Genomic DNA, 49,997 nt, shown 5'->3' on the forward strand with positions numbered 1-49,997 from the left:
CCGAAGGGCCGGATGAGGGCCGCGCGACGATGGTCGGTCGCGGCCCTTAGCGAGCGAGAAGCCGGGGACGCGGCGCGCGGCCCCTCACCCCAACCCTCTCCCCGCTCGGGGGCGAGGGGTCTGCCGGAGCCCCGTAGATGACCGCAGCAACCGATATCGACCGCACGCTGACGGCCCCTGTCCGCAAGACCCCGATGGGGACCTTCGATCTCGTCTTCCGCAATGCCAGCCTCGTGGCGGCCCTGTTCGTGCTGGTGCTGCTCGCCGGCATCATGGTCTCGATGGTCGTCGGCGGCTGGCCGGCCTTCCGCGAGTTCGGCCTCGGCTTCCTCACCTCCAGCGTCTGGGACACCCAGAACGAGCAGTACGGCGCCTGGCCCGCCATCGTCGGCACCCTGTCGACCGCGCTGATCGCGCTCGTCGTCGGCGTGCCGCTCTCGCTCGGCATCGCCGTCTTCCTGACCCAGCTCGCCCCGCCCTGGTTCAAGCAGCCGGTCTCGACGGCGATCGAGCTGCTCGCCGCCGTGCCCTCGATCATCTACGGCATGTGGGGGCTGTTCGTCTTCGTGCCGCTGTTCGCCGCCTATGTGCAGATCCCGCTCTCGAACCTGGTCGAGGGCATGCCGGTCGTCGGCACCATCCTCTATTCGCGCTCGCCCTCGGGGCTCGGCATTCTCACCGCCGGGATCATCCTGGCCTTCATGATCATCCCGTTCATCGCCTCGATCACCCGCGACATGCTCGACCAGATCCCGTCGGTGCTGCGCGAGAGCGCCTACGGCATCGGCGCCACCACCTGGGAGGTCGTGCGCCATGTCCTGGTCCCCCAGGCCGGCGTCTCGATCATCGGTGCGGTCATGCTCGGCCTCGGCCGCGCGCTCGGCGAGACCATGGCGGTCACCTTCGTGGTGGGCAACGCCAACCGCCTGTCGTCCTCGGTGATGGACCCGGGCTCCACCATCGCCTCGCGCATCGCCAACGAATTCAACGAGGCCCTCGGCCTGCAGCTCAACGCGCTGATCGCGCTCGGCTGCATCCTGTTCTTCGTCACCTTCGTCGTCCTCGTGATCGCGCGCCTCCTGGTCGCGCGCGTCAAGCGCTACTGAGCGGAGCCTCGACAATGACCATGGCGACACCCGCCAAGCCCACGGCCGCGCCGCATGTCGAATGGGGCCGCGTGCGCTCCTCGCGGCGCATGGCCGACCGGCTGATGAAGATCATCGCGACGAGCTTCACCCTGATCGCCATCGTCGTGCTGTTCTGGATCCTCGGCATGCTGATCGTGAAGGGTCTCGGCGGGCTGTCCGCCGCCACCTTCACACAGGTCACGCCCGGGCCCGGCTCGGAGGGCGGCGGCCTCGCCAACGCCATCGTCGGCTCGATCGTGCTGACCTTCCTCGGGATCGCGGTGGCTACGCCGGTGGGCGTGCTCGCCGGCACCTATCTCGCCGAATACGGCAAGGCCTCCAAGCTCGCCGAGCTGATCCGCTTCATCAACGACATCCTGCTCTCGGCGCCCTCGATCCTGATCGGCCTGTTCGTCTATGTCGTCATGGTCGAGCCGTTCCGCGGCTATTCCGGCTGGGCCGGCGGCGTCGCGCTCGGCATCATCGCGATCCCCGTGATCGTGCGCACCACCGAGGACATGCTGCGCCTCGTGCCCGGCTCGCTGCGCGAGGCCGGCGCCGCGCTCGGTGCCCCGCCCTCGGTCGTCATCACCTCGGTCACCTGGCGGGCGGCGAAATCCGGCATGGTCACGGGCATCCTGCTGGCGCTGGCGCGCATCGCCGGGGAGACGGCGCCGCTGATCTTCACCGCGCTCAACAACAATTTCTGGTTCTCGCCGACCCTGGTCGGCGGCGTCTCGAACCTGCCGGTGACGATCTACCAGTTCGCCTCCGCCCCTTACGAGAACTGGCAGCAGCTCGCCTGGGCGGGATCGCTGATCATCACCGTCTCAATCCTCGTGCTGTCCATCATCGCCCGGCGCATCGTGCGCGGGGGCAAGTGATCAGTCGCGTCCGATCGGAAGGACCATGCAGATGCTTTCGACCCTGGAACTGAGCCCGCAGACGCTGGACGCCGCTGCGCCCGTCCGCATTGCCGTGAAGAACCTCGACTTCTACTACGGCGAGCACAAGGCGCTGAAGAACATCAACCTCGACTTCCGCGACCGGCACGTCACCGCGCTGATCGGCCCCTCGGGGTGCGGCAAGTCGACCCTGCTGCGCATCTTCAACCGGATCTACTCGCTCTATCCCGAGCAGAAGGCCACCGGCGAGATCCTGCTCGACGGCCGCAACATCATCGGCAACGATGTCGACGTGAACGAATTGCGCTCGCGCGTCGGCATGGTCTTCCAGAAGCCGACCCCGTTCCCGATGTCGATCTACGACAACGTCGCCTTCGGCATCCGCCTCTACGAGAAGCCGCCGAAATCGGAGCTCGACGACCGCGTCGAGGGCGCGCTGCGCCGCTCCGCGCTCTGGGACGAGGTCAAGGACAAGCTGAGGAGCTCGGGCATGGGCCTGTCGGGCGGCCAGCAGCAGCGCCTGTGCATCGCCCGCACCATCGCGCAGAAGCCTGAGGTCATCCTGTTCGACGAGCCGACCTCGGCGCTCGACCCGATCTCGACCGGCAAGATCGAGGACCTGCTCGAGCAGCTGAAGAGCGATTTCACCATCGTCATCGTCACCCACAACATGCAGCAGGCGGCGCGGATCTCGCAGTACACCGCCTTCATGTATCTCGGCGAGGTGGTCGAGTTCGACGCCACCAACACCATCTTCATGAACCCGCACAAGAAGCAGACGCAGGACTACGTTACCGGCCGTTTCGGCTGATGTCCTGAAACCGTCGGCCAGCCCCGAAGGATACGCCCCGATGTCCGACCATATCGTCCGCTCCTACGACGCCGATCTCGAGGGCCTGCGCCGCAGCCTCGCCGAGATGGGCGGCATGTCCGAGCGCATGCTCGGCGACTCCACCGTCGCCCTGGTGCGCCGCGACACCGCGCTCGCCCAGAAGATCATCACCGCCGACCAGCGCCTCGACAATCTCCAGCGCGAGGTCGAGGAGAAGGCGGTGCTGACCATCGCCCGGCGCCAGCCGCTCGCCAACGACCTGCGCGAGCTGATCTCGGCGATCCGCATCGCCGCCGACATCGAGCGCGTCGGCGATCTCGCCAAGAACATCGCCAAGCGCGCCGTTGCCATCTCCGGCCAGTTCTCGCCGCCGCATCGCGCCGTCGTCGGCCTCGAGCATATGAGCCGCCTGGTCCAGGCCCAGCTCAAGGACGTGCTCGACGCCTATGCCGCCAGCAACGAGCAGAAGGCGATGGAGGTCTGGCGCCGCGATGACGAGATCGACGCGCTCTACACCTCGCTGTTCCGCGAGCTCCTGACCTACATGATGGAGGATCCGCGCAACATCACCTTCTGCACGCACCTCCTGTTCTGCGCCAAGAACGTCGAGCGCATCGGCGACCACACCACCAACATCGCCGAGACCATCCACTACCTCGTCACCGGCCAGTCCATGGACGAGAGCCGGCCGAAGCTCGACACCACCAACATCCTCGTCGATCTGCCGGCGGCCAATGGCTGAGCGGGCAGAGGTTTGAACGGGCGCTGACCATGGCCGCACGCATCCTGATCGTCGAGGACGAGGAGCCGCTGACCCTGCTGCTGCGCTACAATCTCGAGGCGGAAGGCTTCGAGGTCGACAGCGTGGCGCGCGGCGACGACGCCGAACTGCATCTGCGCGACCACACGCCCGATCTCGTCCTGCTCGACTGGATGCTGCCCGGCCTCTCCGGCATCGAGCTCTGCCGGCGCCTGCGGGCGCGCCGCGACACCGAGCGCGTGCCGATCATCATGCTGACCGCCCGCGGCGAGGAGACCGAGCGCGTGCGCGGCCTCGCCACCGGCGCCGACGACTACGTCGTCAAGCCGTTCTCGCTGCCCGAGCTGATCGCCCGTATCCAGGCGCTGCTGCGCCGGGCCAAGCCCGGCCATGTCGCCGGCCTGCTCTCGGCCGGCGATCTCGAGCTCGACCGCACGACGCGGCGCGTCCGCCGCGCCGGGGCCGAGCTGCATCTCGGCCCGACCGAGTTCCGCCTGCTCGAATTCCTGATGCAGGCGCCAGGGCGGGTCTATTCGCGGGCGCAACTGCTCGATGCCGTCTGGGGCCGCGACGTCTACATCGACGAGCGTACCGTCGACGTCCATGTCGGGCGCCTGCGCAAGGCGATCACGCCCGCCAATGCCAAGGACCCGCTGCGTACGGTAAGGGGCGCCGGCTACGCCTTCGACGAGACCTTCGCCCGCAGCTGACGGCACGCGCCTCCGCCGTCTTTCCGGGCTCTTCGCTACGCGAAGCTCCGGAAAGACGCGGAGGTTGAGCGTCGGCGCGGCGCGGCGATCATCGCCGGCGCACCACGAGGCAGAGCACGGCGCCGGCAAGGTCATAGCGGTCCGGCGGGACCTGCTCGACCAGCGCCATCCAGCGCGCCACGATCGCGGAGGTCGTCATGCGCCTCCACCTGTTCCATCCATGAAAAAAGCCGGCCTTTCGGCCGGCTTTCGTGTCCGTGGCGGTCGGCTTGACCGCTCAGGCGCGTACCGCCCTCCGGTCGCGCCGCCGGTCGGCTGCCGGCTGGTAGGCGATGCGGGCGTGATAGGCGCAATAGGGCAGGCCGGTGGCGCTGCGGCCGCCGCAGAAGCGGAATTCCGGCGAGGTCGGGTCGCCCATCGGCCAGCGGCACATGTATTCGCGCAGCTCCATGATCGTGACCCGCTCGGAGAAGGGCACGACCACGTCCTCGGCCGGTGCGGGCTCGCGTGCGACCTGCGCCTCGGCTTCGATCTCGGGAGCGAATTGCGGCGCCAGCGCGGTGTTGCCGCGCGTCAGCCCGGCGCCGCCATTGCTGTGATGGCCGGCCGGGTGGCTCGGCGGGCGGGCGGCCGGCTTGCGCGGGCGCGGCGCTGCCGAGCCCGGGCTCTTGGCCCGGCCCGACAGGCCGAGACGATGGACCTTCCCGATGACGGCGTTGCGCGTGACATTGCCGAGCTCCGCCGCGATCTGGCTGGCGCTCAGCCCGTCGTTCCAGAGCTTCTTCAGCAGTTCGACGCGTTCGTCGGTCCAGGCTCCGGCTTCGGTCATGGAGTGCACCTGTCTTCGTCATGCCTCGCCGGCGTGCCGGCGGGGCATAGGGAGAGATCATGGCGGAATCCGATACCGGCAGCGTCCGTGGTTAAACGGAAGCCGTTACGCCCGGGACTGACGATACTGGAGACGCCGCACGAGATGTCGTATCTGACGAAAAGGACCATACAAGATGGCCTGACTCCGCCACAAGAGTCGGCGAATCGTAATCCGGCTTTTCCCCAGCCAATCGCCGCAGACGGCGCGCCGGTGAGTCTATTCGGCAACGCTGCCGGAAGGTCATCGCCGTCGCTGCGCGACCGGCCTCGTCGTCCGGAAGAGCCGCGTCGGCAGCCGGGCGCAATTGACAGGGGCGGGCCGGTTTTGCATAGTTGCCGGGTGCAGCCGCCCCAAGGGGCGGCGCTTATGTTTTTAAGCGATCGGGATTTTCCATCGATGCGGCTTGACGCGCGACGAGACGGCGGGAACGGCCAGCGACGATAATGTCGCCGGCGGGTCGCATCATGCCGGCACTGTGCCGCCGACGCCCCGCATTTCCGTTCCCGATCTGAGGTTCCGCGCTTCCTCCCTGTCTCGCCGCAAGGATTCCGCTCGATGAGCACCCTTCCCGCTTCTTCCGTTCTCCTGCCGACCTATGCGAGGGCGCCCGTCGCCTTCGAGCGTGGCGAGGGGCCGTGGGCGATCGCCGCCGACGGCCAGCGCTATCTCGATTTCGGCGCCGGCATCGCCGTCAACGCGCTCGGCCACGCCCATCCGCATCTGGTCGAGGCGCTGACTGCCCAGGCGCAGCGCATCTGGCACACCTCGAACCTCTACACGATGCCGGAGGGCGAGCGGCTCGCGCGCCGGCTCTGCGAGGCGACCTTCGCGAGCCGCGTCTTCTTCACCAATTCGGGCGCCGAGGCGAACGAGTGCGCGATCAAGATGGCGCGCAAGTACCATGCCGCGAAGGGCCATCCCGAGCGCTACCGGATCGTCACCTTCGAAGGCGCCTTCCATGGCCGCACGCTCGCGACCATCGCCGCCGGCGGCCAGCAGAAATACATCGAGGGCTTCGGCCCGAAGGTCGAGGGCTTCGATCAGGTGCCGTTCGACGACGAGGCGGCGCTGACGGCCGCGATCGGCCCGGAGACCGCGGCGCTGATGATCGAGCCGATCCAGGGCGAGGGCGGCCTGCGCGCCGTGCCGGTGCGCGTCCTCAAGCGCCTGCGCGAGCTCTGCGACGAGCACGGCCTGCTCCTGATCTTCGACGAGATCCAGACCGGCGTCGGCCGTACCGGCAAGTTCTTCGCCTATGAGCATTCCGGCGTCGCCCCCGACATCATGTCGATCGCCAAGGGCATCGGCGGCGGCTTCCCGATGGGCGCCTGCCTCGCCACCGAGGAGGCGGCCGCCGGCATGACGCTCGGCACGCACGGCACCACCTTCGGCGGCAACCCGCTCGCCATGGCGGTCGGCAACGCCGTGCTCGATGTCGTGCTGGCGCCGGGCTTCCTCGAGCATGTCCAGAAGACGGCGCTGCGCCTGCGCCAGTCGCTCGCCCAGCTCAAGGATCAGCATCCGCAGGTGATCGAGGAGATCCGCGGCGAGGGGCTGATGCTCGGCCTCAAGCTGAAGACGCCGAACACCGATTTCGTCGCCCAGGCCCGGGCCGCCGGCCTGCTGGTGGTCGCGGCCGGCGACAATGTCGTTCGCCTGCTGCCGCCGCTGATCATCGGCGAGGGCGAGGTGGCCGAAGCGGTGGCCCGGCTCGACAAGGCTGCGGGGGCGGTCGAGGCAGCGCTCGCCCGGCCGGCGGCGGAGTGAAGACGATGACTGCGACGCGTCACTTTCTCGATCTCTCGGATTTCTCCGCCGGAGAGCTCCGCGCCATCCTCAAGGCCGGCGAGGACATCAAGGCGCGCCGGCGCACGCCCGCGGCCGCCGGCGACCGCCTGCTCGAGGGCAAGGTCGTCGCCATGATCTTCGAGCAGCCCTCGCTCCGGACCCGCGTCTCCTTCGACGTCGGCATCCGCGAGCTCGGCGGCTCGCCGATGATGGTCACCGGGCAGGAGATCGAGCTCGGCGAGCGCGAGACCATCGCCGACACGGCGCGCGTGCTCTCGCGCTATGTCGATGCGATCATGATCCGCATGCTCGATCACGACGCCGTGGTCGAGATGGCGAAATACGCCACGGTTCCGGTGATCAACGGCCTCACCAAGCGCCAGCATCCCTGCCAGGTCATGGCCGACGTCATGACCTTCGAGGAGCGCAAGGGCCCGATCAAGGGCAAGCGCATCGCCTGGACCGGCGACACCAACAACGTCCTGACCTCCTGGGTCCACGCCGCCGGCCGGCTCGATTTCGAGCTCGCCATCGCGACGCCGGAGGAGCTCGCGCCTCCGCCGGCCCTGCTCGACTGGGCCCGCAAGCAGGGCGCCCGGCTGCAGCTGACGACCCGCCCCGAGGCCGCCGTCGAGGGCGCCGACTGCGTCATCACCGATTGCTGGGTCTCGATGGGCGACGAGGAAGGCACGCGCCACAATCTGCTGCGGCCCTATCAGGTCGACGAGCGCCTGCTCGGCCGCGCCGGGACGGACGCGATCTTCATGCACTGCCTGCCGGCGACGCGCGGCGAGGAAGTGACCGACGAGGTCATGGACGGCCCGCAATCGGCGGTCTTCGACGAAGCCGAGAACCGGCTGCATGCCCAGAAGGGCATCCTGGCCTGGTGCTTCGGCGCGGTGGCGGCCTGATGGCCGGCGCCTCGCCGGCCGGCGCGCCCGACGACCGGGTCCTGCCTTTCACGGTCCCGGCACTGGACGTTCGCGGCCGGGTCGTCAGGCTCGGCCCCTCGCTCGACCGGATCCTGGAGCGGCATCACTATCCCGAGCCGGTCGCGCGCGTCCTCGCCGAGGCCGCGGCGCTGACCGTCATGCTCGGCAGCACGCTCAAGGGCGAGGGCCGCTTCCAGCTCCAAACCAAGAGCGACGGCCCGGTGCCGATGCTGGTCGTCGATTTCGTCGCGCCCGACAATTACCGCGCCATGGCCCGCTACGACGCCGACCGGCTCGCGGCGGCGATGGACGACAATGCGCTCTCGACCGGCGAATTGCTCGGCAAGGGCCATCTCGCCATGACCGTCGACCAGGGCTCGGAGGCGACGCGCTATCAGGGCATCGTCGCCCTCGACGGCCAGGGGCTGGACGAGGCCGGCCATCAATATTTCCGCCAGTCCGAGCAGATTCCGAGCCGGATCCGTCTCGGCGTCGGCAGCGTCCTCACCGGCGCCGGCCTCGCCTGGCGCGCCGGCGGGGTGATCGTGCAGTTCATGCCGAACTCGCCCGAGCGCATGCGTGCCGCCGATCTCCATCCCGGCGACGCGCCGGAGGGCCATGAGATCCTCGCCGCCGGCGACGATGACGGCGTCAGCGACGACGCCTGGACGGAGGCGCGCTCGCTGGTCGAGACGATCGAGCATCACGAGCTGCTCGATCCGCTGCTGGAAAGCGAGCGCCTGCTCTACCGGCTCTTCCACGAGCGCGGCGCGCATGTCTTCGAGCCCGTCGCGGTGCACGAGGCCTGCCGCTGCTCGCGCGAGCGCGTGCTCGGCATGCTCAGAGGCTTCTCCGCCGATGACCGCCAGGCGATGATCGCCGATGACGGCACGCTCGGGGTGACCTGCGAGTTCTGCTCGCGCCGCTACGACTTCGATCCGGCCGAGGTCGAGGCGGAGATCACGGCCGAACAATAGGCGCGCGTCATGCTCGGGCTCGACCCGAGCATCTCAGGCCGGAGGAGGCGCGGATTGGCGCGCTCTTGGCGGTAGATTCTCGGGTCTGCGCTGCGCTCCGCCGAGAATGACGCTCTACCCTACCCGGCATTCCTCCATCAGGCGCCGCATGAACGCCTCGCCGGCGGCGAACTGCTCCAGCGTGATGAATTCGTCGGGCTGGTGCGCCTGATCGATCGAGCCGGGGCCGCAGACGATGGTCGGCAGGCCCGCGCGCTGGAAATGCCCGGCCTCGGTGGCGTAGGCGACGGCGATGGTGCGGTTGCGTCCGGCGAGCCGCATCGCCAGCCGCTCGGCCTCCGAGCCCGGGTCCGGGGCGAGGCCGGGCACGTCCGAGCTCATCACCGTCTCGATCGCGGCCGAGGGCGCGGTCCTGCGCATCCGCGCCAGCACCTCCTGCGACAGCGCGGCGAAGCGGGCCGGCACCTCCTCGGGGTCGGAGCCCGGCAGGGTGCGCACCTCCCAGGCCAGATCGCAGCGATCGGCCAGGATGTTGCGGGCGATGCCGCCATGGAACTTGCCGATATGGACGGTGTCGTAGGGCGGGTCGAACCGGCCGCTCGCGTCGATGCGGCCCTCGCGCTCGTCGGCCATGGCGACGAGGCCGGCGGCGAGCCGGGTGCCGGCATGGACCGCGCTCGCGCCGAGATGCGGCTTCGAGGAATGCGCGGCGAAACCGGTGACCGTGGTGAAGAAGGTGCGGATGCCCTTGTGCGCGTCGGCGAGCTCGAGCGAGGTCGGCTCGCCGACGATCACGGCGCGCGGCTTCGGCAGGCTCCTGCCCATGGCGGCGATGCCGTCGACGACGCCGAGGCAGGTCACCTCCTCGTCATAGGAGAAGAACAGGTGGATCGGCGTGCTGAGCTTGGCCGCCAGGAAATCCGGCACCAGCGCCAGGGCCAGCGCGACGAAGCCCTTCATATCGACGGATCCGCGGCCATAGGCCCGGCCGTCCTCGATATGGAGCGTGAACGGATCGCGGGACCAGGCCTGGCCCTCCACCGGCACGACGTCGGTATGGCCGGAGAGCACGATGCCGCCCTTGCCCTGCGGGCCGATCGTGGCAAAGAGCGCCGCCTTGTCGCCGCTCGCATTGGGGAAGCGCACCGAGGGCACGCCCCAGCCTGCGAGGTAATCCTCGACGAAGGCGATCAGCTCGAGATTGGATTTGTGGCTCACCGTGTCGAAGGCGACGAGGCGGGCGAGCATGTCGAGCGGCTGGTAGCGCTGCCCGGTCGGTGTTGCGGTAGTCAATGCAGGACCTTCTTCACATAGGGCGAATCGAGCGGAAAGAGCGGCACCTCGACATCGAAGATCGTGCCGTCCTCGCCGAGCATGGCGTAGAAGCCGCGCATGCTGCCGTCTGGCGTCATCAGCGGGCAGCCGGAAGTGTAGCTGAAGCGCTCGCCCGGCTGCAGCACCGGCTGCTGGCCGATGACGCCGTCGCCGCGGACCTCGTGCACCTCGCCGCGGCCGTCGGTGATCACCCAATGGCGCGTCATCAGCTGCACGGTGCGCTGCGAGCGATTCTCGATCTCGATCGTGTAGGCCCAGAAATAGCGGCCCTGATCGGGCGTGGATTCGCTGTCCATGAACTTGGGCGAGGCGGTGACGCGCACGCCGTGCGTTTCGGCCTGGTACATGTTCGCGGCTCCGTGCCGCCTCCGCATGGCTCGCGCCGGTGCGGCGGGACGGCCTTGTTAGAGCGTGCTCCGGCGCAGCGTCAATGCCGGCCGTGGCTCGCCCGCTCGCCGGCGGGAACGCGGGCAGGCATGTGGACAACGCGACGCCGGACTCGCCAGCCGCGTCCCGGCGCGGCAAGAAGGACGATCAATCTCGCGGCGGCCCGGAGGCCGGCTTTGCGCCGCATTGCTGAAGGTGGTCTGATAGCGCCATGGCGACATCGCCCGACATGCTGGCCGAGATCGCGGACGCGCCGGCCCCGCTCGCCGGCCCCTCCGGCGTTCTGCCGCGCCAGGACATCCGCGAGCTCGTCCATCGCGGCATGGTCCGCTCGACCTCGGGCGCCTTCGCCGAGAGCCAGTACCAGCCGGCGAGCCTCGACCTGCGGCTCGGCCACAAGGCCTATCGCGTGCGCGCCAGCTTCCTGCCCGGGCCGCACAAGAGCGTGGCCCAGATGCTCGCCGAATTGACCCAGGACGAGGTCTCGCTCGAGGAGGGCGCGATCCTCGAGAAGAACTGCGTCTATGTCGTCGAGCTGATGGAATCCCTGCATGAATTGCCGGCGACCATCTCCGCCTTCGCCAATCCGAAGAGCTCGACCGGGCGGCTCGACGTCTTCACCCGCCTGATCGCCGACCATAGCGAGGCCTTCGACAGCGTCGCCGGCGGCTATTCCGGCAAGCTCTACGCCGAGATCTCGCCGTCGAGCTTCTCGATCAAGGTCCGCAAGGGCAGCCGCCTCAACCAGCTGCGCTTTCGCCGCCGCGGATCCGGGCAGGAGGAGGCCGAGGGCTTTCGCGTCTCCGATCGCGAATTGCGCGAGGTTCATCGTCGCACGCCGCTTGTCGACGGTCCCGCGACGATCCGCAACGGCCTGATCTTCAGCATCCATCTCGGCGACGCCGAGGGAGAGATCATCGGCTATCAGGCGCAGCGCTTCACCGACGTGATCGATGTCGACCGGATCGGCGCCTATGAGATCGACGATTTCTGGACGCCGATCCCGGCCCGGCGCAAGCGGCTCATCCTCGATCCGCACCAGTTCTACATCCTCGTCTCGAAGGAGCGGATTCACATCCCGCCTGGGTTCGCCGCCGAGATGGCGCCGATCGACCCGGCCATGGGCGAGTTCCGCGTGCATTATGCCGGCTTTTTCGATCCGGGCTTCGGCGTCGGAACCGGCGGCGTGCCCGGCAGCCGTGGCGTGCTCGAGGTCAGGAGCCACGAGGTTCCCTTCCTGCTCGAGGATGGACAGGTCGTCGGGCGCCTCGCTTTCGAACGCATGGCCGCCGAGCCCGACGCTCTCTACGGCGCGATCGGCACATCGAACTATCAGGGCCAGGCGCTGAAGCTCTCCAAGCATTTCCGCTCGCCCTGAGCGGCCAGCCGGGTGGCCTACCGGCCCGGCATGATCGGATCGGGCTCCGTGCCAGGCGCGGCCGGATCAACCTCCCATTAGCCGAAAATGGCGTCCGCGGTCCCGAAAGCCTGCCGGTACGGCAAGGTTCGGGGCGACAAGATGGCGATTCCGTGTCAGATGGCAGCAAGCGCGGAGGACGGCGCCGGCCTCTGGCCTGCGGCGGGTTCATGCTTGTGTCACCGGCGGAAGGCAGTCGACCGCCTTCCGCTCACTGGCTTTCGTGGCCAACGTCTACAGGGAAAGGATTTTTCATGCGCGCCCTCATCATCGCCGGTGTCCTCGCCGCCGCTCTCGGCGGCTGCCAGACCGTCGAGCAATCGGCCGCGGAAGCCGACACCGTCTGCATCGATGCCGGCCACAAGCCCGGCACCCGCGCCTTCGAGCGCTGCCGCAGCGAGGTCTTCCAGAGCTTCCGCCGCTCGAATGCCCAAGCGAGCAACGCGGTCGCCGCCGGCGTCGTCGCCGGCGCGGTCGGCGGCGCCGTCATCGCGGCGTCCTCGCGCCGCCATTACGGCTACTATGGCTGCGGCTATTACGGCTGCTGGTAAGGCATCCAGCTTCCGAACGGAGCTGCGCCGGACGACAGGGGTCCGGCGCGGTTCCGCCGCCCAGGCGGAAATCTCTGCATGACCGGCTTGCCGCCGGCCGCTCCGCCCGGCTATACGGGCAGGAGCGCGGGCGTAGTTCAGTGGTAGAACGTCAGCTTCCCAAGCTGAATGTCGTCGGTTCGATCCCGATCGCCCGCTCCAAAATCCTCCGGCGTCGTCCGCTCCGCGACCTGCCGCATGTCCCTGCGGCACGAACGCAGCTTCCGGCCGCCCGTCAGCGGCGCTAGATTGCACCCCATGAGCGCATCTCCGCAGATCGGGACGCAGGAGGCAGCCCCGGCTCCCCGGCTCGGCCTCTGGCTTCTCGCCGGTGGCGTCGGGCTGCTGCTGGCGGCAGGCCTGCTGCTCTGGTGGCGCGAGGGCGACCGGCTGTTCACCGACGGCCTGATCGCAGCGCTCCTCGCCTGCTTCTGAGCGGCGTTTCGTCCGAGCCCGAGGATCTGTCGTGAACCGCCGCCTGCTTCTGCCTCTGCTGGTCTTCCTGCTCGGTGCCGCCGCGCTTGCCGCAGCGGCCTTCATCACCTTCGCGCCGCCCTCCCGCCAGGACGGACAGACCTCCAGCGTCGGCGGCCCGTTCTCCCTCACCACCTCGGACGGCACGACCCTGACCGACAAGGATCTGCGCGGCGCACCCTTCCTGGTCTTCTTCGGCTTCACCCATTGTCCCGACATCTGCCCGACCAAGCTGTTCGAGATCTCCGAGGTGCTGCGCGCGGCCGGGAGCAAGGGCGACAGGCTGAAGGCGCTCTTCATCACGGTCGATCCGGAGCGCGACACGGCCGAGACGATGAAGAGCTATCTCGGCTCCTTCGATTCGCGCATCGTCGGCTTGACCGGGGACCGCGCCGCGATCGACGCCACGATCAAGGCCTATCGTGCCTATGCCCGCAAGGTCCCGCTCAAGGACGGCGACTACACCATGGACCACACCGCCCTCGTCTATCTGATGGACAGGAACGGCGGCTTCGTCGGCGCCTTCAATATCGAGCGCCCGCCGGCCGAGGCGGCGCAGGAGTGGCTGCGTCACCTCTAGCTCGTATATCGCGATAGCGTGAGGAGCGGGCGAGGCCGTGCATGGTCTTGTTCCAGGCGAAGCGGCGCCTGCCGTAGTCGTACAGGGCGAGCCACGCCGCGAGCGAGGTCAGCAGGTGGTAGGCGGGCAGGAGCGGCAGCCAGCGCCACAGATCGGGCGTGCCGCGCCGCCAGGCGCCGAGCGCGGGCAGGAGGAAGACGGTGCAGGTGCCGGTGCCGGCGAGCACGAGCGCCAGCGATGACAGCAGCGCGCCGGGCAGGCTTTCGGTCGTGAACAGCGAGCCCTCGAGCCAGGCGGCGAGGGTCGCCGCGATGAAGAACGGATAGCCGAGCGTGCTGAACAGGGTGCCGAGCACCAGCGCCAGGAAGGTGAGCGTCGCGGCCGGGCCGGCCTCCCGCAGCAGCCGCCGCGGCGCCAGCAGATGGCTGATCGCGGTCTGCAGATAGCCCTTGTGCCAGCGCCGGCGCTGCTTCAGCCAGGCGCGCAGCGTCGCCGGCGCCTCCTCCAGCGTGCGCGACGGCAGGTCGGCCATGTAGCCGCCGGTCCGCACCAGCCGGAAGCCGATATCGGCATCCTCGGTGACGTTCCACGGGTCCCAGCCGCCGACGCGCCGCAAGGCCGCGGTCCGGAAATGGTTCGACGTCCCGCCGAGCATGATCGGCAGGCCGGATTGCAGCAGGCCCGGGTTGAAGACGTCGAACAGCCCGGCATATTCGAGAGCGAAGCAGCCGGTGAGCCAGCTGTCCTCGGTATTGTCGACGACGAGATGGGCCTGCAGGCAGACGAGATCGTCGTCCGAACGCAGGAAGCGGGCGGCGGCCAGCCGCAGCTGGCGCGGATCGGGAATGTCCTCCGCGTCGAAGATGGTGAACAGCTCGCCCCGTGCCTCGGCCAGTGCGAGGTTGAGGGCCCGCGGCTTGGTCTGAGGCTGGCCGGGCGGCACGACCATCACCTCGATGAAGGGCGGCAGCATGCGGGCCGCGAGCGCGCGGCGCAGCCCGAGGTCGACGTCCTCGACCAGGATGCGGATATCGAGCTTGGCAGGCGGGTAGTCGATCGCCGCGAGGGCATCGATCAGCTGGTCGAGCACCGCCTCCTCGCCGAAGAGCGGGACTGCGACGGTGTAGACCGGCAGACGGCCGTCATCGAGCTGCCAGCGATGCGTCCGCCACGGATCGGGCGCAGGCTTCTCCATGGCCGCGGCCAGGCGCAGGAGCACGGCGGCGAGGAAGAGCGGGCCGAGCGTGACGGCGATCGCGATCAGCGCGGCCGCCGGCGCGACGATGCCGAGCAGCAGGAGGCCGCCGAGCAGCGCGAAGGCCAGGGCCTTCTGGACCCGGCTCGGGCCGGTCCGGGCGCTGAAGCGCCGCAGGCCGGCCTCGTCGAGCCAGGCCGCTTCCCTGGCCAGCGCCCCGGCGTTGATCCGCCGCACTCCGGCGGCCAGGGCCGACGGCGCCAGCACGACGACGTCCCGGCGCGCACGAGCGCCGGCCGCGAGGAAGCGCCGCAGGGCGCGTCCGGGCGGCGGCGCGGCGATGAAGCGTCGCGGGTTGCCCGGGCTGGGACAGGCGGTGACCAGCCCCTCGCGCAGGATCGAAGCGATCTCGCCGCCGGGCTGCAGAGGCGGTGGCTGAGGTTGGAAGCGAAGCTGCAGCTCGGCGGCCAGTGCCCGGTAGAAATAGACCTCGGAGACGAGGCCCGATGCGATCACCTGCCGGCTCGGCGGGACGCCGATCCGCTCCGCGAGTCGGGCGGCCTCCAGCAGGCGCGCCATCGGCACGCCGTGATCGGCCAGAAAGGCGATCTCGTCGGGCAGCCCGAACGCGTTCTCCCGGCTTGCGCCGTCCAGCGGCCAAGGTCGAGCCCCCATCACCATCCCCCCGCTGTGGCTGTCGGTGCCGCAGCTAAGCAACCTATGGTTGCCTAGCGTTGCACCGGAGTCGAGTCACGGGGCGCGGGTCCGCCCGGCAATGGGTGCCTGCGTCCTGGCGAAAGCAGGGCGAGCCGCTTTCCTGGTCATTTGCATACAAATGAGACAATGGCGCCGGGCCAGGTCTCCGGCCCTCTGTTCGCCGCCCCGATTGCGGCTCGATCGGGCGGCGCGCGCTCCCTCCGCCCTGCGGTGGTGCCGCCGACAGCCCGCTCCGGCACGTCGATTTGCCCAGGATTCGCCCCGCTGACGGCTGTTTCAGCCGGTTTCGTTTTCGCGGTTGCGAACGGGATCGGGCGCTATAGTCTCGCTCTCGCGCCGAGCCTCGGGCTCGGCAAGGCCATGATCTCAAATCGCTTGACAAGCTCGAACTCCGTTGAGATCGTTGTTTGCATACAAATGAAATTCGAACGCGAACCTCCGGCCTGCTGCAACGATAACGATCGGCGGCATGCCGCAACGGGAGAGTGACATGATTGCCTGGCCTGCCCTGGTTCCGTTCAATCGCCTCGCGGTGCTGGCCGCGGCCGCCCTGCTCGCTCTCCAGGCGCCGGTACGCTCCGAGGAGATCTCCGTCACCCAATGGGGCGCGAGCATGTATGGCGCGCCCTATGCGGTGGCGATGGAGAAGGGCCTGTTCAAGCAGGCCGGCATCGACATCACCGGCATCATCGGCTCGGGCGGCGGCGGCACCACGGTGCGCAACATCCTCGCCAGCGCGACCCCCTATGGCGAGGTCGCCGTCTCGGCCGCGCTCGCCGCCAAGGCGCAGGGGCTCGACCTGATCATCGTCAATACCGGCACGCGCAGCGTCGCCGAGGCGTCGATGGTCGTCATGCCGGGCTCGGAGCTCAAGGGCGTCGAGGACCTCGCCGGCAAGAAGGTCGCGATCACCTCGCCGAAATCGGTCTCGGAAATGCTCCTGCTGATGGTGCTGCGCGAGAAGGGCGTCGACCAGGGCAAGGTCCAGCGCGTCGCCGCCGGCGGCTATGTCCCGGCGCTGACCATGCTCGAGCAGAACGCCGTCGTCGGCTCGGTGCTGATCGAGCCGCTCTCGATCATCCGCAAGGACAAGTACCGCACGCTCTACAGGGCCGGCGACGTCCTCAAGCCGATGACGACCTCGGTCGGCATCACCACGCGCAAATTCGCGCAGGAGAACCCCGCCAAGCTCAAGGCGATCATCGCCGGCCGCCGCGCCGGGGTGCAGGCGATCTACAAGGACCCGGCCGAGACGGCCAGGATCATCGAGAAGCTCTACAAGCTCGAGCCGGCCATCGCCAAGGAAGCGGTCGACAACATGATCCCGCCGAAGATGTGGAGCGAGGGCGAGTTCAATCTCGAGGAGCTCAACCGCATGGTCGACGGCCTGAAGCTGATCGGCGAGATCAAGGCCGATGTCGACTGGTCGGCCGTGCTCGACAAATCCTACCTTCCGGCCGACCTCCAGGCGAAGCAATGAGCGCGGCGTCGGGGGCCCGGATCGTGCCGCTCGCGCCGCAGGCCGCCGCCCCCGCCCATGCCAGGCTGCGCGGCGTCACCCGGGTCTTCGAGCTGCCGAAATCGACGCTGCACGCGCTCGGCCCGGTCGACCTCGACCTCGCCAGGGGCGAGTTCTTCTCGGTCGTCGGCCCGTCCGGCTGCGGCAAGTCCACCCTGCTCGACATCCTCGCCGGCCTGAGCGCTCCGCAATCGGGCACGGCCGAGTTCGAGGGCAAGCCGGTGCGGGGCGTCCCCGACGGCGTCGGCGTCGTCTTCCAGGAGGACGCTTCCTTCCCCTGGCTCAACGTGCGCGACAATGTCGCCTTCGGCCTGCGCCGCGCCGGCGTTGATCCGGCCGAGATCGCGCGCCGCGTCGACTATGCCGTCGGCTTCATGGGGCTGAAGGATTTCGCGGCCTCCTATCCGGCCCAGCTGTCCGGCGGCATGCGCCAGCGCGTCTGCATCGCCCGCACCCTGGTGATGCAGCCGCGCCTCATCCTGCTCGACGAGCCCTTCGGCGCGCTCGACCAGCAGACCCGCCTGCTGATGGGCGACGAACTGCTCCGGCTCTGGCGCGAGACTTCGGCGACCATCCTGCTGATCACCCACGCGCTCGACGAGGCGGCGATGCTCTCCGACCGGGTCGGCGTGATGTCGACCAGGCCGGGCACCTTCATCGACTTCGTCGAGACCGGCTGGGAGAAGGACCGCGACAGCCGCGTCGTCTCGACCCCGCATTTCGGCGACATCACCGCCCGCCTCTGGGAGAAGCTCAGGGTCGAGGCCCTGAAGATCATGTCGGCCGGAAAGGGCTGAGCCATGTCCGAGAAGCTGCTGCGGGTCGTCGTCGTCGTCGCGATGATCCTGCTGGTTGAGCTGCTCTGCCGCCTCGGCAGCATCCCGCGCATGGTGATGATCGCTCCGTCGGAGATGGTGGTCGAGCTCGGCAGGATCCTCGCCTCCGGGCAGTACTCGGCCGATATCCGGCTCACCTTCACCAATATCGCGATCTCGACCGTGCTCTCGGTCCTTCTCGGCTTCGCGGCCGGCGTGATCATCTATTCGCTGCCGGGCCTGCGCGATGCGATCGAGCCGCTGCTGGCGAGCTACTACGCCGTCCCGACCTTCGTCTTCTATCCGATCTTCATCACCCTGTTCGGCGTCGGCTCGGCCTCGATCATCGCCATCGCGGTCCTGCTCGCCATCGTCTCGATGGTCACCGCGACGCTGAACGGGCTCGACCGCATCCCGCGCGTCCTGCGCAAGACCGGCCAGATCTACCGGATGTCGCGGCTCGGGACCGCGCTCCTGATCGAATTGCCGGCGGCGACGCCCTATCTCTTCACGGGCGTGAAGCTCTCGGTCGCCTATTCCTTCATCGGCGTCATCGCCTCGGAGTTCATCCTCTCGGGGGCCGGCGTCGGCTATGCCATCGCCTATGCGTACAACCTGTTCGAGAACGGTCCCATGTACGCGCTGATGCTGCTGGTCCTCATCGTCGTCACCGTCGTCAACACCCTCCTCAACAGCATCGACCGGCGCCTGCAGGCGCGCCGGCAGCGGTGACGCCATGACCAGCCTCATGCCGCGATCCGCCGGCACCCTCCTCGTCCTCCTCGCCATCCTCGTGCTCTGGCAGGGCCTGCATCTCCTGGTCGGCGCCTCCTCGCTGGCCTCGCCCGTGCAGACCGTCGGCAAGCTCGCCTCCCTGCTCGCGACCGGCGAATTCTGGCTCAACATCTCCGAGACGATGCGCGCCTTCCTCGCCGCTTTCGCGCTCTCGCTCGCCGGCGGCATCGCGCTCGGCATCGTGCTCGGCGTGCGCAGGCTCGCCGGCAACGTCGCCGAGCCGATCCTGACCACGCTCTATTCGATCCCCAAGGTCGTGCTCTATCCGCTGGTGCTGCTCTGCTTCGGCCTCGGCATCTCCGCCAAGATCGCCTTCGGCGTGATGCACGGCCTCATCCCGATCACGCTGTTCTCGATGAACGCGATCCGCCAGATGAAGCCGGTCTATCGCCGCACCTCGCAGGTGATGCGGCTCTCGCCCTCGCAGAGCGCCTTCACCGTGATCATGCCGGCGATCCTGCCCGAGATCGTCTCAGGCGTCCGCCTCGGCTTCTCGCTGACGCTGCTCGGCGTGCTGATCGGCGAGATGTTCGCTTCGCAGCGCGGCCTCGGCTTCCTGCTGACCAGCGCGATCAATCTCGGCCAGATCGATACGATCATGGCGATCGCCCTGCTGCTCACCGTCTTCGCGGTCACCTGCAACGCCCTGATGATGCGCGTCGACCGGCGCCTGACGCACCGGTGAGGCTCGCCCCGGAGCTTGCGCCGACCGCTCCGGTCATGCAGGTTGCGGCTGATCTGTTCCGGCACCCGCTGCCGGCCCGCCCGCACTGGAAGAACCATGACTCTCTATCGCTCCGGCGTCGCCGCCCTCCTCGTCGCCCTGCTGGGTGGCTGCGTCTCGCGCGAGGAGCCGATGGCCGTGTCGGAGCCCGCTCCGATCCGCACCCGCGCGGTGCGGACGGCGCCGCCGCCGGACCGGGGCGATCTCCAGCTCGGCCTGCCGCCGGCCCGCGAGGGCGGGCCGGCCTATGTGCGCTCGGGGATCAACAGCCAGACCCGGCAGACCGACTTTTTTGGCAGCGGAACGCTGCCGGAAGGCTTCTGAGACCGGCCCGCCTCGCGGCGGGCCGCAGCTGCCGGCTCAGGTATCGACGGTCGCGTTCAGCGCGTTGTTCTGGATGAACTCGCGCCGGGGCTCGACCACGTCGCCCATCAGCTTGACGAACAGGTCGTCGGCCTCGTCGTTCTGGTCGTTGCGCACGCGCAGCAGCGAGCGCACGTCGCGGTCGAGCGTCGTCTCCCAGAGCTGCTCCGGGTTCATCTCGCCGAGGCCCTTGTAGCGCTGCAGCGTCACGCCCTTGCGGCCGATGGCGTTGACCGCGTCGAACAGGTCCGAGGGACCGTTGACGATATGGTCGTCGCCCTTGCGGCTGAGCACGCCCGGCTTGGCATAGGCCTCCTGCAGGGCGGGCGCCGCTGCATCGAGCTTGCGCGCCTCGGCGCTGGCGAGCAGGCCGGAGTCGAGGGCGACGACCTGCTTCACGCCGCGCACCAGCCGCGAGAAGACGAAGCCGCCATCCGCGGCCTTGCCGTCCCAGCCGCGCTCGAGCTCGTCGGAGATCGCGTCGAGCCGGCGCCCGACATAAGACGCCGCCTCGGCGAGCTCGGCTTCGCTGCGCTCGCCCTGCGGCCGCAGCGCCCCGGCGATCGCCGCCTGCTCGACCACGCGCCGGTCATAGCGCGAGTGCAGCTGCGACAGCGTCTGGCGGATGCTGCGGGCCTCCTCGATCAGGGCGCGCAGATCGGCGCCACCGCGCTCGCTGCCGTCGCCGGTGCGGAAGACCGCGCCGTCGAGCGCGCCGTCGACCAGATAGTCCTCGAGCGCGCGCTCGTCCTTGAGATAGGTCTGCGACTTGCCGCGCGTCGCCTTGTAGAGCGGCGGCTGGGCGATGAAGAGATGGCCCTGCTCGATCAGCTCAGGCATCTGCCGGTAGAAGAAGGTGAGCAGCAGCGTGCGGATATGGGCGCCGTCCACGTCCGCGTCGGTCATGATCACGATCTTGTGGTAGCGCAGCTTCTCGAGGTTGAAGGCGCCGGAATCCCGCTCGTCGCGGCCGATGCCGGTGCCGAGCGCGGTGATCAGCGTGCCGACCTGGTCGGACGACAGCATCTTGTCGAAGCGCGCCCGCTCGACGTTCAGGATCTTGCCGCGCAGCGGCAGGACCGCCTGGTATTCGCGGGCGCGGCCCTGCTTGGCCGAGCCGCCGGCCGAATCGCCCTCGACGATGAAGAGTTCGGACTTGGCCGGGTCGCGCTCCTGGCAGTCGGCGAGCTTGCCGGGGAGCGAGGCGATGTCGAGCGCGCCCTTGCGGCGGGTGAGGTCACGCGCCTTGCGCGCCGCCTCGCGGGCGGCGGCGGCTTCCGCGACCTTGCCGACGATGGTCTTGGCCTCGTTCGGATGCTCCTCCAGCCAGGTCGAGAGCGCCTGGTTGACGACGTTCTCGACGACGGGGCGGACCTCCGAGGAGACCAGCTTGTCCTTGGTCTGCGACGAGAATTTCGGGTCGGGCACCTTGACCGAGACGATCGCGGTCAGGCCCTCGCGGCAATCGTCGCCGGTGAGCGTGACCTTCTCCTTCTTGGCGATGCCGGAACTCTCGGCATAGCCCGTGACCTGGCGCGTCAGCGCGGCGCGGAAGCCGGCGAGATGGGTGCCGCCGTCGCGCTGCGGGATGTTGTTGGTGAAGCAGAGCACGTTCTCGTGGTAGCTGTCGTTCCACCACAGCGCGACGTCGACGGTGATGCCGTCCTTCTCCGCGCTCAGCATGACCGGCTTCTCGATCACCGGTGTCTTCGCCCGGTCGAGATAGCGCACGAAGGCCTCGACGCCGCCCTCGTACATCAGCTCCTCGCGGACCACCTCGGCATGGCGCGCATCGGTCAGCACGATGCGGACGCCCGAGTTCAGGAAGGCGAGCTCGCGCAGCCGGTGCTCCAGCGTCTTGTAGTCGAACTCGACCATGGTGAAGGTCTCCTGCGAGGGCAGGAAGGTCACCTCGGTGCCGCGCTTGTCGCCGGCCGGGCCGACGACGGCGAGCGGCGCCACCGCCTCGCCGTGGCGGAACTCCATGAAATGCTCCTTGCCGCCGCGCCAGATCCGCAGCTTGAGCGAGACCGAGAGCGCGTTGACCACGGAGACGCCGACGCCGTGCAGGCCGCCGGAGACCTTGTAGGAGTTCTGGTCGAACTTACCGCCGGCATGCAGCTGGGTCATGATGACCTCGGCCGCCGAGATGCCTTCCTCGCTGTGGATGTCGGTCGGGATGCCGCGGCCATTGTCGCTGACCGTGACCGAGCCGTCGGCGTTGAGGGTCACCGTGACGAGGTCGGCATGGCCGGCGAGGGCCTCGTCGATGGCGTTGTCGACCACCTCGTAGACCATGTGGTGCAGGCCCGAGCCGTCATCGGTGTCGCCGATATACATGCCCGGGCGCTTGCGGACCGCGTCGAGGCCCTTGAGCACCTTGATCGAGTCGGCGCCGTAGTCTTCGGCGCCGGAGGTAGCGTCTGTCATGCACAGGATCCTTCGGCGGGCGAGCGTGGCGCCCGCGATGAGCTTGATTCGGTTTGCGAATATAGGCGCTCAGGATGGCTTTTTCACGTGCGCACGCACGCGTACGCGAGAGGCGGCGGATTTAGCCCGAAAACGTCGCGATCGCATCCAGGAAAACCGCGCCGTACTGGGCGAGCTTGCGCTCGCCGACGCCGTCGATGGCGCGCATCTCCTCCAGGCCGGGCGGGCGCTCGCGCGCCATGGCGATCAGCGTCCGGTCGGTGAAGATGATATAGGCGGCGACGCCCTCCTCGCGCGCGATGGTCAGGCGCAGCTGGCGCAGATGCTCGAACAGTGCGGCGGTCTCGCCGTCGAGCCCGTCGGCGCGCGCCGCCTCGCGCTGGCCGCGCCGCGAGCGCCGCTCGGCGAGCGGATCGAGGCGCAGGGCGATCGGCTCGCGCCCGAACAGGATGTCCTCGCCCTTTTCCGTCAGGCAGAAGCCGCCATGCTCGGTGCTGGCCTCGGCCAGCGCGCCGGCCGCGAAAAGCTTGCGCGCCAGCGCCATCCAGGCGCCCTTGGGCTTGTCGGCGCCGACGCCGAAGGTCTTCAGGCCGTCATGGTTCTGGCGCCGGATCGCCTCGGTCGGGGTGCCGGTCAGGATGTCGGCGAGATGGCCGGCGCCGTAGCGCTGGCCGGAGCGGATCACGGCCGAGAGCAGCTTGCGCGCGTCGAGCGTGGCGTCGGCGAGTTCGGGCGCCGCCGGGCCGCACAGGTCGCAGCGGAACGGCGCCTGGCCATGCCGGCATGGCGCCACCGTCTCGCCGAAATAGGACAGCAGCGCCGAGCGCCGGCAGAGCGCCGATTCGCACAGGTCGATCATGGCGTTGAGGCGCTTGTGCTCGATCCGCCGGCGCTCCTCGTCGATCGGCTTCTCGTCGATCTGGCGGCGGCGCAGCGCCATGTCGTCGACGCCGTAGAGGGTCAGCGTATCGGCCGGCAGGCCGTCGCGGCCGGCGCGGCCGATCTCCTGGTAGTAGCCCTCGATCGAGCCCGGCATGTCGGCATGGACGACGAAGCGGACATCCGGCTTGTTGATGCCCATGCCGAAGGCGATCGTCGCGCAGACGACGACGCCGTCCTCCTGCAGGAAGATGTCCTGGTTGCGGTTGCGCTCCGCCTGCTCCAGCCCGGCGTGATAGGGATAGGCCTTCCAGCCCTTCTCGCGCAGGCCCTCGGCCAGTCGCTCGGTCCGGCTGCGCGAGGAACAGTAGACGATCCCGGAACCGCCGCGGTGGACTTTCAGGAAATCGTCGATCTGCCGGCGCGGCTGCTCCTTGGGCGCGAAGGCGAGCCGCAGATTAGGCCGGTCGAAGGAATGGATCACCAGCTTCGGCGGCTGCGGGAAGAGCTGCTGGGCGATGTCGGCCTGGGTCTGCCGGTCGGCCGTGGCGGTCAGCGCCGTGACCGGGACATTGCCCAGCGCCTCGCGCGCCTTCGAGAGCAGCCGGTATTCCGGGCGGAAATCATGCCCCCATTGCGAGACGCAATGCGCCTCGTCGATCGCGAGCCGGGTCACGCCGAGCCGGCGCAGGCGGGAGACGAGACCGTCGCCGGCGAGCCGCTCGGGCGAGACGAAGAGCAGGCGCAGATCGCCGGCGTTGAGCCGGTCCCAGGCCCTTGCCGCCTCCTCCTCGCTGTTCATCGAGTTGAGCGAGGCGGCAGCGACGCCGGCACGCTCGAGTTGGCCGACCTGGTCGCGCATCAGCGCGATCAGCGGCGACACCACCAGAGTCAAACCGCCCGAGACCAGCGCCGGCAGCTGATAGCACATCGACTTGCCCGAGCCGGTCGGCATCACCGCGAAGACGTCGCGGCCGGCGAGCGCGGCCGCGATCACCTCCCATTGCCCGGGGCGGAAATCGTCATAGCCGAAGACCGACTTCAGGATCGCGCGGGCTTCTGATTCGCGGGGTGACGACATGCGCCGGATGTGCCGGATTCGCGGCGCCGTGACCAGCCGCCGCGCGAGACCGTCCCCGGCTCCCGCAAGTTCGCTTGATCGGCCGTGTGGCCTGCCTCACCTTGAGGCGACCCGGTGAGGAGATCTCTGATGCGCCTGGCCCTGGCTGCCTTGATCTGCTGTCTGCCCGCCCTTGCGCAGGCGCGGCCGCTCGAGCGCGAGCTGCCGCCGGCGCGGTCCGCCTGCTGGGAGCGGATCTACGATGCCGACCATCTCGCCAGGCACCCGCAACAGAAGGTCGCGCGGATCCGGCTGGTCCACCTGCCGCAGAGCTGGCCGGAAGCCGGGCAAGGCGGCTTCTATGTCGCGCTCTATCTCAACCTGCGCCAGCGCGTCAGACCCGAGCAGGGCTTCGACTACCAGCTCGGCGGCTTCTGCAGGGCCTCGGGCCAGGGCCTGCGCTGCGTGCCGGAATGGGAGGCCGGCAGCTGGCGGATCGAGCGCGGCCCGAACGGTGCGCTCGACATCCGCAATGCCGGCATCGTCGCCAATCCCAACCCCTACGATGCCGAGGAGATCGCGGACGGCGCGGTGCGCATCCCCCCGACGCCGGACGACGGGCTCTGGCGCCTGACGCCGGCGAGCGGGCCTTGCGGCATGGAATAGCCCGGCTCAGGGGTGCAGCGCCGAGACCTTCACCAGCCGCGCCACCATCTTGTCGCGCAGGCCCTTGAGACGGCCGTCGCTGAAGTCGCCATCCGCGCCATAGGCCTTGTCGGCGCCGCTGACCGCCAGCATCTCCGGCACCAGCAGCGCGCCGAAGCCGAGCTCGAGCACGGTGCGCAGCTGCGTCAGGCAGCGATAGGTGCCGAGATTGCCGGCCGAGGCGCCGCCGATCGCGACGACCTTCCCGCGCAGGCCCGGGCCGCCGGAGCGGACGATGCTGATCCAGTCGAGTGCGTTCTTCAGCGCCGGCGGGTAGCCCGAATTGTATTCGGGGCTGGCGATGAAGAGCCCGTCATGGCCATCGACCTGCGCCGCCAGCGCCTTCGCTTCCTCCGGCGGATCGTTGTCGAAGGCCCGCGCGTCGATCAGCGGCAGCGGGTAGTCGCCGAGCGAGATCTGCGCCACCTCGGCGCCGGCTTCGCGAAGATTGCCGGCGATCAAGGTTGCGAGCCGGGTGTTCATCGAGCCCGGCCGCCAGGAGCCGGCGAAGACGAGGATCTTGGGCATGGTCGCTCCGACACGGGTTGCCGGCGCATGGCGGACCGGCTCATCCTGCGATGTCGAAGCGATGCGGGGCGCGCAGTCAAGCCCGCGCCGTCACGGCCTGCCGCGGCGATAGACCCAGACGCGCGCCGGCGGGATGTTGCGCAGCACCCAGTCCGAGACCTGCGCCTTGAGGCCCGAAGCCTTGCGCGGCACCGGCGAGATCACGGCATAGGTGAACTGGATGAACGGCGCGCCGGGCGTCAGCACCTTGCCGAAGGCGTCCTCGACCAGGGCCGTGCGCTCCGCCGGCGGCTTGTTGAACAGCGGCAGCGAGGACACCACCGCGCTCGCCCTCTCGGTCAGCTGCCCGGCGAGCGTGGTCGAGAGCGCGTAGGCGTCGCCTTCGATGACGGTGGCGCGCGGAAAGCGGCGGCGCAGCAGCTCGCAGAATTCCGGGCTGTACTCGACCAGGATCAGCCTGGACTCGTCGATCCCGCGCGCGATCAGCGCCTCGGTGACCGGGCCGGTCCCGGGGCCGATCTCGACCACCGGCCCCGGCGCGAGCGGGTCGACATAGGAGGCCATGCGTCTGGCCAGGAACGGGCTCGACGGTGCGACGGCGCCGGTGCGGCCGGGGGAATCGATCCAGGATTTCAGGAAGCGGGCATCGTCGCCGAACCGCGCCTTGGCCTCGTCGGCCGCCTTGCGGACGCGCGATTTCAGCTTGCCGGCGGTGCTGCGGACCTCGTCCTCGACCTTGTAGCGCGCCGCGGCGACCCTGAGCTTCGCCTCGGCGACGCTGTCGGCGAGATCGGCCGCCGTCAGCCGCACCTCGTGCTCCAGCCGCGCCGCGACGGACGAGCGCCCGAAACGGGTCGCGAGCGAAGGGGCGCGCAGGCGCTGACCGGAAGCGGAGTGGGCCATCCAGAACCTCGATGCGACGCGGGAAATCGGCCCACGCGACGCGGCATGACAACGATGTGACGTTACGCCGCTGTCATATGAGGTCAAGAGCGGCCCAAATCCAGCGATATCTCGAAGGCGGCGGCCGCCCGGCGGATCAGATCAGCGGCCGCGCCTGCATTTCCCTCTCGAACAGCAGCGCCATCCGCTCGGTCAGGCGCGGATTGTGGATGGTGAGGCGGCCACGCTCCAGCGAGAACATCCCGGCCCGGCGCAGCCGCGCCCAGGTCTTGCTGGTGTGGACGAGCGACAGGCCCAGCGCGTCGGCGAGCTGCTGCTGCGTCAGGGGGAAGGCGAAGCCGTTCTCGGCGACGAGGCCGAGCGCCTCGGCCCGGCGATACAGCGAGATCACCAGGGCCGCGATCCGCTCCTGGGCGTTGCGCTGGCCGACCGAGGTCAGGTTCTCATCGATCAGGCTCTCCTCGCGCGAGCCGAGCCAGGCGAGCTCATAGGCGAGCGCCGGCATCCTCGCGAACAGCTCGTAGGTCCGCCGGCGCGGGAAAACGCAGAGCTCCACGTCGGTCAACGCCTCGATGCCGTGCTGGGCGGCGCTGAGCAGGGAGGCCTGCAGGCCGACGAGGTCGCCGGGCAGCAGGAAGTTGAGGATCTGGCGGCGTCCGTCGGGAAGCGACTTGTAGCGGAAGGCCCAGCCGGAGAAGAGCGTGTAGAGCTCGGCATCCTCCTGCCCCGGATGGATAATGTCGCTGCCGGCGGGCAGCTGCCGATGGTCGAGCTTCATCCCCTGGATGAAGCGGATCTCCTCGTCGGATTTGTCCCTGAAGGCGGGCTTCAGCCGCAACGGGCAGGCGAGGCAGGCCGGGCCGCGGCCATTGCGGTGACTATTCGAGGCGACGATCATCCGCGACTCTCCCGCCGGCCGGAACTGGCGGCGAATGCTGGCGTTTTCTCTGTGGCGCGAAAGTCGCGGCTTAGCAATCGCGCCTGGTCACGGCCGGCCGGCTCTGGAGCGTCGCATGAAATCACCCGCCTCCGAGCTGCGGCGTTCGCGCATGCGCCAGTTCTTTCGCGTCGCCCTGCGCTTCTGGGCCGGAGAGAGCCGGCTGCGCGCCTGGGGGCTCACGGCCGTCGTGCTGCTGTTCGTCGCCGCCCAGCTCGGCGCGGCGGTCGGAGTCAATGCCTGGAACCGGTTCTTCTTCGACGCCCTCGAGAAGCGCGATCTCGACGCGGTCTGGACCACGGTCGCCTGGCTGCCGTTGATCGTGGCGGCGTCGGCCCTGTCGCTCTCCTGCCTCGTGATCAGCCGGATGTTGCTGCAGGTGCGCTGGCGGGAATGGCTGACACACCGCCTCGCCGGCTGGTGGATCGCAGACCAGCGCTACTACCGGCTGCAGTTCGTCGCACCGGAGCAGAGCGCGCCGGAATACCGGATCGCCGAGGACGTCCGCCTCGCCATCGAGCCGCTCGTCGAGTTCGCGATCGGCCTGCTCAGCGCCTTCGTGACGGCGGTGACCTTCGCGGCGATCCTCTGGCAGGTCGCCGGCGCGGCCCGCTTCACCCTCGCCGGGACGCAGATCGTGATCCCGAGCTACATGGCGCTCGCCGCGATCGTCTATGCCGTCATCGCCTCGCTCGCCGCCTACGTCGCCGGCCGGCCGCTGGTGCCGCGCATCGCCGCCAAGAACGAGGCGGAGGCCCAGTTCCGGGCCGAGATGACGCGGCTGCGCGAGAATGCCGAGAGCATCGCCCTGATCAAGGGCGATGCCGACGAGCGCGGCTCGGTCGGGGAGAATTACGGCCGCGTCGTCGCCGCCTGGCTGAAGGTGATCCGCCAGCAGGGCGTCATCGCGATCGTGCTCAACACCAACGCCGCGCTGTTCCCGATCGTGCCGTTGCTGCTGATCGCGCCGAAATACCTGTCGGGCGAGATCACCCTCGGGGCGGTGGTGCAGGTGGTCGCCGCCTTCAGCGCCGTCCAGGCCGCCCTGATCTGGTTCGTCGACAATTTCGTCAGGCTGGCTGAGTGGTTCGCCTCGGTGACGCGCGTCGACGAACTGGCGGAGGCGCTGGAGGCGCTCGATGTCGGTACGATCATGGAAGGCGAGACCCGGATCGAGCTGGGCGAGAGCGGCGACGGCGCGATCCACATCGCCAATCTCTCGATCGCCCACAGTAATGGCCGCATCGTCATCGCCGACGCCTCCGTGACGATCTCGGCCGGGGAGAAGGTGCTGATCGCCGGCGAGAGCGGGACGGGCAAGAGCACGCTGATCCGGGCGATCGCCGGCCTCTGGCCCTGGGGCTCCGGTTCGATCAGATTGCCGCGCGGCAAGCGCGTCGCCTTCGTGCCCCAGAAGCCCTATCTGCCGATCGGCACGCTGCGCAACGCCCTGCTCTATCCCGAGGCCGAAAGCCGGGTCGAGGACGCGGTCGTGATGGGGGCGCTGGAGCGCTGCGGCCTGGCCTATCTCGGCCGCAGGCTCGACACTGAGGAGCGCTGGGATCAGACCCTGTCCGGGGGCGAGCGACAGCGCGTCGCCTTCGCGCGGCTGCTGATTCAGAAGCCCGACATCATCATCATGGACGAGGCGACGTCGGCGCTCGACGAAGGCAGCCAGGACGCGCTGCTCCGGCTGGTCGAGAGCGAATTCGCCTATGCGACGATCATCAGCGTCGGCCACCGGCCCGGCCTCGAGGATTTCCACGAGCGCAAGATCACCTTCGAGAAGCGCGAGGCCGGCGCGCAGCTGTCGTCGCGGCGCCTGGGCGGGTCGTTCTGGCGCCTGTTCCGCCGCCGCGAGACCTCCGGCGAGCGGTCGCCCTGAAAAGAACCGGTATCGCTGCGATTCCCGCGCAAATCGGAACAAGTCCCGGCCGAGCGGGTTGGAAAGCCGTCCGCGCCGAAAGCCCCACCGAAACCGGGAGAGCGAAGATGACGACTGCCGGCCTTGCCCCCCTGAAGCGCGCCGCCACCTTCTTCGGCGGCATGGCGCTGGTCGTGACGGCCCTCACCATGGGCGCCTCCCTGCAGAGCGGCCTCGGCGAGAGCTCGGCGGCGGTGGCTCAGGCCAAGCTGCAGCGCGGCGTCCCGGCCGACGTCCAGTTCGCGGCGGTCAACCCGGCCGAGATGCGCCGCGACCTCGCTCACCGCGTCGTCCCGACCTCGCAGCGCGAGGCCAGCCTGCGGGGCGCCACCATCCTGCGCTGAGCGCCGGTGCGGAACCGATCGGCCCTTCGCGCGTCAATCATGCGTGCCCGATCAGCAAAGCCGCCGCGAGGCGGCTTTTTGGCGTGACGGGAGGGAACCGCCGGGGACGATCATGCATCTGCGCATCCGCCACGCCACGACCTATCGATATGCCGAGCCCGTCCGCTTCGGCCCGCACCGGCTGATGCTGCGCCCGCGCGACTCCTTCGACCTGCGCGTGATCGACACCGCGATCACGATCTCGCCGCCGGCCAGCTTGCGCTGGATGCACGATCCCTATGGCAACTCCGTCGCGACGGCGACCTTCGCCGCGAGCGCCGACACGCTCGAGATCGTCAGCGAGCTCGTCGTCGAGCGTTTCGGCTCGGCGCTGCCGCGTACCCGGCTCGAGCCCGATCCCGACGGTTTGGAGATCAGCTACAGCGCCGGCGAGCGCGCGGTGCTCCAGCCCTATCTCGACTGCGCCGCCGCCGACCCGCAGGGCGCGCTCGACGCCTGGCTCCAGCAGTTCCGCGCGCGGCTGACGGGCGGGCATCTGCTGCGGGCGCTGGCGCACGAGATCTATGCCGGTCTGACCTACGCCGTGCGCTACGACGAAGGGACCCAGCACCCGCTCGACACGCTGCAGATGGGTACGGGATCCTGCCGCGACTACGCCTGGCTGTTCATCGAGCTGGCGCGGCGGCTCGGCTTCGCCGCCCGCTTCGTCACAGGTTATATCCACGATCGCTCGCCGGAAGGCGCGGCGATGACCTCCGTGATCGGGCAGACCCATGCCTGGGCCGAGGTCTTCATTCCCAATGACGGCTGGGTCGAGTTCGACCCGACCAATGATCTCGTCGCCGACCGGCAATTGCTGCGCGTCGCGGTGGCCAGGGTTCCGGAAGACGCCTCGCCCGTCTCGGGCAGCTATGTCGGTCCGGCCGGCGCGTTTCTGGAGCTCGCGGTCGGTGTCGAGGTCTCGCCGGTCGCGGCAGCGTCCTGAAGCCCGTTCCCCTTGCGCAGGTTGGCGTGAGCGAGCCGCCAGGCCCCGAGGCGGCGGCCCTCGGGGGCGCTGATCTCCACCGCCTCGATCTGCATCAGCAGACCGGCGAAGAGGCGCGTCGGGGCGATCGGCGGGACCTCCCGATCAGCCGTGATGACGATTTCGATGTTGCCTTCCCCCGCGTCGAGCACGGAAAGGTCGATGCCGATGCCGGGAGCCACCCGCAGCGTGCGGGTGACCACGTCGACGATCAGGAAGCCGAGCGGAATGATCCGATCGATCGGCAGCGCGGCCTGCGTCTCGATGCGGCTGTCGAGCCGCTGCGTCCGCGCGAGGATCAGGCTCGAGATCATGGCGGCGACGTCTTCGAGGAAGAGATCGATGCGGACCGGCTGCATCTCGCCGTCGGCGAGGGTGAAGCGGTAGGCCGCCGAGAGCACGTGCACGCGGCATTCGGCATCCGACAGGGCGAGGCGAGCCTCGCCGAGATGGTCGCGCTTGGCGAGGCCGATATAGCTCTGCACCACCTGGAGGCTGTTCTTGACCCGGTGATGCAGCTCGCGGACCAGGAAACGGTTGTCGTCCAGCGCCAGCTTCAGCCTGCTCTGGCGCACCTCCTGCTCGTCGACCATCGTGTTGAAGGCTTCGGCGACGCTGCGGATGTCGCGCGGCATCTCGTCGGAGAGCGACACGCGGGCGCCTCCCGAATTCCTCCTGGCGCGCGCCGCGACCTCGATGCTGCGCAGCCAGCGCACGCAGTGCTGGTCGATCGCCTTCATATAGACCAGCCCGAGCAGGGCGAGGGTCAGCAGCGGCGCCAGCAGCAAGGTGTAGAACTGGGTGGTGGCGGCCCGCTCGGCCCCGCCGTCGAAGCTCACGACGACATAGAGGTCCGGCTCGGCGACCATGCGGGCGGCATAGCTCCGTTCGGGCCCGGCGCGGCTCGGGCCGGACCAGTGCGCGGTTTCCTCGGGTACGGTCTCGGCAGCCGGCAGCCAGGAGGTGCCCGTCTCGCCGCCCTTGCGCGCCACGACCACCTCGCCGCCGCGCCTGACCAGCGCGGCCATCATGCCGGCTTCGCCGCTGCCGAGGTCGAAGACGTTGTCGAGCGGGGCGGGCCTCGCCAGGAGCAGGGCATCGCCGCGATCGGTCTTGCCGTAGATGGCGAGATAGGAGCGTCCGGCGACCGTCACCTGGTCGTAGCGGGCCTCGGCGGATTCGGTGCCGCCCCAATGCCGGATCGGCGTGGCTGAGCCGAGCCGATCGGCGAGCGCGGCGAGCTCGCCGCGCGCGATGCTGGCGTCCAGCCTGCCCATGCAGTCGGCCTCGCCGGGGCTGCGCAGCAGCAACGCCTCATAGCCCGTGACCGAGGCGATCGCCTGCCGGGCGAGGGCGTCGCAGGCCTCGGAACCGGCCGAGGCGGCGCGGAGGGCGGAGGCCGTGGCGACCACCGACCGCAACGCGCCGCGATACCAGACCCGGGTGCGGACGGCGAAATCGTCAGCCGTCCGCACCTGTGCGGCGTGTATCGCGCCGAACACCGTCCGATAGGTCGCGAACGCCGCCGCGGCGGTGAGGCAGGCGATCGGCAGGACGATCGCGACCATCAGTGCCAGCAGGCGGCCGCGAACCGTCCTGAACAGCGAGAGCGCCATCAGCTGCCGACGGTTTCTGGTCCGGCGCGCTGGACGGCCGCGGTGATCCGCCGATCGGGCCCGAGATCGTCGACACCGCCGATGGACAGGAGCTCTGCCAGCCTGGCGCGCGCGCGGTTGACACGGCTCTTGATCGTGCCGATGGCGACGCCGCAGATCTCGGCGGTCTCCTCATAGGACAGCCCGGTGGCGCCGACCATGATCAGCACCTCGCGCTGCTCTTCCGGCAGCTTGGCCAGCGCCTTGCGGAAATCGGCGAGATCGAGATGGCTTTCCTGGTTGCCATGCGTGGCGAGCCGGTCGGCATAGGTGCCTTCGCTGTCCTGCACCTCGCGCCCGCGCTTGCGGTAGAGCGAGTAATAGGTGTTGCGCAGGATGGTGAAGAGCCAGGCCCGCAGGCTCGTTCCGGGCTGGAACTTGTCGGCGTTGCCCCAGGCCTTGAGCAGCGTGTCCTGGACCAGATCGTCGGCGAGCTGCATCGACCCGGACAGCGACGCCGCGAAGGCGCGCAGATTCGGGATTTCCGCGATCAGCCCGTCCTTGAAGTCAGCTGCGCTCATCTGCGTCACCCTCGGTGCGCAGGCGCCGTTCGGTCGCCTCGAGCTGTGCCAGCAGCACGAGGAAACGATCCGGTATCGGCGCGTTGACGAGATCGTCGTAATGCGCCTTGAGGGATCGGCCGATCGATTCCTGCACCCGCGGATCGAGCACTGCCTCGTCGTCCGGCTCGGCCCTGGCCGCTTCGGGTGGATCGGCATTCATCAGATTCATGATCCCTCGCTCCATCGGCGCGCCGGCGTTCTGCCGGTCGAGCCCGCCGCGCACCGCGTGCAGCTCCGGACACATGCACGCGACCGCCCCCGAAACAGCACCTTCATTCGGCCCAATAACGAGCTGGAAAGCGAAAGGTTCCGCCGTCCGGAAAAAATAAATTGCTTGTCATAACAGCGACTTGGGTGCTCTTCTCGGCAACTCTGTCTAGGGGATAGCATGATGTCGATCGCCACTGAAATCGCCCCGCATCTGCCCTACCTGCGGCGCTTCGCCCGAGCGCTGAGCGGCACGCAGGCGAGCGGTGACGCCTATGTCGTCGCCACCCTGGAGGCGCTGATCGCCGATCCGGGGTCGTTCCCGCGCGAGCTCGGGCCGCGCATCGGCCTCTACCGCCTCTTCCTGCAGATGTGGTCCTCCGTCGGCCTCAACGCGCAGGTGCCGGATATCGAGCGCTCGGCCGCCGAGCGCAATCTCGACGCGCTCACGCCGCGTCCGCGCCAGGCCTTCCTGCTGCGGACGGTCGAAGGGTTCGCCATCGAGGAGGTCGCGCAGATCATGAACGTCACAACGGACGCTGCCATCGCCTTCGTGCAGACCGCCGGCCAGGAGATCGCGGAGCAGGTCGCCACCGACGTCCTGATCATCGAGGACGAGCCGATCATCGCCCTCGACATCGAGACCATGGTGCAGGAGCTCGGGCACCGGGTCACCGGCGTCGCCCGCACGCATCGCGAGGCGATCGCGCTGGCGGCCAAGAAGCGGCCCGGCCTCGTGCTCGCCGACATCCAGCTCGCCGACGGCAGCTCCGGGCTCGAGGCGGTCAACGAGATTCTCGCCGCCATCGAGGTGCCGGTGATCTTCATCACCGCCTATCCGGAACGGCTGCTCACCGGCGACCGGCCCGAGCCGGCCTTCCTGATCACCAAGCCGTTCCAGCCCGAGGCCGTGAAGGCCGCGATCAGCCAGGCCCTGTTCTTCGACCGGCGCGCCGGTCGCAAGGCCGCATGATCATCCGATCGCGGTGACCGGGAACAAACCGGCCATCCCTCGCGTTGCGCCGGTCCGTGGAATGCGAGGGAGGACCGTCATGTCCATGGCTTTGCTGGCGGCGTTGATCGTCACGGCCTCGCTGGCGGTACTGTTCGCGGCGATCAGCTGATTCGCCTGCGCCAGGGCTCGGCGGCGACGGGGCGGGGCGCGGGCGTTGCGGCTCCTGGAGTGGCAAGGTGTCGGGCCGATCCCGTCAGCGAGGCGGGCGCAGGGCCCCGGCCGGGGTCATGACATGATCGTGAAGAGACCGCCCGGCATGTCGGGCTCGATCGCCATCGGCAGGCGCCGGCCGTCCGGCCAGCCTTCGCGCCGGCGCGCCAGCTCGGCCAGGGCGGAATCGCGGTCGAAACCCTCGCGCAGAAGCTGTTCAAGCTCCCAGAATGGTGGAAGATCGCGCTGCGACCGGAGAGTCGGGAAGAACCGCCCCGGGAATGTCCGTCCTTGCTTTGGCATATGCGCGTCCACTGGTCTGTTCCCGTCAACGCAAGCCCCGGATTGAGGTTCCGGATTATTTGGGAACTATGGGGTGATTGGGGCGCTTTGGTGCGGTTTCGAGGCGCGGCGGTCCAGGGCGGCCATGACGAAGCGCGGGCAGGCGAGCAGGCTGCAGGAGAAAGCGAATGAGACGATTGACGGGTTGGATCATCCTGGCGGCCGCCGGTCTCGCCGCGCCGGCTCACGCCCAGAGCGGGGTTCCCGCGGGTCGTCTGACCTGCATGATCGGCACCGGTCTCGTCCAGGCCGTCGCGACGCAGAGGCCGCTCGACTGTCGGTTCAGGCCGCGTCGCGGGCCGCTGCAATACTATAGCGGGGTGATTCGCAGCTTCGCGCTCGACGCCAGGACGGTCGGGCGCAGCCTGCTCGCTTGGCGGGTCTACGGGCCTTATGCACGCCCGCCGCTCGGCGTTCTCGGCGGCCCCTATACCCGCCAGCAGGGCGAAGTCGCGCTGACGGGCAGCGTCGACAACGATGTCCGGCTCGTACCGCGCGCCTTGCCGCTGCAGCGCGGCGCCAATGTCGCGCTCGGCGTCACCGCTTTCGAGCTCAAGCTCGTCCGGTCTCCGCGCAAGCGCTGAAGCGCAAAAGATTACGCTTTCCTAACCATATCCCGGCAATTTGAATTGAATTCGAAGGATTTGCGGCGGACAATCCGGCTCGGAGCGGAACAAGGCCGACCAAGCGGGCGTTCAAAGGTCTCACAAGCAGGATGCGGCTTGGGAGCGTATCGTGAAGTTGGAAGGTGATCTGGGGCTCATGTCCGGCATACGGATCCTCATCGTCGAGGACGACCCCTTCATCGCGATGGATATCGAGAGTGCGGTGAGCGACGAGCTCGGCGAGGAGGCCGAGCTCGTCGTGGTCGACTCCGTGTCGCAGGCGCGGCGTGCCGCGGATCAGCCTGTCTCCTGCGCCCTGCTCGACATCGACGTCGTCGGTGGCAAGACCTTCGGCATCGCCGAAAGCCTCCGCGCCAGGGGGACGCCCCTGGTCTTCGTCTCCGGCTCGGCGCCGAACGAGGTGCCGCCGCAGCTGCGCGACGTGCGCTTCGTCCGCAAGCCCTTTTCCGCCGACGAGCTCGGCCGCTTCGTCGCCAAGGCCGTGAACAAGGCCTGAGGGCCGCCTATGCGGCGGCGTCGTCCTCGGCAGTCCGCTCGCGCTTCGGGAAGGTGATGGCGACGCGGGTGCCGGGGCGCGCGGTGCCGGGCGAGAGCGGCGTCGTCTCCATGCTGGCGCGCATGCTGCGCAGCAGGCTGGTGATCACCGACTTGCCCAGCCCCGCCGTCTGCTGATCCTGCGGCATCCCGATGCCGTCGTCCTCCACCGACAGGACCAGCTTCTCCTCCGGCGTGCGGCCGAGGCGGATCGTGATCCGGCCGGCGGCCCCGTCGGGAAAGGCGTGCTTGATGGCGTTGGTCACCAGCTCGTTGATGACGACGACGAAGGACACCGCATCGCGCCCGGGCAGGCGGATCGCATCCATCGCCAGCGCGATCTCGATCGGCCGGCCTTCCGCCGCCTTGCCGATCTCCGCCAGCAGATCCTCCAGATAGGGCCTGGCCTCGATCTCGTCGGCCTCGATGTCGAGCCGCAGGCGCCGCTGGCCGGCGGCGATCGCCTGGATGCGCGACTGCGCCTGGGCGAGCGCCTGCTTGACGGCCGCCTCCCGCGTCTGCCGGCTCTGGACGTTGAGCAGCGCCGAGACCATCGCCAGATTGTTGCCGACGCGATGGTTGACGTCGCGCAGCAGCGCCTCGATGCGCATGCGTTCGTTCTCGAGCTGGTGCGTGCGTTCGGCGACCTTGCGCTCCAGGTCGGCATTCGAGCTCGACAGCGTGACGGCGCGCCGGTGCCGCAGCCGCAATTGCAGCCAGGCGGCGAGGCACAGGCCGGCGAGCGCGACCAGGATGCCGGCGCTGGCGAGGACGCGGCGGCGGGCTTCGCGGCGGCTGCTGGCGGCCAGGCGGTGATTCTCTTCCAGCTGGACCGCGCCGACGATGTCGCGCAGGTCCTGCGTCAGGGTGTTGCCCGTGCCGTGCGTGACCAGCCTGACGGCGTCCTCGCGCCGGCCGGCGCGCATCAGCGTGATCGTCTCGGCCATCTCGGCAAGCTTGCGGATGGTGAGACCGCGGGTGCGCTGCACGCGCTCGGTCTGCGTCGGGCTGTAGGCGACGAGGCGCTCGATCCGGTCGAGCGAAGGCAGCAGCTCCGCCTGGCTGCTCTCATAGGGCGCCAGATAATGCTCGTCGCCGGTCAGCAGGAAGCCCCGCTGCCCCGTCTCGGCGTCGAGGAGGGTGGTGAGGAAGCGCTCGCTGCGCTCGCGCACGTCGATCGAGCGCGAGACCAGCCGCGACGCCTCCTCGGCCTGCATGTTGATCCAGGTGGCGACCAGCACCGCCGCGGCGACCACGGCGATCGCGATCGCGGCCGAGGAAGCCGTGTAGAGGCGCGCACGAAGGGAGGGCAATCCCGGCAACGGCCAGCGTGGAGGGAGCTTCAGCTGGGCATTCATCGCCGTCTTGCATAGACGTTGACGACGGATCGCCCAAGGTAAAAAGACAGGTCGTGGCAGGTCAGCATCGGTGAAAACGCCAGATCAGCCAGGTTATGCCTTAGTTTTCAGCGTCATCGCCGCCCTGCGCGAATTGCCGGCCGAGGATCAGCCCGAGCAGCACGACCCCACCGACGAGCCCCGCGCGCCAGCCGATCTTGCGGTTCCCCACCAGAGAGGCCGCGACCGGCGCCGCCGCGACGGCGGCGGCCAGGCTCCGGTCGGGGCGCGGCCGGTTCTTCACATAGAGCGCGATTCCCAGCGCCAGCAGTGAGGCGAGGAGAAGCCCGCCGGCAATCGACAGGCTGGCGATGACGGCGCCGTAATGCAGCGCGAGAATCGTGTGGAGCGCGTTGAGCGCGTAACCGATCGCAGCGGCGGCGAGCAGGCCCGCCACCAGGCACAACACCAGAACCGTGAGGTTGCGGCGCAGGATGCCGCGGATTTCGCTCGCGACCAGAGCGGCCAGGCCCCCCAGCATGGCTCAGCGCGCCGAGAGGAAGCCGACGAACAGCCCGACCGCGGCCGCCAGGCCGAGCGCCCGCAAGGGTCGCTCGCGGATTTCGCGGACGATCAGTTCCTCCAGGTCGCTGGCCTGCTCGCGGGCGACCTCGACCATGCGATCGGGATCGACGCCGACGGCCTTCAGCTTGCTGCTCACGGTCGCGGCGAGGTCCTCGGCGCCGCGGGCGAGGCTGGCCTCGATCTCGTCGGCCTCCTCATGCAGCCGTCTGCCGGCCTTGCCGGCGCGCTCGGCCATGTCGGCGGCGGCGTCGGCGGTCTCGTCCCTGCTGCGCTTGACCGAGGCCGCGGCCCGTCGCCTGGTTGTGGTGCTGGTTGCGGCCATCAAACGGCTCCCTGCTGCTGGAATGGTGACGATGCCATGCGCGGCGGCACGGCGCAAAGTTCAACGCGCCAGCGCCGGCGCTGTTCCGCTCGGAGCTTCGGCGGCGCTCGCCTCCGCCGCAGCCTGTTCCGCTTCCTGCAGGGCCTGCCTGTAATTGGCGACCTCCTCGCGCGCGACGAGGCCGACGAGCAGGATCGGCGTCGACAGCACCGCGCCGATCGGGCCCCACAGCCAGAGCCAGAAGACGAAGGAGATGAAGACGAGGAAGGGAGAGATCGTCAGGCGGCTGCCGACGACGAGCGGCGTCACCAGATTACCCTCGACGAGATGGAGGACGTAGTAGACCGCCGCCGGCCAGACCACGACCAGGAAATGGGGGGAGGACAGCAGCCCCGCCGCGAAGAACGCCACCGCGACGATGATCGGGCCGATGAAGGCGAGATAGTTGAGGAAGAAGGCGAGCGCTCCCCAGAAGACCGGATAGGGCAGGCCGGCGGCCCAGGCGATCGCCAGGCCGATCAGCCCCATCCCGAGATTGATCAACGTCACCAGCCCGAAATAGCGGGCGATCCTCGCCTCGATCTCCTCGAAGAAGGCGCCCGCCGATTTGCGGGCGTCCCGCCTGAGGCAGAGCCTGAGCGCTCGTGCCTTGAGATGGCGCCGGGTCGCCAGCCAGAAATAGACGGTCGCGACGAAGATCAGCAGCCCGCCGGCCGCCGCGGTCGAGGAGATCGCGATCGAGACCAGCGGATTGCCCTCGGAAAGGCTGACCTTGGCGCCGTCCTTGCCGGAGAGGTTCTCGGCGAACTGCTTGAACTCCTCCATATAGGCGAGGACGCCGACCAGCTTGAGCTGCAGCGCCGCCACCATCTTCGGGAACTGGTCGCTCCAGGCCGCGATCGGCACGGTCAGCGTGCCGATCAGCACGAGCAGCAGCACGACGCCAGCGAGGACGACGAGCCCGGCGGCGAGGTGCTGCGGCACGCCGCGCCGGACCATCGCGTCGACCGGCGGCCCGAGCACCAGGCCGAAGATCACGCCGGCCGTCACCGGCAGCGCGATGACCCGGGTCAGATGGAGCGAGGCGGTGGCGAGGATGACGAAGATGCCGACGATGCAGTACCGGACGATGAGATCATGATCCTGGGGCGTGATCTCGCTGGAGGAGGCTTCCTCCTCCGGTTCCGCCATGTAGCGAGGAAAGGGTCTCCAGGCCGAGGCGTTGAGCATTTTTGACCGTCCAGCGCGCTGCTGCGCCCCCCGGCGCACTTCGCCTGCTCAACGCGGCGGTTGCGGCGAAGGTTCCGGCGGAGGCCGCGCTCAGTGCGCCTCGTCCCAATTGTCGGCGGCGCGTGCGTCGACCACGAGCGGCACCTTGAGCTGGACCGCCGGGTGCGGCGCCTCGACCATGACCTTGCGGATCACCGGCAGCGCCGCCTCGACCTGGCTCTCCGGCACCTCGAAGACCAGCTCGTCATGCACCTGCAGCAGCATGCGCGCGTCGAGCTTCGCCGCGGCGAGCGCATCCTCCATCCGGATCATGGCGCGGCGGATGATGTCGGAGGCGGAGCCCTGGATCGGCGCGTTGATCGCCTGGCGCTCGACGAAGGCGCGCTCGGACGGGTTCTTCGAGGCGACCGCCGGGAAATGGCAGACGCGGCCGAAGACCGTCTCGACCGCGCCCTTCGCCCGCACCGTGGCGCGGGCGTGGTCCATATAGTCGCGGATGCCCGGAAAGCGTTCGAAGTATTTGCGGATATAGGCGCTGGCTTCCTCGCGCGAGATGCCGAGCTGGTTGGCGAGACCGAAGGCCGAGATGCCGTAGATGATGCCGAAATTGATCGCCTTGGCGCGCCGGCGCACCTCGCTCGGCATGCCCGCGACCGGCACCCCGAACATCTCCGAGGCCGTCATCGCATGGATGTCGACGCCGTCGGCGAAGGCCTGCCGCAGCTGCGGGATGTCGGCGATATGGGCGAGGATGCGCAGTTCGATCTGGCTGTAGTCGGCCGAGACCAGCTTGTTGCCCTTCTCGGCGATGAAGGCCGTCCTGATCTTGCGTCCGGCCTCGGTGCGGATCGGGATGTTCTGCAGGTTCGGCTCGGAGGAGGAGAGCCTGCCGGTGGTGGTTGCGGCCAGGGCGTAGGAGGTATGGACCCGGTGGGTCTGCGGGTTCACATAGGCCGGCAGCGAGTCGGTATAGGTCGATTTCAGCTTGGCGAGCTGGCGCCAGTCGAGGATCCGCGCCGGCAGCGCCTGCCCCTGCTCGGCGAGCTCCTCGAGCACGCCGGCGCCGGTCGCCCATTGCCCGGTCGCGGTCTTCTTGGCGCCGGGCAGGCCCATCTTGCCGAACAGGATGTCGCCGAGCTGCTTGGGGCTGCCGATGGTGAACTTCTCGCCGGCGAGCCCGTAGATCTCGTCTTCCAGCCGCGCCAGCGACTGGGCGAACTCGCCCGAGAGCCGCGACAGGATCTGCCGGTCGATCGAGATGCCGCGCTGCTCCATCCTGGCGAGGACCGGCACGAGCGGGCGCTCCAGCGTCTCGTAGATCGTGGTCTTGCGCTCGGGGACCAGCCGCGGCTTCAGCGCCAGCCAGAGCCGCAGCGTGACGTCGGCGTCCTCGGCCGCATAGGCGGTCGCCCGATCGAGCGGCACCTTGTCGAAGGTGACCTGGTTCTTGCCGGTGCCGGCGACCTCCGAATAGGCGATCGGCTTGTGGCCGAGATGGAGCTCCGAGAGCCGGTCCATGCCGTGGCCGCCGGTGCCGGCGTCGAGGGCGTAGGAGATCAGCATCGTGTCGTCGAAGGGGGCGACTTCGAGCCCGTGCCGCTCGAACACGGCGATGTCGTATTTGAGGTTCTGTCCGATCTTCAGGACACCGGGGTCGGCGAGGAGCGGCTTCAGTTCCGCCAGCGCCTGGTCGAGCGGGATCTGGCCCTCGATCAGGCCGGAATCGAACAGCCCGTCGCCCGCGCGGTGCTGCAGCGGGATGTAGCAGGCCTTGCCAGGCGCGACCGCCAGCGAGATGCCGATCAGGTCGGCCTGCATCACGTCGAGCGAGTTGGTCTCGGTGTCGAGCGCGACCTGGCCGGCCTCGTAGGCCCAGCCGACCCAGCGCGAGAGATCGGCGAGGCTGCGCACGCATTCATAGCCCGCATGGTCGATCTTGACCGTGAGCGCCCCGTCCTTGCGCGCCGCGGCGAGATCGGCCGGCCGCAGCCAGGCGTCGCCGCCGGCCGGCGCGGGCTTGCCCTCGACCACGGCGGCGGCGATCACGGTGGTCGCGCCGTCGCTCGCGACCGCCACCGCCGCGCCGACGACCGGCGCCTCGGTCTCGGCGTAGAGCGCCTTGAGCTCGGCGGCGCGGGCGCCGCCGGGGGCGAGATCGGGATCGGCCTCGATCGCGGCCACGTCGGCCTCATAGGCCTCGGCGACGCGCTTGGTGATGGTGGTGAACTCCATCGCCTTGAGGAAGGCGATGAGGCGCGCCGGGTCGGGCTGGGACAGGGTCAGCTCGGAGAGGTCGGTCTCGACCGGCACGTCCTCGACCAGGGTGACCAGCCTGTGCGAGATGCGCACCTTCTCGATCACCTCGGGATTGGTCAGCGTCTCCCGGCGCTTGGGCTGCTTGATCTCGCCGGCGCGCCTCAACAGCGTCTCCAGGTCGCCGTACTCGCCGATCAGCTGTGCCGCCGTCTTGATGCCGATGCCCGGCGCGCCGGGGACGTTGTCGGTCGAATCGCCGGCGAGCGCCTGGACGTCGGTGACCTTGTCGGGAGTGACGCCGAAATACTCCACCACCTCGGGCTCGCCGATGCGCCGCTCCGGCCGGAAGCCGGCGCCCTTCTTGGCGTCGCCCGAGGCCGGGTCGTACATCGCGACGCCCGGCCGGATCAGCTGCATCAAGTCCTTGTCGGCCGAGACGATCAGCACGTCGGCGCCGGCCTCGCGCGCCTGCCGCGCATAGGTCGCGATCAGGTCGTCGGCCTCGTAGATGTCCTGCTCGACCGGGACGAGCCCGAAGGCGCGCACCGCCTCGCGCATCAGCGGGAATTGCGGGATCAGGTCTGGCGGCGGGTCCGAGCGGTTGCCCTTGTAGGGCGGGTAGATCTCCTTGCGGAAGGAGTTCTCGCTCTTGTCGAAGACGATGGCGAGATGGGTCGGCTTCACGCCGAGCACGCCCTCGCGCACGAACTGGTACAGCTTGGTCGCGAACAGCCGCACCGCGCCGGTCGGCAGCCCGTCCGAACGGGCGTTGTACTTCCGGTCCTGGTTGATCGACTGGAAATAGGCGCGGAAGATGAAGTTCGAGCCGTCGACCAGGAAGAGGTGGTCGCCGGGCTTGAGCTGGGAGGCCGGGTTCGTCATGGGCGGGACCATAGGGCGCGGCGGCGGGCTGGTCTATTGTGCAAGCAGCAGCGCCCGCAAGAAGCTGTCAGGAGGAAGCCCGATGACCGTCCATGCCACCATGCCGCTCGCCTTCGCGGGACTGCCCGAGGAGGAGATGAAGGCGCGTGCGCTCGCATTTCTGGCGGCGATGCGGACGCGCCGGACCGTGCGCGACTATTCCGACAGGCCGGTGCCGCGCGAGATCATCGAGGCCGCGGTCGCGACCGCCGGCACGGCGCCGTCCGGCGCCAACCAGCAGCCCTGGACCTTCGTCTGCATTTCCGATCCCGAGCTCAAGAAGCAGATCCGCGCGGGCGCCGAGGAAGAGGAGCGCGCCTTCTATGCCGGCCGCGCCGGCGAGGAATGGCTGGGAGCGCTCGCCCATCTCGGCACCGACGCGCACAAGCCCTTCCTCGAGACGGCGCCCTGGCTGATCGCGATCTTCGCCCAGCGCTGGGCCATGACGCAGACGGGCGCAAGGTGAAGCATTATTACGTGCCTGAATCGGTCGGCATCGCCGCCGGCTTCCTGATCGCCTCGCTGCATCAGGCCGGGCTCGCCACGCTGACCCATACGCCGGCGCCGATGAACTTCCTCAACCAGCTCTGCGGCCGGCCCGACAACGAGAAGGCGCTGATCCTGCTCGTCGTCGGCTATCCCGCCGAGGGCTGCCTCGTCCCCGCGATCGGCAAAAAGCCGCTCACGGAGATCGCGTGTTTTCTGTGAAGCCCTGCTGAAGGGCGCGACACAGACCCCCCTCGAGGGGAGGGGCAGGGGTGGGGGGCGGAAAGTCGGGGCGAATTCGCCGGAAGCCGAAACGACCCGTTTCTACAGATCCCCACTCACCCAGTCGTCCGCCCCCATCCCCATCCCTTCCCCACAAGGGGAAGGGAGGAGCCTCGGCGATCGGCGTAGGGCACTTGAGCAAACGCGCCGGCCATGGCTGATAGGTCGCTATGGCCCGGCAGGAGATTCGCTGAGATCATGCAGACCGGTTCGCCGCCGATCCGCCGCGCCATGGTGCTCGCCGCCGGGCTCGGCAAGCGCATGCGCCCGATCACGGAGACGATGCCCAAGCCGCTGGTCGCGATCGCCGGCAAGACCATGCTCGACCATGCGCTCGACCGGCTCGCCGGGGCGGGGGTCACGGACGCGGTGGTCAATGTCCACCATCTCGCCGAGCAGATCGAGGCTTGCCTCGCCGGCCGCTCCAGCCCGCGCATCGCCATCTCCGACGAGCGCGACCTGTTGCTGGAAACCGGCGGCGGCGTGAAGAAGGCGCTGCCTTTGCTCGGCGCCGGGCCCTTCTTCCACGTCAATTCCGACTCGCTCTGGAGCGAGCGCGGCGCACCCAATCTCGCCGCCATGGCCGCCGCCTGGGACGCAGAGCGCATGGACATGCTGCTCCTGCTGGCCGAGCGCGAGAGCAGCGTCGGTTTCGACGGCGCCGGCGACTTCTTCCGCGACGAGGCCGGCCGGCTGGCGCGGCGCGGACAGGCGGCGAGCGCGCCTTACGTCTATGCCGGCGTCGCCATCATCAAGCCGGAGCTCTTCGCGGACACGCCGGACGGCCCGTTCTCGCTGAACCTGCTGTTCGACCGCTGCATCGCCGCAAGCACGCTGTTCGGCCATCGGCTCGACGGACGCTGGCTGCATGTCGGCACGCCCGAGGCGATCCCGCTGGCGGAGCAGGCCTACGCCGCCCATCAGGGCGCCTGACGCGATGGCCGGGCTCAACCTGTTCAGCATCCCGGCCGGCGCGCCCTTCCTTTCCGTCCTGGCGCAGGCGCTGATCGCCGGCCGCTTCGGCAAGGCCTACGATCCGGCCGATCCCGCTGCGCTCTCGCAGGTGACGCTCTATCTGCCGACCCAGCGCGCGGCCCGGGCTTTCGGCGCGATCCTGTCGGAGAAGCTCGGCGGGCGGCCGCTGCTGCTGCCGCGCATCGTGCCGCTCGGCGATGTCGACGAGGCGCAGACGGCGCTGATCGCCGGCGCCGGCGATGCGCTGGCGCTGCAGCGGATCGCGCCGATCGACCCGCTGCGCCGTCGCTTCATCCTGACGACGCTGATCTCGGCCTGGGGCCGCACGGCGAACCGGCAGCATCTCGGGCTCGATCCGGCCGAGCCGGCGCTGGTGCCGGCGACGCTGGCCGAGGCCTGGGGGCTGGCCGGCGATCTCGCGCATCTGCTCGATCAGCTGCAGACAGAGGGCGTCCCGCCGGCCCGGCTGAAGGGGCTCGACGCTGCCCGTTTCGACGAGATCTGGCAGTTCAACGCCCGCTTTCTCGACATCATCGCGCAAGCCTGGCCGGCGATCCTCGAGCAGCGCCGCGAATGCGACCCGGCCGAGTTCCGCAACCGCATGCTGTCCGCCGAGCGCGAGCGCCTGCTTGCCGGCGATTTCCGCGGGCCGGTGATCGCCGCCGGCTCGACCGGCACCGTGCCGGCGACGGCCCGCCTGCTCGCGGCGCTCGCCCGCGCGCCGAACGGCGCCGTCGTGCTGCCCGATCTCGACGAGGGGCTGTCGGAGGCGGCCTGGCGCGCGGTCGCCAGCGAGCCGGCGCCCTCGCACCCGCAGGCGGCGCTGCACCGCCTGCTCGACGAGATCGGCGCGGAGCGTGACGAGGTCGTCGTCCTCGCCGAGCCCCCGCCGGCCCTGGGCGCCCGCCGCGAGCTGTTGCGCCGGGCCCTGCTGCCGGCCTCCGTCACCGATGACTGGGCCGGTGCGGCGCCGATCCCTGCCCGGGCGCTCGAGGGCTTGCGCATCGTCGAGGCGGTGGATGAGCGCGAGGAAGCGCTGGTCGCGGCCCTCGCCTTGCGCGAGGCTCTGGAGGAGAAGGGCGCCCGTGCCGCACTGATCACCCCGGATCGCGGCCTCGCCGAACGCGTGGCCGTCGAGCTCCGGCGCTGGGGCATCATGGCCGATGACTCGGCCGGCCTGCCGCTCGCCCGCTGGCCCGCCGGCGCCCTCCTCCGGCTGGCGCTCGATGCCGTCGAGGCCCGGCTGTCTCCGGCCAGCCTCGTTGCGCTGCTGGCGCATCCGCTCTGCCGGCTCGGGCTGGCGGAATCGCGCCTGCGGCAAGGCGCGGCGGCGCTGGAGATCGGCTGCTGGCGCGGCGAGGCCGTCGGTCCCGGCTTCGTCGGCATGCGCCGCGCCTTCGAGGCGATGCCGGAGCTGCGCAAGGCGACCTATGCGCCGCGTCCGCGCCGCAAGCTCGCCGACGAGGACGTCGGCGCGGCGGAAGAGGTGCTCGCGGCGCTCGAGGACGCGCTCGCCGCGCTCGTCGCGGCGCTGGCCGACCCCGGCCCGAGCTTGCGCGAGATTGCCGCGCAGGCGCGGCGAGCGGTCGAGAGGCTGAGCGGCGACGAGCTCGGCGCCGTCCGCGTCTGGCACGGTCCGGACGGCGAGGCACTGGCCGCCCTGTTCGACGATCTCGACGCCGCCTTGCCGGAAGCGCCGGACGAGGGCCGCGGCCGCGACTGGATCGCGATCCTCGAAGGGCTGATCGGCGAGCGTGTCGTGCAGCGCCGCGATCCCGGCCATCCCCGGGTCAAGATCTGGGGCCTGCTCGAAGCCCGCCTGCTCGAGGCGGAGCATGTCGTGCTCGGCGGGCTGATCGAGAGCGTCTGGCCGCCCGCCACCGAGACCGATTCCTTCGTCAACCGGCCGATGCGGGCCGAGCTCGGTCTCTCTCCGCCCGAGCGCCGCATCGGCCAGACCGCGCATGACTTCGTCGCGGCCGCGCTCGCCGGCAAGGTGACGCTGACCCGGGCCCGCAAGGCGGGCGAGTCCGAGACCATCCCCTCGCGCTTCTGGCAGCGGCTCAGGGCGGTGGCGCCGACCGACACCTGGGAGGCGGCCGAGGCGCGCGGGCGGGCGCTGCTGGACTGGGCCGGACTGCTCGGCCGTCCGGCCGATCTCCAGCCGGTACCGCGGCCGAGCCCCTGTCCGGCGCCGCATCTGCAGCCGCGCCGGTTCAGCGTCACCGAGGTCGAGACGCTCTATCGCGATCCCTACGCGCTCTATGCCCGCAAGATCCTCAAGCTCGACGCCCTGCCGGAGCTGGTCGAGGACCCCGGCGCCACCGACCGCGGCTCGCTGCTGCACGACATCGTCGGCACCTTCGCGCAGACCTATCCGGAGCAGCTTCCGGCCGGCGCCCTCGGCAGCCTGGTCGAGATCGGCGAGCGGCTCTTCCGGGCCTATGACGACATGCCGGAGGTGCGCGCCTTCTGGTGGCCGCGCTTCCTGCTGATCGCCCGGAATTTCCTCGACTGGGAGGAACGGCGGCGGCCGGGTCTCGCCCGCGTCGCGGTCGAGCGCGACACGCAGGGCGAGTTCGCGCTGGCGGACGGCACCTCGATCCTGCTGACCGGACGGGCCGACCGTGTCGAGATCACGCGCGAGGGCGCCCTGCGCATCATCGATTTCAAGACCGGCGCGCCGCCGAGCGAGGAGCAGGTCCGCCTCGGCTTCGCCCCGCAATTGACTCTCGAGGCCGAGCTCGCCCAGCGCCACGGCTTCACCCCGGACATCCTGCCCGGCCCGGTCGAGGCGCTGCTCTATCTGCGGCTCAACCACGACCCCAAGAGCTGGGAGAAGGACAAGAAGCTGTCGTTCAAGGATGAGGCGCAGGCCGACGTCACCGCCCGGCACCTCGCCCAGCTGCTGGAGCACCTCGCCGCGCTGCGCGCCGGCCGGGAACCCTTCCTGTCGCGGCGCGCGCCGGCCTACATCAAATACGCCAGCCCCTACGACCAGCTCGCGCGGGTCAAGGAATGGTCGGCCGCGCCCGATCTCGGCGCCGAGGCCGGAGACGAGGCATGAGGGCTGGGGAGATGAGTCGATTTCAGCTTCCCGACCGCGCTTGTCCGGAGCGTCGTCGAGGCACGCCATGACGTCCGCCGACTGGGCCATTCCCGAGCAGACGCGCCGCGCCCAGGCGCTGGCGGCCGAGCCCGATCTCAGCGCCTGGGTCTCGGCCAATGCCGGCTCGGGCAAGACCCATGTGCTGGTCAACCGCGTGCTGCGCCTGCTGCTCGACGGCGTTCCGCCCAGCCGCATGCTCTGCATCACCTATACCAAGGCCGCCGCCGCCAATATGTCGAACCGGGTGTTCCGGGCGCTCTCGGTCTGGGCCGTCGCCTCCGATTCGGTGCTCTGGGCGGCGCTCTCCGCGCTGACGGGGAAGCTGCCGGCCGCGAGCGATCTCGGCCGGGCGCGGCGGCTGTTCGCGCAGGCGCTGGAGACCCCGGGCGGCCTCAAGATCGAGACGATCCACGCCTTCTGCACCCGCGTGCTGCAGAGCGCGCCTTTCGAGGCCAATGTCCCGCCTCGCTTCGAGGTCGCCGACGATCTCGCCCAGGACGAATTGATGCGCGATGCGCGGCGCGACCTGCTCGCCGCCGCCGAGGCCGAGCCGGACGGCCCGCAGGCCCGGGCGCTGCGCTTCATGGCCGAGCATGCGGCGCAGGACACGTTCGACCAGATCATGCGCGAGGCGCTGCACCAGCGCGCCGTGTTCAGCGATGCCGAAGGGCGCGCGCGCCGGCCGGAGGAGATCGTGGCGGGGCTCGGCGCCTTCCTCGGCATCGCGCCGGAGCTGACGGCGGACGAAGTCAGGGCGCGCTTCTGTGCCGAGCTCGGCGCGATTGCCGACCTCGGCGGGCTGATCGAGGCCTTCGGCTCCGCGAGCGAGACCCGGCAGAGGGCCGCGGCCGCGCTGCGGGCGGCGCTGGCGCAGGAGCAGGGCCGCGATCTCGTCGCGGCCTGCCGCGCCGGGCTGCTGACGCTGGACGGCGCCGTCAGCCAGCATGTCCGCGGCAAGGGCAAGAGCGTCCTGCCCGACCACCTCGACCGCGCCCTCGACGCCGTCGCCGCCTGCCTGACCGGCGCGATCGACCAGCTCAACGCCATCGCGGTGCGCGAGCGCAGCGCCGCGCTCGCCGTGCTGGTGACGCATATCCTCGCCGCCTATCGCAGGCTGAAGGCGCAGCGCTCCCTGCTCGACTATGACGACCTGATCGCCAGGACGCGCTCGCTGCTCGACCGGGTCAACCCGGCCTGGGCGCTGTACAAGCTCGACGCCGGCATCGACCACATCCTGCTCGACGAGGCGCAGGACACCGGCGAGGCGCAATGGGCGATCCTGCGCCGCCTCGCCGAGGAATTCTCGGCCGGAGAGAGCGCGCGCGACCTGCTGCGCCCGCGCACCATCTTCGTCGTCGGCGACGAGAAGCAGTCGATCTACGGCTTTCAGGGCGCGGCTCCCGCACATTTCAGCGAGGAGCGGCGGCTGCTCGGCCGGCGCCTTTCCGAGGCTGGGCAACGCTTCGAGCCGATCAGCCTCACGACCTCCTTCCGCTCGGCCCCCGACATCGTGCGCGCGGTCGATGCGGTGTTCGGGCCGAAGGAGCACTGGCGCGGTCTGGTCTTCGACGGCGGCGCCGGGCCGGAGCGCCACGACACGGTCAGGCGTGCGGCGATCGGGGCGGTCGATCTCTGGCCGATCTCGGCGGACGATCCCGGCGACAGGCCCGACGCCTGGACCACGCCGGTCGACGCGCCCGAGCGGCGCTCCGGCCTGGTCAAGCTCGCCGGCCGCATCGCCGATGTGCTCAAGCGCTGGACCGAGGCCGGCCGCGACGATCTCGGCCGGCCGTTCAAGCCGGGCGACGTGATGATCCTGCTGCGCCAGCGCGGCGCGCTGTTCGAGGCGATCGTCAAGGCGCTGAAGGACCGCGGCGTGCCCGTCGCCGGGCGCGACCGGCTGACGCTCGCCGACCATCCGGCCGTCGAGGATCTGGTCGCGCTCGGGCGCTGCATCCTCCTGCCGCAGGACGACCTTGCGCTGGCGATCACGCTGAAGACGCCGCTCTTCGGCCTCGACGACGACGACCTCATGCGGCTCGCCCCGGAGCGCAGAGGCTCGCTGCGCGAGGCTTTCCGCCAGGCGGCGCAGGGCGAGCCGCGCTACGCCGCGGTCGAGGCGCGCTTGACCGCCCTCGCCGAGGAGGCTGGGCGCTGCGGCCCGTTTCGCTTCTTCGCCGGCCTGCTCGGTCCCGGCGGCGGCCGCGCTCGCGCGCTCGCCCGGCTGGGGCCGGAGGCGGGCGACGCGCTCGACGCCTTCCTGTCCGCCGCGCTCGACCATGAGCGGCGCCACGGCCCCTCGCTCGCCGGCTTCCTGCATCAGGTCGGGGCGGCGGCGACGCAGGTGAAGCGCGATCTCTCCGCCAGCGCCGGCGAGGTCCGGGTCATGACCGTCCATGGCTCGAAGGGCCTGGAGGCGCCGGTCGTCATCCTCGCCGATCTCGGCATCGCGCCCGGCGAGCGCCGCCTGCCCAAGCTGATGGCGGTCGCGCCGCCGCGCGGGCAGCCGGTTCCGGTCTGGCCGAGCAGGCGGGCCGAGGATCCCGCTGCGATGCGGCGCGCCAAGGACGCGGTCGTCGCGCAGATGGTCGAGGAGCATCACCGCCTGCTCTATGTCGCCCTGACTCGCGCCGAGGAGCGGCTGATCCTCTGCGGCGTTCAGGCCAGGGGCGAGGCGCCGGAAGGCTCCTGGTACACGATGGCCGAGCTCGGCCTTGCCGGCGTCGAGCCCTGGTTGCGGGACGTGCCGGCTCCCGATGGCGACGGTGAAGTGCGCCGGTTCATGCTCTCGCAGCCGCGAGCGACCGCCGCCGGAGCGCGCGGCGCCGCTGCGGCCGCGGCCGCGCCGCCCGCCT

General features: G+C 69.7%; 47 protein-coding genes and 1 tRNA gene. 30 read left to right on the forward strand and 18 right to left on the reverse strand.

Annotated features, from left to right (window positions below):
• Positions 1-137: 137 nt before the first annotated feature.
• From pstC to phoB, 5 genes are read left to right on the forward strand one after another with little or no spacing between them, the layout of a single operon-like run.
• Entirely contained in the window at positions 138-1,106 is a 969-nt protein-coding gene (gene pstC, locus CS1GBM4_RS05470) for a phosphate ABC transporter permease subunit PstC (RefSeq protein WP_186417676.1), read from the forward strand.
• A 20-nt stretch (positions 1,107-1,126) separates the two neighbouring features.
• Complete coding sequence (gene pstA / locus CS1GBM4_RS05475) at positions 1,127-2,011, forward strand: phosphate ABC transporter permease PstA (protein ID WP_186417730.1); 885 nt, start codon at positions 1,127-1,129, stop codon at positions 2,009-2,011.
• A 31-nt stretch (positions 2,012-2,042) separates the two neighbouring features.
• Positions 2,043-2,843, forward strand: a complete 801-nt coding sequence (pstB, locus tag CS1GBM4_RS05480) for a phosphate ABC transporter ATP-binding protein PstB (RefSeq protein ID WP_186417677.1) — start codon at positions 2,043-2,045, stop codon at positions 2,841-2,843.
• A gap of 40 nt (positions 2,844-2,883) precedes the next feature.
• On the forward strand, positions 2,884-3,606 hold the full coding sequence (phoU, locus tag CS1GBM4_RS05485) for a phosphate signaling complex protein PhoU (protein WP_186417678.1): 723 nt from the start codon (positions 2,884-2,886) through the stop codon (positions 3,604-3,606).
• A 29-nt stretch (positions 3,607-3,635) separates the two neighbouring features.
• Positions 3,636-4,334 carry a phosphate regulon transcriptional regulator PhoB gene (gene phoB / locus CS1GBM4_RS05490; RefSeq protein ID WP_186417679.1) on the forward strand — a complete coding sequence of 233 codons (699 nt, stop codon included), beginning with the start codon at positions 3,636-3,638 and terminating at the stop codon, positions 4,332-4,334.
• Between the two features lie 277 nt (positions 4,335-4,611).
• Here the strand turns inward: phoB and CS1GBM4_RS05495 are convergent, their stop codons facing one another.
• Positions 4,612-5,163 (reverse strand): GcrA family cell cycle regulator, encoded by a 552-nt coding sequence (locus CS1GBM4_RS05495; RefSeq protein ID WP_186417680.1) that lies wholly within the window; start codon positions 5,161-5,163, stop codon positions 4,612-4,614.
• 597 nt (positions 5,164-5,760) lie between these two features.
• Between CS1GBM4_RS05495 and CS1GBM4_RS05500 the strand changes: the two genes are divergently transcribed.
• Genes CS1GBM4_RS05500 through CS1GBM4_RS05510 form a run of 3 tightly spaced genes read left to right on the forward strand, consistent with a single transcriptional unit; the run spans position 5,761 to position 8,902 of the window.
• Entirely contained in the window at positions 5,761-6,972 is a 1,212-nt protein-coding gene (locus CS1GBM4_RS05500) for an aspartate aminotransferase family protein (protein ID WP_186417681.1), read from the forward strand.
• A 5-nt stretch (positions 6,973-6,977) separates the two neighbouring features.
• Complete coding sequence (gene argF / locus CS1GBM4_RS05505) at positions 6,978-7,904, forward strand: ornithine carbamoyltransferase (protein ID WP_186417682.1); 927 nt, start codon at positions 6,978-6,980, stop codon at positions 7,902-7,904.
• Positions 7,904-8,902, forward strand: a complete 999-nt coding sequence (locus CS1GBM4_RS05510) for an Hsp33 family molecular chaperone (protein WP_186417683.1) — start codon at positions 7,904-7,906, stop codon at positions 8,900-8,902. The genes argF and CS1GBM4_RS05510 overlap by 1 nt, the downstream gene beginning before the upstream one ends.
• A gap of 114 nt (positions 8,903-9,016) precedes the next feature.
• On the opposite strand, the gene argE is transcribed toward CS1GBM4_RS05510, so the two are convergent.
• Positions 9,017-10,195: an acetylornithine deacetylase gene (gene argE, locus CS1GBM4_RS05515; RefSeq protein WP_280177678.1), complete on the reverse strand. Its 1,179-nt coding sequence runs from the start codon at positions 10,193-10,195 to the stop codon at positions 9,017-9,019.
• The gene (gene apaG, locus CS1GBM4_RS05520; RefSeq protein ID WP_186417684.1) at positions 10,192-10,584 is read right to left on the reverse strand and encodes a Co2+/Mg2+ efflux protein ApaG; all 393 of its coding nucleotides are present in this window, start codon (positions 10,582-10,584) and stop codon (positions 10,192-10,194) included. The genes argE and apaG overlap by 4 nt, the downstream gene beginning before the upstream one ends.
• A 251-nt stretch (positions 10,585-10,835) precedes the next feature.
• Between apaG and CS1GBM4_RS05525 the strand changes: the two genes are divergently transcribed.
• From CS1GBM4_RS05525 to CS1GBM4_RS05545, 5 genes are all read left to right on the forward strand, one after another.
• Positions 10,836-12,002, forward strand: a complete 1,167-nt coding sequence (locus CS1GBM4_RS05525; protein ID WP_280177679.1) for a 2'-deoxycytidine 5'-triphosphate deaminase — start codon at positions 10,836-10,838, stop codon at positions 12,000-12,002.
• Between the two features lie 293 nt (positions 12,003-12,295).
• The gene (locus CS1GBM4_RS05530) at positions 12,296-12,592 is read left to right on the forward strand and encodes a hypothetical protein (protein ID WP_186417685.1); all 297 of its coding nucleotides are present in this window, start codon (positions 12,296-12,298) and stop codon (positions 12,590-12,592) included.
• A 126-nt stretch (positions 12,593-12,718) separates the two neighbouring features.
• A tRNA-Gly gene (locus CS1GBM4_RS05535) sits at positions 12,719-12,793 on the forward strand.
• Positions 12,794-12,889: 96 nt separating this feature from the next.
• Positions 12,890-13,066, forward strand: a complete 177-nt coding sequence (locus CS1GBM4_RS05540) for a hypothetical protein (protein WP_186417686.1) — start codon at positions 12,890-12,892, stop codon at positions 13,064-13,066.
• Between the two features lie 31 nt (positions 13,067-13,097).
• The gene (locus CS1GBM4_RS05545; RefSeq protein WP_186417687.1) at positions 13,098-13,685 is read left to right on the forward strand and encodes an SCO family protein; all 588 of its coding nucleotides are present in this window, start codon (positions 13,098-13,100) and stop codon (positions 13,683-13,685) included.
• Here CS1GBM4_RS05545 and CS1GBM4_RS05550 read toward each other — a convergent pair.
• Positions 13,630-15,555 (reverse strand): glycosyltransferase family 2 protein, encoded by a 1,926-nt coding sequence (locus CS1GBM4_RS05550; protein ID WP_186417688.1) that lies wholly within the window; start codon positions 15,553-15,555, stop codon positions 13,630-13,632. The genes CS1GBM4_RS05545 and CS1GBM4_RS05550 overlap by 56 nt on opposite strands.
• Positions 15,556-16,087: 532 nt before the next feature.
• Here CS1GBM4_RS05550 and CS1GBM4_RS05555 point away from each other — a divergent pair.
• From CS1GBM4_RS05555 to CS1GBM4_RS05575, 5 genes are all read left to right on the forward strand, one after another.
• Positions 16,088-17,077, forward strand: a complete 990-nt coding sequence (locus CS1GBM4_RS05555; RefSeq protein WP_186417689.1) for an ABC transporter substrate-binding protein — start codon at positions 16,088-16,090, stop codon at positions 17,075-17,077.
• On the forward strand, positions 17,074-17,913 hold the full coding sequence (locus CS1GBM4_RS05560; protein WP_186417690.1) for an ABC transporter ATP-binding protein: 840 nt from the start codon (positions 17,074-17,076) through the stop codon (positions 17,911-17,913). The genes CS1GBM4_RS05555 and CS1GBM4_RS05560 overlap by 4 nt, the downstream gene beginning before the upstream one ends.
• A 3-nt stretch (positions 17,914-17,916) precedes the next feature.
• A complete protein-coding gene (locus CS1GBM4_RS05565; protein WP_186417691.1) occupies positions 17,917-18,663 on the forward strand; it encodes an ABC transporter permease subunit in 747 nt (248 codons plus the stop codon).
• 4 nt (positions 18,664-18,667) lie between these two features.
• Positions 18,668-19,411: an ABC transporter permease subunit gene (locus tag CS1GBM4_RS05570; RefSeq protein WP_210201534.1), complete on the forward strand. Its 744-nt coding sequence runs from the start codon at positions 18,668-18,670 to the stop codon at positions 19,409-19,411.
• Between the two features lie 96 nt (positions 19,412-19,507).
• Positions 19,508-19,774, forward strand: coding sequence for a hypothetical protein (locus CS1GBM4_RS05575; protein WP_186417692.1), 267 nt, complete (start codon positions 19,508-19,510; stop codon positions 19,772-19,774).
• A gap of 36 nt (positions 19,775-19,810) precedes the next feature.
• On the opposite strand, the gene gyrB is transcribed toward CS1GBM4_RS05575, so the two are convergent.
• Together gyrB and recQ are read right to left on the reverse strand one after the other, a co-directional pair.
• Complete coding sequence (gene gyrB / locus CS1GBM4_RS05580) at positions 19,811-22,243, reverse strand: DNA topoisomerase (ATP-hydrolyzing) subunit B (RefSeq protein WP_186417693.1); 2,433 nt, start codon at positions 22,241-22,243, stop codon at positions 19,811-19,813.
• Between the two features lie 121 nt (positions 22,244-22,364).
• Positions 22,365-24,203 carry a DNA helicase RecQ gene (gene recQ, locus CS1GBM4_RS05585; RefSeq protein WP_186417694.1) on the reverse strand — a complete coding sequence of 613 codons (1,839 nt, stop codon included), beginning with the start codon at positions 24,201-24,203 and terminating at the stop codon, positions 22,365-22,367.
• A gap of 129 nt (positions 24,204-24,332) precedes the next feature.
• On the opposite strand from recQ, the gene CS1GBM4_RS05590 reads away from it, so the two are divergent.
• Positions 24,333-24,848 (forward strand): hypothetical protein, encoded by a 516-nt coding sequence (locus tag CS1GBM4_RS05590; protein ID WP_186417695.1) that lies wholly within the window; start codon positions 24,333-24,335, stop codon positions 24,846-24,848.
• Positions 24,849-24,854: 6 nt separating this feature from the next.
• Here the strand turns inward: CS1GBM4_RS05590 and CS1GBM4_RS05595 are convergent, their stop codons facing one another.
• From CS1GBM4_RS05595 to CS1GBM4_RS05605, 3 genes are all read right to left on the reverse strand, one after another.
• A complete protein-coding gene (locus CS1GBM4_RS05595) occupies positions 24,855-25,415 on the reverse strand; it encodes an NADPH-dependent FMN reductase (protein ID WP_186417696.1) in 561 nt (186 codons plus the stop codon).
• 90 nt (positions 25,416-25,505) lie between these two features.
• Entirely contained in the window at positions 25,506-26,318 is an 813-nt protein-coding gene (locus tag CS1GBM4_RS05600) for a methyltransferase domain-containing protein (protein WP_186417697.1), read from the reverse strand.
• A gap of 136 nt (positions 26,319-26,454) precedes the next feature.
• Positions 26,455-27,216 (reverse strand): Crp/Fnr family transcriptional regulator, encoded by a 762-nt coding sequence (locus tag CS1GBM4_RS05605; RefSeq protein WP_186417698.1) that lies wholly within the window; start codon positions 27,214-27,216, stop codon positions 26,455-26,457.
• Between the two features lie 115 nt (positions 27,217-27,331).
• Between CS1GBM4_RS05605 and CS1GBM4_RS05610 the strand changes: the two genes are divergently transcribed.
• From CS1GBM4_RS05610 to CS1GBM4_RS05620, 3 genes are all read left to right on the forward strand, one after another.
• Entirely contained in the window at positions 27,332-29,140 is a 1,809-nt protein-coding gene (locus CS1GBM4_RS05610) for an ABC transporter ATP-binding protein/permease (protein WP_186417699.1), read from the forward strand.
• 107 nt (positions 29,141-29,247) lie between these two features.
• On the forward strand, positions 29,248-29,523 hold the full coding sequence (locus CS1GBM4_RS05615; protein ID WP_186417700.1) for a hypothetical protein: 276 nt from the start codon (positions 29,248-29,250) through the stop codon (positions 29,521-29,523).
• A 112-nt stretch (positions 29,524-29,635) separates the two neighbouring features.
• Entirely contained in the window at positions 29,636-30,508 is an 873-nt protein-coding gene (locus CS1GBM4_RS05620; RefSeq protein ID WP_186417701.1) for a transglutaminase family protein, read from the forward strand.
• Here CS1GBM4_RS05620 and CS1GBM4_RS05625 read toward each other — a convergent pair.
• The 3 genes from CS1GBM4_RS05625 to CS1GBM4_RS05635 are packed head-to-tail and all read right to left on the reverse strand — an operon-like array spanning position 30,433 to position 32,988.
• Positions 30,433-32,163, reverse strand: coding sequence for a sensor histidine kinase (locus CS1GBM4_RS05625; protein WP_186417702.1), 1,731 nt, complete (start codon positions 32,161-32,163; stop codon positions 30,433-30,435). The two genes, CS1GBM4_RS05620 and CS1GBM4_RS05625, sit on opposite strands and share 76 nt — an antisense overlap.
• Positions 32,163-32,723, reverse strand: a complete 561-nt coding sequence (locus CS1GBM4_RS05630) for a sigma-70 family RNA polymerase sigma factor (protein WP_186417703.1) — start codon at positions 32,721-32,723, stop codon at positions 32,163-32,165. The genes CS1GBM4_RS05625 and CS1GBM4_RS05630 overlap by 1 nt, the downstream gene beginning before the upstream one ends.
• Positions 32,710-32,988, reverse strand: a complete 279-nt coding sequence (locus CS1GBM4_RS05635; RefSeq protein ID WP_244607071.1) for a NepR family anti-sigma factor — start codon at positions 32,986-32,988, stop codon at positions 32,710-32,712. Before CS1GBM4_RS05635 ends, CS1GBM4_RS05630 begins: the two co-directional genes overlap by 14 nt.
• A gap of 168 nt (positions 32,989-33,156) precedes the next feature.
• Between CS1GBM4_RS05635 and CS1GBM4_RS05640 the strand changes: the two genes are divergently transcribed.
• Positions 33,157-33,945 (forward strand): response regulator, encoded by a 789-nt coding sequence (locus tag CS1GBM4_RS05640; RefSeq protein WP_186417704.1) that lies wholly within the window; start codon positions 33,157-33,159, stop codon positions 33,943-33,945.
• Positions 33,946-34,212: 267 nt separating this feature from the next.
• Here CS1GBM4_RS05640 and CS1GBM4_RS05645 read toward each other — a convergent pair whose 3' ends face one another.
• A complete protein-coding gene (locus tag CS1GBM4_RS05645) occupies positions 34,213-34,452 on the reverse strand; it encodes a hypothetical protein (RefSeq protein WP_186417705.1) in 240 nt (79 codons plus the stop codon).
• Positions 34,453-34,607: 155 nt separating this feature from the next.
• Between CS1GBM4_RS05645 and CS1GBM4_RS05650 the strand changes: the two genes are divergently transcribed.
• Positions 34,608-35,063 carry a DUF992 domain-containing protein gene (locus CS1GBM4_RS05650; RefSeq protein WP_186417706.1) on the forward strand — a complete coding sequence of 152 codons (456 nt, stop codon included), beginning with the start codon at positions 34,608-34,610 and terminating at the stop codon, positions 35,061-35,063.
• Between the two features lie 178 nt (positions 35,064-35,241).
• A complete protein-coding gene (locus CS1GBM4_RS05655) occupies positions 35,242-35,601 on the forward strand; it encodes a response regulator (RefSeq protein WP_186417707.1) in 360 nt (119 codons plus the stop codon).
• A gap of 7 nt (positions 35,602-35,608) precedes the next feature.
• Here the strand turns inward: CS1GBM4_RS05655 and CS1GBM4_RS05660 are convergent, their stop codons facing one another.
• The 5 genes from CS1GBM4_RS05660 to polA form a co-directional block, all read right to left on the reverse strand.
• Positions 35,609-36,952, reverse strand: a complete 1,344-nt coding sequence (locus CS1GBM4_RS05660; RefSeq protein WP_186417708.1) for a CHASE3 domain-containing protein — start codon at positions 36,950-36,952, stop codon at positions 35,609-35,611.
• A 145-nt stretch (positions 36,953-37,097) separates the two neighbouring features.
• Positions 37,098-37,517, reverse strand: a complete 420-nt coding sequence (locus tag CS1GBM4_RS05665; protein ID WP_186417709.1) for a hypothetical protein — start codon at positions 37,515-37,517, stop codon at positions 37,098-37,100.
• 3 nt (positions 37,518-37,520) lie between these two features.
• The gene (locus CS1GBM4_RS05670; protein ID WP_186417710.1) at positions 37,521-37,883 is read right to left on the reverse strand and encodes a DUF883 C-terminal domain-containing protein; all 363 of its coding nucleotides are present in this window, start codon (positions 37,881-37,883) and stop codon (positions 37,521-37,523) included.
• Between the two features lie 60 nt (positions 37,884-37,943).
• Positions 37,944-39,113, reverse strand: a complete 1,170-nt coding sequence (locus tag CS1GBM4_RS05675) for an AI-2E family transporter (RefSeq protein WP_186417711.1) — start codon at positions 39,111-39,113, stop codon at positions 37,944-37,946.
• 90 nt (positions 39,114-39,203) lie between these two features.
• Positions 39,204-42,251 (reverse strand): DNA polymerase I, encoded by a 3,048-nt coding sequence (gene polA, locus CS1GBM4_RS05680; RefSeq protein ID WP_186417712.1) that lies wholly within the window; start codon positions 42,249-42,251, stop codon positions 39,204-39,206.
• 82 nt (positions 42,252-42,333) lie between these two features.
• On the opposite strand from polA, the gene CS1GBM4_RS24810 reads away from it, so the two are divergent.
• From CS1GBM4_RS24810 to addA, 5 genes are all read left to right on the forward strand, one after another.
• Complete coding sequence (locus CS1GBM4_RS24810; protein WP_348522312.1) at positions 42,334-42,756, forward strand: nitroreductase family protein; 423 nt, start codon at positions 42,334-42,336, stop codon at positions 42,754-42,756.
• Between the two features lie 11 nt (positions 42,757-42,767).
• Positions 42,768-42,998 (forward strand): hypothetical protein, encoded by a 231-nt coding sequence (locus tag CS1GBM4_RS24815; protein ID WP_348522313.1) that lies wholly within the window; start codon positions 42,768-42,770, stop codon positions 42,996-42,998.
• Positions 42,999-43,256: 258 nt separating this feature from the next.
• A complete protein-coding gene (locus CS1GBM4_RS05690) occupies positions 43,257-43,991 on the forward strand; it encodes a nucleotidyltransferase family protein (protein WP_186417713.1) in 735 nt (244 codons plus the stop codon).
• 4 nt (positions 43,992-43,995) lie between these two features.
• Positions 43,996-47,100, forward strand: coding sequence for a double-strand break repair protein AddB (addB, locus tag CS1GBM4_RS05695; RefSeq protein ID WP_186417714.1), 3,105 nt, complete (start codon positions 43,996-43,998; stop codon positions 47,098-47,100).
• 67 nt (positions 47,101-47,167) lie between these two features.
• On the forward strand, positions 47,168-49,997 hold a 2,830-nt coding region (gene addA, locus CS1GBM4_RS05700), incomplete at its 3' end, for a double-strand break repair helicase AddA (RefSeq protein ID WP_186417715.1).

This window comes from Allobosea sp. CS1GBMeth4 (assembly GCF_900185715.1).
Classification (GTDB): Bacteria; Pseudomonadota; Alphaproteobacteria; order Rhizobiales; family Beijerinckiaceae; genus Allobosea.

What these genes read in the sequence shown, in the direction of transcription:
- pstC (WP_186417676.1), top strand. Translation starts at nt 138, where the DNA reads ATGACCGCAGCAACCGATATCGACCGCACGCTGACGGCCCCTGTCCGC.
- pstA (WP_186417730.1), top strand. Translation starts at nt 1,127, where the DNA reads ATGGCGACACCCGCCAAGCCCACGGCCGCGCCGCATGTCGAATGGGGC.
- pstB (WP_186417677.1), top strand. Translation starts at nt 2,043, where the DNA reads ATGCTTTCGACCCTGGAACTGAGCCCGCAGACGCTGGACGCCGCTGCG.
- phoU (WP_186417678.1), top strand. Translation starts at nt 2,884, where the DNA reads ATGTCCGACCATATCGTCCGCTCCTACGACGCCGATCTCGAGGGCCTG.
- phoB (WP_186417679.1), top strand. Translation starts at nt 3,636, where the DNA reads ATGGCCGCACGCATCCTGATCGTCGAGGACGAGGAGCCGCTGACCCTG.
- CS1GBM4_RS05495 (WP_186417680.1), bottom strand. Translation starts at nt 5,163, where the DNA reads ATGACCGAAGCCGGAGCCTGGACCGACGAACGCGTCGAACTGCTGAAG.
- CS1GBM4_RS05500 (WP_186417681.1), top strand. Translation starts at nt 5,761, where the DNA reads ATGAGCACCCTTCCCGCTTCTTCCGTTCTCCTGCCGACCTATGCGAGG.
- argF (WP_186417682.1), top strand. Translation starts at nt 6,978, where the DNA reads ATGACTGCGACGCGTCACTTTCTCGATCTCTCGGATTTCTCCGCCGGA.
- CS1GBM4_RS05510 (WP_186417683.1), top strand. Translation starts at nt 7,904, where the DNA reads ATGGCCGGCGCCTCGCCGGCCGGCGCGCCCGACGACCGGGTCCTGCCT.
- apaG (WP_186417684.1), bottom strand. Translation starts at nt 10,584, where the DNA reads ATGTACCAGGCCGAAACGCACGGCGTGCGCGTCACCGCCTCGCCCAAG.
- CS1GBM4_RS05525 (WP_280177679.1), top strand. Translation starts at nt 10,836, where the DNA reads ATGGCGACATCGCCCGACATGCTGGCCGAGATCGCGGACGCGCCGGCC.
- CS1GBM4_RS05530 (WP_186417685.1), top strand. Translation starts at nt 12,296, where the DNA reads ATGCGCGCCCTCATCATCGCCGGTGTCCTCGCCGCCGCTCTCGGCGGC.
- CS1GBM4_RS05540 (WP_186417686.1), top strand. Translation starts at nt 12,890, where the DNA reads ATGAGCGCATCTCCGCAGATCGGGACGCAGGAGGCAGCCCCGGCTCCC.
- CS1GBM4_RS05550 (WP_186417688.1), bottom strand. Translation starts at nt 15,555, where the DNA reads ATGGGGGCTCGACCTTGGCCGCTGGACGGCGCAAGCCGGGAGAACGCG.
- CS1GBM4_RS05555 (WP_186417689.1), top strand. Translation starts at nt 16,088, where the DNA reads ATGATTGCCTGGCCTGCCCTGGTTCCGTTCAATCGCCTCGCGGTGCTG.
- CS1GBM4_RS05560 (WP_186417690.1), top strand. Translation starts at nt 17,074, where the DNA reads ATGAGCGCGGCGTCGGGGGCCCGGATCGTGCCGCTCGCGCCGCAGGCC.
- CS1GBM4_RS05565 (WP_186417691.1), top strand. Translation starts at nt 17,917, where the DNA reads ATGTCCGAGAAGCTGCTGCGGGTCGTCGTCGTCGTCGCGATGATCCTG.
- CS1GBM4_RS05570 (WP_210201534.1), top strand. Translation starts at nt 18,668, where the DNA reads ATGACCAGCCTCATGCCGCGATCCGCCGGCACCCTCCTCGTCCTCCTC.
- CS1GBM4_RS05575 (WP_186417692.1), top strand. Translation starts at nt 19,508, where the DNA reads ATGACTCTCTATCGCTCCGGCGTCGCCGCCCTCCTCGTCGCCCTGCTG.
- gyrB (WP_186417693.1), bottom strand. Translation starts at nt 22,243, where the DNA reads ATGACAGACGCTACCTCCGGCGCCGAAGACTACGGCGCCGACTCGATC.
- recQ (WP_186417694.1), bottom strand. Translation starts at nt 24,203, where the DNA reads ATGTCGTCACCCCGCGAATCAGAAGCCCGCGCGATCCTGAAGTCGGTC.
- CS1GBM4_RS05590 (WP_186417695.1), top strand. Translation starts at nt 24,333, where the DNA reads ATGCGCCTGGCCCTGGCTGCCTTGATCTGCTGTCTGCCCGCCCTTGCG.
- CS1GBM4_RS05595 (WP_186417696.1), bottom strand. Translation starts at nt 25,415, where the DNA reads ATGCCCAAGATCCTCGTCTTCGCCGGCTCCTGGCGGCCGGGCTCGATG.
- CS1GBM4_RS05600 (WP_186417697.1), bottom strand. Translation starts at nt 26,318, where the DNA reads ATGGCCCACTCCGCTTCCGGTCAGCGCCTGCGCGCCCCTTCGCTCGCG.
- CS1GBM4_RS05605 (WP_186417698.1), bottom strand. Translation starts at nt 27,216, where the DNA reads ATGATCGTCGCCTCGAATAGTCACCGCAATGGCCGCGGCCCGGCCTGC.
- CS1GBM4_RS05610 (WP_186417699.1), top strand. Translation starts at nt 27,332, where the DNA reads ATGAAATCACCCGCCTCCGAGCTGCGGCGTTCGCGCATGCGCCAGTTC.
- CS1GBM4_RS05615 (WP_186417700.1), top strand. Translation starts at nt 29,248, where the DNA reads ATGACGACTGCCGGCCTTGCCCCCCTGAAGCGCGCCGCCACCTTCTTC.
- CS1GBM4_RS05620 (WP_186417701.1), top strand. Translation starts at nt 29,636, where the DNA reads ATGCATCTGCGCATCCGCCACGCCACGACCTATCGATATGCCGAGCCC.
- CS1GBM4_RS05625 (WP_186417702.1), bottom strand. Translation starts at nt 32,163, where the DNA reads ATGGCGCTCTCGCTGTTCAGGACGGTTCGCGGCCGCCTGCTGGCACTG.
- CS1GBM4_RS05630 (WP_186417703.1), bottom strand. Translation starts at nt 32,723, where the DNA reads ATGAGCGCAGCTGACTTCAAGGACGGGCTGATCGCGGAAATCCCGAAT.
- CS1GBM4_RS05640 (WP_186417704.1), top strand. Translation starts at nt 33,157, where the DNA reads ATGTCGATCGCCACTGAAATCGCCCCGCATCTGCCCTACCTGCGGCGC.
- CS1GBM4_RS05650 (WP_186417706.1), top strand. Translation starts at nt 34,608, where the DNA reads ATGAGACGATTGACGGGTTGGATCATCCTGGCGGCCGCCGGTCTCGCC.
- CS1GBM4_RS05655 (WP_186417707.1), top strand. Translation starts at nt 35,242, where the DNA reads ATGTCCGGCATACGGATCCTCATCGTCGAGGACGACCCCTTCATCGCG.
- CS1GBM4_RS05665 (WP_186417709.1), bottom strand. Translation starts at nt 37,517, where the DNA reads ATGCTGGGGGGCCTGGCCGCTCTGGTCGCGAGCGAAATCCGCGGCATC.
- CS1GBM4_RS05670 (WP_186417710.1), bottom strand. Translation starts at nt 37,883, where the DNA reads ATGGCCGCAACCAGCACCACAACCAGGCGACGGGCCGCGGCCTCGGTC.
- CS1GBM4_RS05675 (WP_186417711.1), bottom strand. Translation starts at nt 39,113, where the DNA reads ATGCTCAACGCCTCGGCCTGGAGACCCTTTCCTCGCTACATGGCGGAA.
- polA (WP_186417712.1), bottom strand. Translation starts at nt 42,251, where the DNA reads ATGACGAACCCGGCCTCCCAGCTCAAGCCCGGCGACCACCTCTTCCTG.
- CS1GBM4_RS24810 (WP_348522312.1), top strand. Translation starts at nt 42,334, where the DNA reads ATGACCGTCCATGCCACCATGCCGCTCGCCTTCGCGGGACTGCCCGAG.
- CS1GBM4_RS05690 (WP_186417713.1), top strand. Translation starts at nt 43,257, where the DNA reads ATGCAGACCGGTTCGCCGCCGATCCGCCGCGCCATGGTGCTCGCCGCC.
- addB (WP_186417714.1), top strand. Translation starts at nt 43,996, where the DNA reads ATGGCCGGGCTCAACCTGTTCAGCATCCCGGCCGGCGCGCCCTTCCTT.